At 61.9% G+C, this 57,671-nt stretch carries 50 protein-coding genes and 5 pseudogenes (1 of these 55 running past the window's edge); 23 read left to right on the plus strand and 32 right to left on the minus strand.

Features of this window, described 5'->3' with window-relative positions:
• The first annotated feature begins 180 nt into the window (after positions 1-180).
• From AB0N24_RS22760 to AB0N24_RS22770, 3 genes are read left to right on the plus strand one after another with little or no spacing between them, the layout of a single operon-like run.
• A complete protein-coding gene (locus tag AB0N24_RS22760; protein WP_364129439.1) occupies positions 181-489 on the plus strand; it encodes a hypothetical protein in 309 nt (102 codons plus the stop codon).
• Between the two features lie 30 nt (positions 490-519).
• Positions 520-654, plus strand: a complete 135-nt coding sequence (locus AB0N24_RS22765; RefSeq protein ID WP_364129442.1) for a hypothetical protein — start codon at positions 520-522, stop codon at positions 652-654.
• Complete coding sequence (locus AB0N24_RS22770) at positions 632-925, plus strand: hypothetical protein (RefSeq protein ID WP_364129445.1); 294 nt, start codon at positions 632-634, stop codon at positions 923-925. The genes AB0N24_RS22765 and AB0N24_RS22770 overlap by 23 nt, the downstream gene beginning before the upstream one ends.
• 363 nt (positions 926-1,288) lie before the next feature.
• Here the strand turns inward: AB0N24_RS22770 and AB0N24_RS22775 are convergent, their stop codons facing one another.
• The 3 genes and pseudogenes from AB0N24_RS22775 to AB0N24_RS22785 all read right to left on the minus strand — a co-directional run.
• Positions 1,289-1,738 (minus strand): hypothetical protein, encoded by a 450-nt coding sequence (locus tag AB0N24_RS22775; protein WP_364129448.1) that lies wholly within the window; start codon positions 1,736-1,738, stop codon positions 1,289-1,291.
• Positions 1,739-2,365: 627 nt separating this feature from the next.
• Positions 2,366-2,512: a hypothetical protein gene (locus AB0N24_RS22780; protein WP_364129578.1), complete on the minus strand. Its 147-nt coding sequence runs from the start codon at positions 2,510-2,512 to the stop codon at positions 2,366-2,368.
• Between the two features lie 22 nt (positions 2,513-2,534).
• Positions 2,535-2,654: pseudogene (locus tag AB0N24_RS22785) on the minus strand (helix-turn-helix domain-containing protein); the annotation flags it as partial.
• 153 nt (positions 2,655-2,807) lie between these two features.
• Between AB0N24_RS22785 and AB0N24_RS22790 the strand changes: the two are divergent.
• The 3 genes from AB0N24_RS22790 to AB0N24_RS22800 all read left to right on the plus strand — a co-directional run bounded on the left by AB0N24_RS22790 (position 2,808) and on the right by AB0N24_RS22800 (position 7,144).
• On the plus strand, positions 2,808-4,964 hold the full coding sequence (locus tag AB0N24_RS22790) for a malate synthase G (protein ID WP_364129451.1): 2,157 nt from the start codon (positions 2,808-2,810) through the stop codon (positions 4,962-4,964).
• Positions 4,961-5,362, plus strand: coding sequence for a heme-binding protein (locus AB0N24_RS22795; RefSeq protein WP_364129454.1), 402 nt, complete (start codon positions 4,961-4,963; stop codon positions 5,360-5,362). Before AB0N24_RS22790 ends, AB0N24_RS22795 begins: the two co-directional genes overlap by 4 nt.
• Before the next feature lie 504 nt (positions 5,363-5,866).
• Positions 5,867-7,144 (plus strand): transposase family protein, encoded by a 1,278-nt coding sequence (locus tag AB0N24_RS22800; protein ID WP_364129456.1) that lies wholly within the window; start codon positions 5,867-5,869, stop codon positions 7,142-7,144.
• Positions 7,145-7,234: 90 nt separating this feature from the next.
• Here the strand turns inward: AB0N24_RS22800 and AB0N24_RS22805 are convergent.
• A pseudogene (locus tag AB0N24_RS22805) lies at positions 7,235-7,486 on the minus strand (transposase); the annotation flags it as partial.
• Positions 7,487-7,585: 99 nt separating this feature from the next.
• Positions 7,586-9,043: a transposase gene (locus AB0N24_RS22810; protein ID WP_364129458.1), complete on the minus strand. Its 1,458-nt coding sequence runs from the start codon at positions 9,041-9,043 to the stop codon at positions 7,586-7,588.
• Between the two features lie 186 nt (positions 9,044-9,229).
• Here AB0N24_RS22810 and AB0N24_RS22815 point away from each other — a divergent pair.
• Positions 9,230-9,481, plus strand: a pseudogene (locus tag AB0N24_RS22815) (transposase); the annotation flags it as partial.
• A gap of 388 nt (positions 9,482-9,869) precedes the next feature.
• Here AB0N24_RS22815 and AB0N24_RS22820 read toward each other — a convergent pair.
• Positions 9,870-10,772 carry a DMT family transporter gene (locus AB0N24_RS22820; RefSeq protein WP_364129460.1) on the minus strand — a complete coding sequence of 301 codons (903 nt, stop codon included), beginning with the start codon at positions 10,770-10,772 and terminating at the stop codon, positions 9,870-9,872.
• Between the two features lie 144 nt (positions 10,773-10,916).
• Between AB0N24_RS22820 and AB0N24_RS22825 the strand changes: the two genes are divergently transcribed.
• Complete coding sequence (locus tag AB0N24_RS22825; RefSeq protein WP_364129463.1) at positions 10,917-11,393, plus strand: Lrp/AsnC family transcriptional regulator; 477 nt, start codon at positions 10,917-10,919, stop codon at positions 11,391-11,393.
• Between the two features lie 687 nt (positions 11,394-12,080).
• Here the strand turns inward: AB0N24_RS22825 and AB0N24_RS22830 are convergent.
• Positions 12,081-12,338 (minus strand): hypothetical protein, encoded by a 258-nt coding sequence (locus AB0N24_RS22830; RefSeq protein WP_364129465.1) that lies wholly within the window; start codon positions 12,336-12,338, stop codon positions 12,081-12,083.
• A gap of 400 nt (positions 12,339-12,738) precedes the next feature.
• Here AB0N24_RS22830 and AB0N24_RS22835 point away from each other — a divergent pair, with 400 nt between their 5' ends.
• Complete coding sequence (locus tag AB0N24_RS22835) at positions 12,739-12,954, plus strand: TrfB-related DNA-binding protein (protein ID WP_364129468.1); 216 nt, start codon at positions 12,739-12,741, stop codon at positions 12,952-12,954.
• A 298-nt stretch (positions 12,955-13,252) separates the two neighbouring features.
• On the opposite strand, the gene AB0N24_RS22840 is transcribed toward AB0N24_RS22835, so the two are convergent.
• Positions 13,253-14,668 carry an APC family permease gene (locus AB0N24_RS22840; RefSeq protein ID WP_364129470.1) on the minus strand — a complete coding sequence of 472 codons (1,416 nt, stop codon included), beginning with the start codon at positions 14,666-14,668 and terminating at the stop codon, positions 13,253-13,255.
• Between the two features lie 10 nt (positions 14,669-14,678).
• Positions 14,679-15,596, minus strand: coding sequence for a carbon-nitrogen hydrolase family protein (locus AB0N24_RS22845; RefSeq protein WP_364129571.1), 918 nt, complete (start codon positions 15,594-15,596; stop codon positions 14,679-14,681).
• 85 nt (positions 15,597-15,681) lie between these two features.
• On the opposite strand from AB0N24_RS22845, the gene AB0N24_RS22850 reads away from it, so the two are divergent.
• Both AB0N24_RS22850 and AB0N24_RS22855 read left to right on the plus strand, forming a co-directional pair.
• Positions 15,682-16,299 carry a TetR/AcrR family transcriptional regulator gene (locus AB0N24_RS22850; protein WP_364129472.1) on the plus strand — a complete coding sequence of 206 codons (618 nt, stop codon included), beginning with the start codon at positions 15,682-15,684 and terminating at the stop codon, positions 16,297-16,299.
• A gap of 228 nt (positions 16,300-16,527) precedes the next feature.
• Complete coding sequence (locus tag AB0N24_RS22855) at positions 16,528-16,902, plus strand: hypothetical protein (RefSeq protein WP_364129475.1); 375 nt, start codon at positions 16,528-16,530, stop codon at positions 16,900-16,902.
• Between the two features lie 229 nt (positions 16,903-17,131).
• Here AB0N24_RS22855 and AB0N24_RS22860 read toward each other — a convergent pair whose 3' ends face one another.
• From AB0N24_RS22860 to AB0N24_RS22870, 3 genes are all read right to left on the minus strand, one after another.
• Positions 17,132-17,422: a hypothetical protein gene (locus tag AB0N24_RS22860; RefSeq protein WP_364129581.1), complete on the minus strand. Its 291-nt coding sequence runs from the start codon at positions 17,420-17,422 to the stop codon at positions 17,132-17,134.
• 268 nt (positions 17,423-17,690) lie between these two features.
• On the minus strand, positions 17,691-19,511 hold the full coding sequence (locus AB0N24_RS22865; RefSeq protein ID WP_364129478.1) for an FAD-dependent oxidoreductase: 1,821 nt from the start codon (positions 19,509-19,511) through the stop codon (positions 17,691-17,693).
• Between the two features lie 134 nt (positions 19,512-19,645).
• Complete coding sequence (locus AB0N24_RS22870) at positions 19,646-20,986, minus strand: MFS transporter (protein ID WP_364129481.1); 1,341 nt, start codon at positions 20,984-20,986, stop codon at positions 19,646-19,648.
• A gap of 149 nt (positions 20,987-21,135) precedes the next feature.
• Here AB0N24_RS22870 and AB0N24_RS22875 point away from each other — a divergent pair, with 149 nt between their 5' ends.
• Complete coding sequence (locus AB0N24_RS22875) at positions 21,136-21,999, plus strand: sugar phosphate isomerase/epimerase (RefSeq protein WP_364129484.1); 864 nt, start codon at positions 21,136-21,138, stop codon at positions 21,997-21,999.
• A complete protein-coding gene (locus AB0N24_RS22880) occupies positions 21,996-22,811 on the plus strand; it encodes an SDR family NAD(P)-dependent oxidoreductase (protein WP_364129488.1) in 816 nt (271 codons plus the stop codon). The genes AB0N24_RS22875 and AB0N24_RS22880 overlap by 4 nt, the downstream gene beginning before the upstream one ends.
• Here AB0N24_RS22880 and AB0N24_RS22885 read toward each other — a convergent pair.
• From AB0N24_RS22885 to AB0N24_RS22895, 3 genes and pseudogenes are all read right to left on the minus strand, one after another.
• Complete coding sequence (locus tag AB0N24_RS22885) at positions 22,808-23,824, minus strand: LacI family DNA-binding transcriptional regulator (protein ID WP_364129490.1); 1,017 nt, start codon at positions 23,822-23,824, stop codon at positions 22,808-22,810. The two genes, AB0N24_RS22880 and AB0N24_RS22885, sit on opposite strands and share 4 nt — an antisense overlap.
• Before the next feature lie 185 nt (positions 23,825-24,009).
• Positions 24,010-24,199 (minus strand): annotated as a pseudogene (locus AB0N24_RS22890) (alanine dehydrogenase); the annotation flags it as partial.
• Between the two features lie 165 nt (positions 24,200-24,364).
• Positions 24,365-25,246, minus strand: coding sequence for a LysR family transcriptional regulator (locus AB0N24_RS22895; RefSeq protein WP_364129492.1), 882 nt, complete (start codon positions 25,244-25,246; stop codon positions 24,365-24,367).
• A 296-nt stretch (positions 25,247-25,542) separates the two neighbouring features.
• On the opposite strand from AB0N24_RS22895, the gene AB0N24_RS22900 reads away from it, so the two are divergent.
• The 8 genes and pseudogenes from AB0N24_RS22900 to AB0N24_RS22935 all read left to right on the plus strand — a co-directional run bounded on the left by AB0N24_RS22900 (position 25,543) and on the right by AB0N24_RS22935 (position 35,374).
• Positions 25,543-26,940 carry an ABC transporter substrate-binding protein gene (locus AB0N24_RS22900; RefSeq protein WP_364129495.1) on the plus strand — a complete coding sequence of 466 codons (1,398 nt, stop codon included), beginning with the start codon at positions 25,543-25,545 and terminating at the stop codon, positions 26,938-26,940.
• Positions 26,941-27,011: 71 nt separating this feature from the next.
• Positions 27,012-28,028: an ABC transporter permease gene (locus AB0N24_RS22905; protein ID WP_364129498.1), complete on the plus strand. Its 1,017-nt coding sequence runs from the start codon at positions 27,012-27,014 to the stop codon at positions 28,026-28,028.
• Positions 28,025-29,062: an ABC transporter permease gene (locus AB0N24_RS22910; protein WP_364129501.1), complete on the plus strand. Its 1,038-nt coding sequence runs from the start codon at positions 28,025-28,027 to the stop codon at positions 29,060-29,062. Before AB0N24_RS22905 ends, AB0N24_RS22910 begins: the two co-directional genes overlap by 4 nt.
• Complete coding sequence (locus AB0N24_RS22915) at positions 29,059-29,994, plus strand: ABC transporter ATP-binding protein (protein ID WP_364129503.1); 936 nt, start codon at positions 29,059-29,061, stop codon at positions 29,992-29,994. Before AB0N24_RS22910 ends, AB0N24_RS22915 begins: the two co-directional genes overlap by 4 nt.
• Entirely contained in the window at positions 29,991-30,782 is a 792-nt protein-coding gene (locus AB0N24_RS22920) for an ATP-binding cassette domain-containing protein (RefSeq protein WP_364129506.1), read from the plus strand. Before AB0N24_RS22915 ends, AB0N24_RS22920 begins: the two co-directional genes overlap by 4 nt.
• A gap of 38 nt (positions 30,783-30,820) precedes the next feature.
• Positions 30,821-31,996: a serine hydrolase gene (locus tag AB0N24_RS22925; protein WP_364129509.1), complete on the plus strand. Its 1,176-nt coding sequence runs from the start codon at positions 30,821-30,823 to the stop codon at positions 31,994-31,996.
• A 993-nt stretch (positions 31,997-32,989) separates the two neighbouring features.
• Positions 32,990-33,514: pseudogene (locus AB0N24_RS22930) on the plus strand (transposase); the annotation flags it as partial.
• Between the two features lie 828 nt (positions 33,515-34,342).
• A complete protein-coding gene (locus AB0N24_RS22935; protein WP_364129511.1) occupies positions 34,343-35,374 on the plus strand; it encodes a DUF4192 domain-containing protein in 1,032 nt (343 codons plus the stop codon).
• A 7-nt stretch (positions 35,375-35,381) separates the two neighbouring features.
• Here the strand turns inward: AB0N24_RS22935 and AB0N24_RS22940 are convergent, their stop codons facing one another.
• From AB0N24_RS22940 to AB0N24_RS22960, 5 genes are all read right to left on the minus strand, one after another.
• On the minus strand, positions 35,382-36,566 hold the full coding sequence (locus AB0N24_RS22940; protein WP_364129514.1) for an alpha/beta fold hydrolase: 1,185 nt from the start codon (positions 36,564-36,566) through the stop codon (positions 35,382-35,384).
• Positions 36,559-37,008, minus strand: a complete 450-nt coding sequence (locus AB0N24_RS22945) for a hypothetical protein (RefSeq protein WP_364129516.1) — start codon at positions 37,006-37,008, stop codon at positions 36,559-36,561. The genes AB0N24_RS22940 and AB0N24_RS22945 overlap by 8 nt, the downstream gene beginning before the upstream one ends.
• Positions 37,005-38,033, minus strand: coding sequence for a hypothetical protein (locus AB0N24_RS22950; protein WP_364129519.1), 1,029 nt, complete (start codon positions 38,031-38,033; stop codon positions 37,005-37,007). The genes AB0N24_RS22945 and AB0N24_RS22950 overlap by 4 nt, the downstream gene beginning before the upstream one ends.
• Positions 38,030-38,641 carry a hypothetical protein gene (locus AB0N24_RS22955; RefSeq protein WP_364129521.1) on the minus strand — a complete coding sequence of 204 codons (612 nt, stop codon included), beginning with the start codon at positions 38,639-38,641 and terminating at the stop codon, positions 38,030-38,032. The genes AB0N24_RS22950 and AB0N24_RS22955 overlap by 4 nt, the downstream gene beginning before the upstream one ends.
• Positions 38,642-39,030: 389 nt before the next feature.
• Positions 39,031-39,342, minus strand: a complete 312-nt coding sequence (locus tag AB0N24_RS22960) for a hypothetical protein (protein WP_364129524.1) — start codon at positions 39,340-39,342, stop codon at positions 39,031-39,033.
• Here AB0N24_RS22960 and mobF point away from each other — a divergent pair.
• A complete protein-coding gene (gene mobF / locus AB0N24_RS22965; protein ID WP_364129527.1) occupies positions 39,342-42,914 on the plus strand; it encodes a MobF family relaxase in 3,573 nt (1,190 codons plus the stop codon). The genes AB0N24_RS22960 and mobF overlap by 1 nt on opposite strands.
• Before the next feature lie 692 nt (positions 42,915-43,606).
• Here mobF and AB0N24_RS22970 read toward each other — a convergent pair.
• On the minus strand, positions 43,607-45,409 hold the full coding sequence (locus tag AB0N24_RS22970) for a hypothetical protein (protein ID WP_364129584.1): 1,803 nt from the start codon (positions 45,407-45,409) through the stop codon (positions 43,607-43,609).
• Here AB0N24_RS22970 and AB0N24_RS22975 point away from each other — a divergent pair.
• On the plus strand, positions 45,323-45,775 hold the full coding sequence (locus AB0N24_RS22975; protein WP_364129574.1) for an MBL fold metallo-hydrolase: 453 nt from the start codon (positions 45,323-45,325) through the stop codon (positions 45,773-45,775). The genes AB0N24_RS22970 and AB0N24_RS22975 overlap by 87 nt on opposite strands.
• A 187-nt stretch (positions 45,776-45,962) precedes the next feature.
• Here the strand turns inward: AB0N24_RS22975 and AB0N24_RS22980 are convergent, their stop codons facing one another.
• The 11 genes from AB0N24_RS22980 to AB0N24_RS23030 form a co-directional block, all read right to left on the minus strand.
• Complete coding sequence (locus AB0N24_RS22980; RefSeq protein ID WP_364129530.1) at positions 45,963-46,565, minus strand: hypothetical protein; 603 nt, start codon at positions 46,563-46,565, stop codon at positions 45,963-45,965.
• 332 nt (positions 46,566-46,897) lie between these two features.
• Positions 46,898-48,670: a hypothetical protein gene (locus tag AB0N24_RS22985; RefSeq protein ID WP_364129532.1), complete on the minus strand. Its 1,773-nt coding sequence runs from the start codon at positions 48,668-48,670 to the stop codon at positions 46,898-46,900.
• A complete protein-coding gene (locus AB0N24_RS22990; protein ID WP_364129576.1) occupies positions 48,667-49,893 on the minus strand; it encodes a metallophosphoesterase in 1,227 nt (408 codons plus the stop codon). Before AB0N24_RS22990 ends, AB0N24_RS22985 begins: the two co-directional genes overlap by 4 nt.
• Positions 49,894-49,895: 2 nt before the next feature.
• The gene (locus tag AB0N24_RS22995) at positions 49,896-50,744 is read right to left on the minus strand and encodes a Dam family site-specific DNA-(adenine-N6)-methyltransferase (RefSeq protein WP_364129535.1); all 849 of its coding nucleotides are present in this window, start codon (positions 50,742-50,744) and stop codon (positions 49,896-49,898) included.
• 314 nt (positions 50,745-51,058) lie between these two features.
• Positions 51,059-51,481 (minus strand): hypothetical protein, encoded by a 423-nt coding sequence (locus AB0N24_RS23000; RefSeq protein WP_364129537.1) that lies wholly within the window; start codon positions 51,479-51,481, stop codon positions 51,059-51,061.
• Positions 51,478-52,359, minus strand: a complete 882-nt coding sequence (locus AB0N24_RS23005) for an FHA domain-containing protein (protein ID WP_364129540.1) — start codon at positions 52,357-52,359, stop codon at positions 51,478-51,480. Before AB0N24_RS23005 ends, AB0N24_RS23000 begins: the two co-directional genes overlap by 4 nt.
• A 1,047-nt stretch (positions 52,360-53,406) precedes the next feature.
• A complete protein-coding gene (locus tag AB0N24_RS23010) occupies positions 53,407-53,919 on the minus strand; it encodes a single-stranded DNA-binding protein (protein WP_364129543.1) in 513 nt (170 codons plus the stop codon).
• A 63-nt stretch (positions 53,920-53,982) separates the two neighbouring features.
• Complete coding sequence (locus tag AB0N24_RS23015; RefSeq protein WP_364129545.1) at positions 53,983-55,146, minus strand: ImmA/IrrE family metallo-endopeptidase; 1,164 nt, start codon at positions 55,144-55,146, stop codon at positions 53,983-53,985.
• Between the two features lie 88 nt (positions 55,147-55,234).
• Positions 55,235-55,606 (minus strand): hypothetical protein, encoded by a 372-nt coding sequence (locus tag AB0N24_RS23020; RefSeq protein ID WP_364129548.1) that lies wholly within the window; start codon positions 55,604-55,606, stop codon positions 55,235-55,237.
• Between the two features lie 124 nt (positions 55,607-55,730).
• Entirely contained in the window at positions 55,731-57,542 is a 1,812-nt protein-coding gene (locus AB0N24_RS23025) for a TraM recognition domain-containing protein (protein ID WP_364129550.1), read from the minus strand.
• A 9-nt stretch (positions 57,543-57,551) separates the two neighbouring features.
• Positions 57,552-57,671, minus strand: the end of a protein-coding gene (locus tag AB0N24_RS23030; protein ID WP_364129552.1) for an ATP-binding protein. It continues 1,341 nt past the right edge of the window; only the last 120 of its 1,461 coding nucleotides appear in the window; the start codon falls outside the window, past its right edge — the gene reads right to left on this strand; it ends in the stop codon at positions 57,552-57,554.

Here is a 57,671-nt window from a genome sequence, read left to right on the forward strand (position 1 = left end):
AGGCACTGAGGGCGGTTCGCGGGCACTTTTCGTGAGTCTCGTCGATGCCTTGACCGGGCCCTAACCGCTTCGTAAGGTTCATACACCGGATCGGCTCGGCGCGCTCCAGCACGGCTCCGGCCGCGCTTTACGCACCCGGCCCACACTTCGAACGAGAACCAAACAGATCAGGAGATGATTATGATCATGCACATCGTGCACTTCACGTCCGCACTACCGGACGAGCGCATCCAGGAGTTGTACATCGCGCGGATGGCCCAGTACCAGGCAGTGCCCGGCCTGCTGCAGAAGCACTACGTGCGTTACGAGAACGGGCAGCATGGCGCGGTATACACTTGGGACTCGCCGGAGGCGTTGCAGGCGTTCCGGGACGGCGAGCTGTTCCGCTCGATCGCCGACACCTATCAGGTGGTCGAGTGGACCCTCGAGGTAGCCGATGTCGTACTGTCCCTGCGGGAGCCCGAGGCAGCGGTAGGAACCCTTCGATGATCCGGCCTTCGCGGTCTGCGCGCTCGTGCCATGACGGCACAGCCGGTCCACGCCGCAGCGCTCGGTGAGACGTCCGCCCGCGAGCTGGCCACGAAGGACCGGGACGCACTGATCACGATGCTCGACCTGCACGTCGAGTTCCGTGTGTTGGTCGTGGGAGGCTGACGATCCGGCCGGGGTCATCGATGACGTCTTGCTCGGCTGCTGGTTCGAGCCGTCGGACGTGCTCGAAGCCGTCGGCTGCAGGACTCTGGGCGACCCGCACCGCCTCAGCTACCGGCTGCGCATCAACGACGGGGAGCGCTTCGTCTGCGGGCAGGCAGCGTACTACGACGTCACCGAGCACGGGATCGGCTGGCTGCTGATCCTGTGCTCGGGTTTTCGCCCTGCCCAGCATGGAGCCGCCTGCTGCTTCGACCGCGGCCAGGCGGCGTAGCCCGTAGGAGTGCCGCTCCGGCCGCAGGTTGCGCACCTCATCGCCCGGATACAGGTTCTGCGCCCCGCGGGCGCGATAGGCCGGCCGGGTCACCTGCACGTCGCCGAAGATCGTGGCCAGGGGCCCACCCGGGTGTGGGCCCCCTGATTCGGGGTCGCACCACCGCCACCCGCTGCTCGCGCATCGCGCGCAGGGTCCAGGTGCTGTTGCATCAGCTGACGCAACGGTTCGCGCCCGTCCCGCTCCAAGCGTGCCTCCAGCTCGATGTGCTCGAGTCCACCGCGGCCTCATCATCCAGCACGGCGGTCAAGGACTCTAGCCTTTGCCGGGCCCCGGCGAACGCGACCACCACGGCCTCGGCGTTCACCGCCGGACCCGTTCCCGCCGGGCGGACAACGCGGCCAGCCCCTCGCGCGCCGCGGCTTCCAGCTCATCGGCGGCCCGGGAGTAGCGCTCGACCACCGCCGAGACCACCGTCTCCTTCAACCGCTGGGCTGAGCGCGCGAATCGCGGGACCTGCTCGGTCGACTCGGCGAACGTGCCTCTGGCGCAGCGGATCTCGATGCAGAACCAGCGCCGCTTGGCCCACATCACCTCGACGGCGCCGGCGACCGGGATGTCCCGGTTCCGCTGCAGTCGACGGGAGCCAGCCCCCTTAGCCATCACGCCGCGCTCGGGGCACCCGGGCGGATCGGTCGGGGCCACTGTGACCCTCCGACCTTCGGGCAGGTCGACGGCATCGATGACGCGATAGGAGGGCAGGTTGAAGATCGTGCCCGCAGCATCAGGGCGCGAGCCCGTAGGCTCGTTCACAGCTCGAGGTCCTCGTTCTCGTGGATGTCTCGCATACCCCTCACAGCAGGGCCACGAGCCCCCACCGTTGCCCCGACGCGTCGCTCTCCTTCACCACGAACCAAGGGGAGCCGATTTGAGTAGGGCCGTGAAGGGGGTGGGGCCCCGGGCCGCCTCACGGGGCGTCACGACCGAATTCCTCGGAGATGGTCTTGGCGGCGCGCGTGAGGAGCGGGACGGCTCTCGTGACGAGCGTGTCGGTGACTCGTGAGATCGGGACGGACATGGATACAGCCAGGCGGGATCCTCCCCGGCCGGCTGGAGGGTACGGCGACGCAACGCACCCGCAGCTCGTCCATCGCGAAACCGCGGTCGATGTTGGCGGCCATCTCGGACTCAAGCGCCTCCCGCTCGCTGTGGGTGAAGGGGTGGCGGGGGGCACCCCGGTGAGTGAGCAGTGCCCGCACACCCGCACGCCCGCACGCCCGCACGCCCGCACGCCCGCACGCCCGCACGCCCGCACGCCCGCACATGGTGATGGTCGAGCTGGGCGAGCATGGCCTTCCCGACGCCCGTGCTCTGCGCCGGGACCCTGCTGCCGACCTCGGTGAACATGCGCATTGACTGGGCCGATGGCACGTGAGCCATTTACACGACGTCCTCGCCGCTGAGCCCAGCGAGATTGACGGACTCGCCCAGCTGGCCCACCAACTCGGTCTGCAGCGGCAGACACCATGTCGCCACGCCGGAGACTGCCTCCTCGCCCAGCCTGATCACTCCTGAAACCCAGGGCATAGGCGCGGCCGGGCTCCTGCCGGGCGTAGCCGCGGGTGACCAGGGTCTGCAACAACCGGTGGATCGTCGACGGCGACAGCCCGCTGTCCTCTGCGAGCTCGGTGACTCCGCAGCCCCGGTCGCGGCGCCTCAAGGAGGGCAAATACCGGACTCTACGCCACCCGATCCCGGCTTGTCCATCACCGCCGAGTTCCCTCTGGTCACATTGTGTGATTTTCTATGGTCACTCTGTCGACTTTTTGTTATGATTCCAATGGAAGAAAACATTATTCCACGATACGGAAAAGGATAAAGGATGAGCGAGCGGGTACAAATAGGGGCGCTTCAAGTGGCCGACGAGCTCCATGCGTTCGTGCGAGACGAGGCGCTTGGTGGGTCCGGTATCGACGAAGCGGCCTTCTGGGGCGGTCTCGAGGAGATCGTGCGTGATCTGGGTCCGGTCAACCGGCGCCTGCTCGAGCGACGTGCCGAGCTGCAGACTGCGCTCGACCAATGGCACGCCGCGCATCCCGGTCCCGTGGACCAAGGTGCCTACGAGGAGCACCTGCACCGGATCGGCTACCTCGTGGACGAGCCTGGGCCGTTTGAGATCACCACGGAGAACGTCGATAGGGAGGTCGCTGCAGTCGCCGGCCCACAGCTGGTCGTCCCCCTGCTGAACGCACGCTTCGCCGCCAACGCTGCCAACGCTCGGTGGGGCTCGCTTTACGACGCCCTGTACGGCACCGACGTGATCGCCGAAGACGGCGGACGCGAGAAGGGCAGCTCGTACAACCCGACGCGCGGTGCCGAGGTAGTCGCCCGCGGGCGTCAGTTCCTCGACGAGCACTTTCCCCTGGCGCAGGGGTCGCACAGCAGTGCCACCGGCTACCGCGTCGAGGGCGGCCGCTTGGTGGTCTCGTCGGAAGCCGGCGAGACGGGCCTGGCCGACCGGGGACAGTACAAGGGTCACCGTGGTGAGGCTTCCACTCCGCAGGGCGTGCTGCTCGAGCACCACGGTCTGCACGTGGAGATCCTCATCGATCGTGACGGCTCGATCGGGAGCACGGATGAAGCCGGTGTCCAGGACCTGGTCGTCGAGGCTGCCCTCACCACGATCATGGACCTCGAGGACTCAGTGGCAGCGGTGGATGCGGCCGACAAGGTCGCGGGCTACCGCAACTGGCTGCAGCTCATGCAAGGCACGCTGACGGCGTCGATGAGCAAGGGCGGGGAGAGCTTCACCCGTCACATGGCTCCCGACCGTGTCTACGACAGCCCCGAAGGGGAGGTCGTGCTGCCCGGCCGGTCCCTGCTGTGGATCCGGCACGTGGGTCACCTGATGACCACCGATGCGGTCCTCCACGACGGCGACGAGATCCCCGAGGGGATTCTCGACGCCGCGATCACAACGCTTTGTGCCATGTCGGACATCCAGGGGCGGGGGGACCTGCGCAACTCCCGGACGGGATCGATGTACGCGGTCAAGCCGAAAATGCACGGTCCGGAAGAGGTCGCGCTGACGGACGACCTGTTCCAGCGCGTCGAAGCACTCCTCGGGCTGCCGAAGGGGACGATCAAGCTCGGGATCATGGATGAAGAGCGCCGCACCTCGGCCAACCTCGCGGCGTGCATCCACGCCGCACGGGGCCGCGTCGCCTTCGTCAACACGGGGTTCCTGGATCGCACCGGCGACGAGCTGCACACCTCAATGCTCGGCGGCCCCATGGTCCGCAAGGCCGAGATGCGCGACACAGCATGGATTCGGGCCTACGAGGAGCAGAACGTCGATGTCGCCCTCGCGTGCGGTTTCCGCGGCAAGGCGCAGATCGGCAAGGGCATGTGGGCCCAGCCCGACAACATGGCCGCCATGCTCGAGGCCAAGGTCGGTCACCCGAGAGCGGGCGCGAACTGCGCCTGGGTCCCGTCCCCCACCGCCGCGACACTGCACGCACTGCACTACCACGAGGTCGATGTGGCGGCGGTGCAGCAGAAACTGGCGGGCCGGCGGCGCACGACCCTCTCGCAGCTGTTGACCATCCCTTTCGACGCGTCGGCCGAATGGACGGAGTCGGAGCGCACCGCCGAGGTCGAGAACAACCTCCAAGGTGTCCTCGGCTACGTCAAGCGCTGGATCGATGACGGGATCGGCTGCTCCAAGGTCCCGGACATCCACGGAGTCCAGCTGATGGAGGACCGGGCCACCTGTCGCATCTCGAGCCAGCACGTGGCGAACTGGTTGCGTCATGGGGTCGTGACCCCGGCCGTGGTCGAGGACGCCTTCCGTCGCATGGCCGATGTCGTGGATGCCCAGCAGGCCGCCGACGGCTACTCGCCGATGGGCCCGAAATACGACGACCGTGCCTTCCTGGCGGCACACGATCTCGTCTTCGACGGTCTCGATCAGCCCGGCGGATACACCGAGCCGATCCTGCACCACCACCGCCGCCTGAAGAAGGAGGAGAAGGCATGAACCTCGATCTCGCTCGTCGCGCCATCGGCGGGGCCTTGGGCCACGCCGCCTCGCAGGGGTACAAGCCGCCGACCGTCGTCGTCCTCGATGCCGGCGGCCACGTCGTCGCCGCCGAACGTCAGGACGGCTCCTCGAACAAGCGCTTCGAGGTCGCCTACGGCAAGGCCTCCGGTGCGCTGGCCCTGGGCATGGGCTCACGGGCCCTGATGGCCCGCGCCGAGCAGCAACCCTACTTCATCGCTGCGGTGAGCCGATCGGTCGGAGCCCTGCCCATGACCAACACGACAGGAGAGCCCTTGACCGGCACACCTCGATCGGTTGCCGCTCAGCAGGTTCCACCTCACCACCCTAATCATCGCCCCTCATCGGGTGAAAGTTCGCGCGGTTATCCAGCATGATCTGGGGGGCCGATGGCTGCGATCGCATGCAGGCCCAGGCCCTAGGCCCCCCACCACCGGCCGACTCGCGCTGAAGCGGGAACGGCTGTCGAATTGAAGAATCCACTTTTCCGGAGGCTGTCACATGCACAATGACCTGATAGTCAGCAAAGCTGACAACCGCCACGGTGTCGTTCGGTGAACGTGATCGCGGCCTGCGAGGCGAAGTTGCGCAAACGCGCCCTCGTATCCACCCATGGTGTGCCTGGCCACGGCACCTTCGAGGTGCAATGCGGCGAAGGAACGCCACTGGGAGGTGACGACTCCGCACCCCCGCCCCTCGCCGTCGGCGTGCCGTTTTGCGCACCCACACACGTCACCGAGTACACCCAGGCACCCAAGCTGAGGGTAGACGACGCTCGCATCGAGCTGCAGCTGGGGTTCGCGCCCAGCGTGACCCCAGGCGGTATGCCCTCGGTGCCTCACGAAAGAATTGCCCGCGAAATCGGTGGATGCTGCGGGGGCATGGGAAGTGGGTCGTCGATGGTCACTCGTGCCGAGGTGACGCACAAGTACGCCAAGGCGTACGCGGCAGCGAGCAAGAAGGACCGGGGCCGGATGCTCGATGAGGTGGTCTCGGTCACCGGCTGGTCCAGGGACAACGCCCGCCGGCGGCTGGTCGCGGCGGCCAAAACGCCGCCGGGACCGGGTCGGGCGGTCGCCACGCCGGTCCGCAAGCCGCGGGCACCGAAGTTCTCCTATGACGCGCGCAAGGTGCTGCAGAAGGTGTGGGCCGCCTCTGGCGGGCAGTGCGGCAAGTACTTGGTGGTCTCGATGCGCGCCCATCTGGACGCCCTGGAACGCCACGGTGAGCTCATCGACGGTATCGATCACTACAGTCGCGCGGTGCGCACCGAGTTGCTGGCGATGAGCGCGGCCTCGATCGACCGCTACCTGGCCCCGGCCAAGGCCAAGGACGCCATCGGTGGGGTCTCGACCACGAAGCCTTCGCCGCTGCTGCGCTCAAGCGTCGCCATCCGCCGCGCCCGGGACGAGGTCGAGGACGAGCCGGGGTTCTTCGAGGTCGACATCATCGCGCACTGCGGGCCCACCCTCAAGGACGAGTTCGCGCGCACGGTGAACCTGACCGATGTGCACACCGGCTGGGTCTTCACCCACACCATCCGCAACAACGCGCACCCAACCCACATCCTGACCGCGCTACAGGCCGCGGTGGATGAAGTCCCTTGTGCGGTAACAGGACTCGATTTCGACAACAGCGGCGAGTTCCTCAACCATGCCATGACCGACTGGGCCGCCGAACGCCGGATCTACATCACCCGGTCCCGGCCGTACAAGAAGAACGACCAGTCCAACGTCGAGGCCAAGAACAACCACCTGGTGCGCAAGTACGCCTTCTACTACCGCTACGACACCCCCGAGGAGCGCGCCCTCCTGGCTCGGTTGTGGCCACTGGTCAATGACCGGCTGAACTACCTGACCCCGACGAAGAAGCCGATCGGGTACGGCAGCGACCGCAACGGACGCCGCACCCGCCTGTACGACCCGCCGCGCACGCCCTTCGACCGGCTCCTGGCGGCGAGAGTCCTGGCCCCCGCACAAGAAGCCGAGCTGACCGCCTACCGCGACACACTCAACCCCGCCGAACTGGCCCGCCGGATCGGCGACCTGCAAGACCGACTGGCCCAACTCGCCAAGGACAAGACCGAACAGCTCTACCTGGCCGGTTTCCCCTCCACCCTGCCCGACGTCCACCGCGGAATCCTCGTCCAAGCCAGCTGACCACCACCCACTTTCGCGGGCAATTCCTACCTGAGGCACGGGCTCCACGGGACTGTCCGATAAACGGTGTGTGGGTCCGGCCGGTTTTCATTAGTGAGTGGTCCTTTCGAACCGACCAGTGAAGGTAATCGCGAACGCGTTCAGCGCAGGCTTCCACCTCATCACCCAGCGTGCCCGACCGCCGCCGGTCGGATCAAGAGACCTGGTGACCAGATACAGACATTTCAGCGCAGCGGCCTCGTTTGGAAAGTGCCCGCGGGCCCTCACGGCCCGTCGGTAGCGGGCATTGATCGACTCGATCACGTTCGTTGTGCAGATCACCCGCCGGATCTCCACGTCGTAGAGGCTGTCGCAGAATAGCGTGTCCCAGCCCGGGCGGTGACGAGGGGCCTGTTAGTCGGGGTCGGCGGGTCCGCTTGACGGGTCCGTGCGGCCGAGGCCTCAGCCGGTTGCCGTATGGATCTTCCGGATGTTGTAGGCGGCGGCCGCGAGGTTCAGCTCGCCGCGGGCAGCGTCGAGGCCTCTCCGGGAGAATCTGCCCAGGATCGTCTTGAGGGTTCCGATGCTGGGTTCGACGGTTGCGCCGCGGCGCTTGTAAGCGGCTGATCCTTCGGGTGTTCGGAGGCGGTGGGCCATCGCTTCCCGCGCGTTCGCCCCGGCCGGCGGCGGGCCAGATGCCGGTGATCGAACTGCCTTGACGTGCTGTTCGCGCCCTTTGTCCAGGGCGATGATCCGGTCGGCGCCGGGTGCCTCCGGGTTCTTGTTGCTGCAGTAGCCGGCATCGGCCAGCACGACCCCGATCTGGTGCTCGGGCGAACCGGTCCTAGCATGCAGGCCCGCGGCCGCGTCGGTGGCCGCGCTCATCATGGGAACGAACGAGGGCATGTCGTTGGGCTGCTGGTTCACATCGACGGCGGCGATGACGTGGTCACCGGTGACGGCGACCTGCGCGTTGTACCCCTGGACGAAACCCCGGCGCGTGGGCATCACCCGCGACTCCGGGTCTGTGGTGTTCGCGACGGCCTTGGGGAGGCTCCTCGTCGGGGCTTGCCCGTCGCGCGCCGCGGCGGCTTCCGCCGCAGCGACGACACGGCGTGCCCGGATGATCCGCGAGTGCTCCTCGGTCGGGACAGGCGGGGCGCCCATCGGCTTCTTCCCCGCGGCGATCAACGCGGCCCTGCGATCGAGCTTGGCCTGGTGGTCGCGCAGCTCCCGTTCCAGATGCGCCCTCGCCTCGGCCAGCCGTAGCGGGCCGTCAGGGATCCGGCCTCGCACCAGCCGCCCAGCCTGGGACGCCTGCAGCCGGGCCTGAGCCCCGGTCTGGCGGGCCTCGCGATCGGTGTCCAGTCGACGCTGCTGCTGGGCAAGCTCCGCTGCTGCGCGACGGATCCGCTCCGCTCTGGCCGACCTCCCGGCCAGCGGTCCACGGACACGGTCGCCGCCGTCGTCGGCCCCGCGGGCGGCCAGCGCATCCTCGGCCGCGTCCACGCGTTGCGCCTCTTCGACGACATCGGCGGCGATCTCTTTGGCGTGCTGGTCGAACCAGTCCCGGCCTCGGTTCGCGTCGATGGACGCGTTCGCCGGGATCTTCGTCCCGTCGATCGCGATCGTCCCAAACCGGGCGAGCCCCGCCCGTGCGGCGATCAGCAGCACCTGCGCGAACAACCCTGCGAACGCTTCCTCTGACACGGCACGGAACCTCGCGATGGTCGCGTGGTCGGGCACATCGCCTGCGCACGCCACCTTGAACGCAATGTCCGTGTGGCATAGCCGCTCGACTTGACGCGAGGACCGCACGCCGCGGCAGTACGCATAGACCAGCAGCCCCAGCAGCATCCGCGGATCGTATCCCGCTGCGCCGACCCCGCCCCGCCGCCGCGACGCTTCGAAAGCTGACACATCGAGCGTCTCGACGATCTCGATGACAAGCCAGACGAGGTGATCTTCCGGCAGCCAGTCCCGCATATCCGGCGGAAGCAGAAACACCTGATCACGCCGCACAGGACGATAACTCTGAGCCATACCCGATTCTCCCAGGCCCCTCGTCACCGCCCGGGCTGGGACACGCTATTCTGCGACAGCCTCTACGACGTGGAGATCCGGCGGGTGATCTGCACAACGAACGTGATCGAGTCGATCAATGCCCGCTACCGACGGGCCGTGAGGGCCCGCGGGCACTTTCCAAACGAGGCCGCTGCGCTGAAATGCCTGTATCTGGTCACCAGGTCTCTTGATCCGACCGGCGGCGGTCGGGCACGCTGGGTGATGAGGTGGATGCCTGCGCTGAACGCGTTCGCGATTACCTTCACTGGTCGGTTCGAAAGAACCATTCACTAATGAAAACCGGCCGGACCCACACACCGTTTATCGGACAGTCCCACGTGTCAGGCTGGAACGGTACCAGGGGCTCATAGCAAGTCCATTTAATCGCGTGGGGCGAGAGCCAGGAATCCAGTAATCATGTCCAGTCCGGTTTTGACTGCAGTACGCGAAGATAGTGCTGTGAGTAGTAGTAGTAGTAGTAGTAGTAGTAGTAGTAGTAGTTCTTCCGGACCAGAGACCGCGGTGAGTTGGCTTAGCCTGCCGGGCCCTTCTCATATACATGTTTAAAGGCATACCCCCGGAGGTGCGGTAAGCATGTGAAGACTATGCCTGCGCATCACATCGACACCGTTATTACCGTCGTCCATCACTCAGTCGCGGAGCCCAACATCATAAGCGGGTTCTAGAGTTTGATCGAGCTTTGCTCTGCAGGGTCCATTTTTGAGGGCCGCCGCCCACGCCTAGGTTTTAGGCGCACGATAAACGCGGCACCAATGAGGATCAGTGAGCAGCTGAGTACCTGCCAGAGAGTCAGGTTTTCGCGCAAGACGAGAACCCCTGCCACGACCGCAATAATCGGTGCGGTATATGTTGTGAGGGCTGCAGTGGTCGGCCCCGCGCGCTTGATGAGTGCGAAGAATGCACTAAAGCCGCCTGCTGTGCACGCGACTCCCAGCGTGATGAGGGAAAGTACCGTACTTTCTGAGGGTGCCCGGAACGGTTCGGCCGCCGCTGCAATGGCGATGAGTATGGGGGCAGCAGCCAGGATCATGGCAGCGGCGACTGTCAGGGCATCATAATTGCTAAACCAGTGACCGATCAGGATGGCACCCAGCCCGTAGGCGAGGGCTGCACCGGCGATGAGTAACACCGCTGGTCCTGCATCATCGAGCCCGAGGAGGGTGGTTACGCCGATAAGCCCAAGGACCAAGCCAACCCATCCCGATGGGTTCAGCCAAGGCTTGCGAACGAGCAAAGGGGCAAGTACTGCAACGAAAATGGGTTCAGTTGCGATGATCACGCCAGTTGTTCCAGACGGAACCGACAACTGTCCCAGTGTGATCAGGCTCAACGGCACGACGACCTCAACTACGGCCAGAACCAGCAGGGCGCGCCAGCGTTTTGTCAGCACCCGCCAGCGCTGTCGATGCAGTAGGAATGGCGTCATGACGAGAGCCGCTATGGCTACACGTCCGGCGGCGATCCACAGAGGTCCGATGTCCCTCAGCGCGATTTCAATGAAGAGATAAGGCACTCCCCAAAGAAGCGAAACCAGGGCAAATAGCCCCCACGCGCTTGCTTTCACGCTACACCTGCCGAGTTGCCAAGAAAGATTGTTCCAACATGGCACCCAGTCTATGGAGAAGGCCGGTATCGACGGAAGGCAACTTGTAAAGTTTTCGAGTCGATAAGCATCCATTTGGAAAGCCAAGCGACTAAAATTTGAGACATGGTGACTCTGGATGATGTGGACTGGGAATTGTTGCGGCTGCTGCAGGAAGACGCGCGCCTCGGATACAGAGAGCTCGCGCGGCAAGTAGGGTTGACCGCCCCTGCAGTCGCGAGCAGAGTGCGACGTCTGGAGCGGCACGGCGTGATAACTGGCTACAGTGCCCGTGTCGACACCACTGCTGCTGGATATGCGGTTGAGGCTTTCATCCACGTTGCCAGTACCGGCAAGCTGCAGTCTTATGGCATCGCAACCCAAGCTATCGCCGATCCGTATGTCCTCGAGGATCATCGGGTGGCGGGCCAGGACGATCACATCTTGCGTGTGGTCGCTGAAACCATCCGGGACTTGGAACCTTTTATCGACTCACTTCACGATAAGGGCAGCTCTGCGACATCGTTTATCTTCTCGTCGCCCAAGCGCTGGGCTCCGGTCGTGCAGCCGGGGGCCAGGGAGCAAGGACAACAGCCACAGTAATGACGTTTTTACGGTTGGCGTGCCGCGCGGAGGTGACTTTGAGCTGTCCATAACTGGGGTCAATTCGGGTTATCCACGGCTGGTTTTTTGGGAGCCGTTGGGGTAGCTCCCTCGGCGGTGGTAGCGGTGGATAACCCGTGGGAATTGTCCCCGGTTGTGGACAGGTGCTGTTGAGTGAGCCATTGTCGGTACGTTTGGGCGACGTGGTCGTTTCTGGCAATCCCTCGTTCTATGGAGAGGTTGTAAGGACACTGGTTGAGTTGTTCGCCTGCTTGCTGCAATGTGACGCCGAGCTGCCGTCTGAGGGGCCGGAGGCCGGTGATGTCAGGTGCTGCAATGGGATTAAATATTTGGCGGTAGATTTCCCGGGCGACGTAGCGTTTGAGGCAGCGCATGGTTTCTCTCTTGCAACCGCTGCGCGACGGGCTCTGCGTACGCGACGAGCATCCGCACGGCCATAGATACCCGTCATTACAGGTAACGCACCACAACCTCACTTAGGCGCATACACCCGGCGGTCCATGTAAGGGGCATGTTTTGCGCTCTTAAACGAGGAGAAAAAGATCCCTGCTAAATCAGCACAAACAGGCCCATCCCACTGCGATCACCACATGTTCACTAACCGTCGAGTTCCAACCCCGCGAAGGAAAAAGAGAGGAGATGCCTGACGCCTTGGCATCTCTTCTCTCACACAAAGGGATCCGGGCGGAGATGGTCAGACTTCAGCGACGACGCCGGGGTCGGCTCCACCATGAAAAGGACTCGAGGCACAATGGTGGCGCCCTGACTGAATCGAGCGGAATAAGGCGACCGAGGCTGCTCGGCGTCGGTAGTGGAAACGGAGAGGTCCTTGTCGCCGCGGAAGATGGTCGGTTCCACCTCGGCCCAGGCTGTTTTGCCCGAAGGCACCTTGCCCGTCCAAGTCTCAGCGATTTTTGGCATCATCTTGGGTTGCTCGGCCCGCTGCCCGAAAACGACACTGCTTCCCCAGGGGAAAAAGTGCGGCCGAATTCAGCGGAGGTCCCAAGGCTGGTCGAAGGCGACGTTCACGATGTCGTACAGCGTGCCGAACTTTCCTGACCTGAAACCCGACCAATAGTCACGGTCTATTACTGAGTTCGGCATCACGAAAGCCCGCCGGCCGCCGCTTCGCAGGGATTTTTGGACAGCCCTAGCCACGAACGAAGCCGCCAAGTCCTGTACGTTGCCGTCTTGGGCGACGGAGTAAGCTGCGGATGCATGATTCTGCTGTGAGGGCCGGGACGGAGACTGAGACGGGCGTAGAACACCCCCCAGAGGACAACCGGTGGTTGACGCCGCAACCTGGGGTTGTCATAACGAGTGCATGAAAGCTGTAGCAATCGAAGACCGAGCCATGTTTGACGATCTCACCGCGGTGCGTACACGAGCAATTGAGCATGCCCGTCATGCCGTGGAGCTTTCCCGACAGCGGCGTGTGATCATTGATGCGCTTCTCCCCAAGGGCTATGCGCAGGCTGATATTGCCCGTGAACTCGGCGCCACCCGACAGGCAATCCAGAAAATGACGGCAGCCGGCTAAACCTCCACAGGAGCCGCATCGGGCGCTGTGGAATCGCCGGACATACGGAGGCGCCAATTAGCGCTGCGAAAACGCCGTCATTTATCGCTGTGATTTACAGCTAATGGTTAGTATGCCGATTCAACCAGCAGTTTCGAGACATAGTTGGATCCTGCCGGATAGAGGCATGAGACCTCTCGTATCCCAAGAGTCGAGTGGTTGCAGTTGGGTCTTCGCCGCGAGTCCGGTTCCAGTACGCACAAAGGACGGGCCAGGACATCAGTGTCCTGGCCCGCCCTTTGTGGGTTCGTTCTGGAGATTAGATTTCAGTGGGTTGTGCCTGGCTGGCCGCAGGGACGGTTGACAGCGTTCCGGGGGCGGGATGCTGGGCCTGAATGCGTTCGCTTTGCTGGTCCTGGAGGCGCATTTCCGGCGGTTCCCTACGGAAACCTTTAGTGAGGAAGACGAGGTAGACCATGCCCAGGCCGATCCAGATGCAGCCGATGATGATCGCCATGGGACTTAGCTGGGTGAGGAGATAGATGTCAACCGCGGCACCCAGGACCGGCAGGATGATGTATCCGATGACGGGTAGTTTGGTGCCTTGTCGGCGGCTGCGGATGAAGTAGGCAATCACGCAGAGGTTCACGGTTGCGAAGGCCAGGAATGCCCCGAAGTTGATGCAGGACGTCGCGAGTTCCAGGGAGATGTTCATCGCCAGGGCGGCTATGGCACCGACGAGGACCAGGTTGAAGATGGGCGTTTTGGTTCGCGGGTTGAGGCGGCCGAAGAGCCGTCGGGGAAGGACTCCGTCGCGGCCCATGACGTAGAGGAGCCGGCTGGTGCTGGCCTGGATGGCCAGCCCGGAGGCGAAACCGCCAACGATGAAAAGCATGTTGGCGATGTTGGCGTAGAACTGGCCGCCGACGAGGACCTGCATGGCGTACGCTGCCGTCGCCGCTTCCTCGAAGTCCCCGCCTGGGTGGACGAGCTGCATGATGTAGGAGACCACGACGAAGATTATTCCGCCGACGAGGACGGTCAAGAGGATGGCCCGGGGGATGTTGCGGCTGGCGTCTTTGGTCTCTTCGCTGAGGGTGCTGACGGCGTCGAAGCCGAGGAAGGCGTAGGCCGCGATAGCCGCCGCCGCAGCGATGCCGCTGACTGTCGTGGCACTGTTCCAGAAGGGTTCAGTGAACGACGCCGGCGGGTTGCCGCCGAGGTAGGCCAGGCAGTAGGCGATGAAGATCCCGATAAGGGTTACGACCAGAAGGGTCAGGATCTTGTTCACGCGGTCGGTGAGCACGATTCCAGTGACGTTGATGATCGTGGTCAATCCCGCGTTCAGAGCCAGCCATGCCCAGACGGGAATGGCGGGAAACTGGGCGGCCAGGTAGAACGACTGGAAAAGCCAGGCCACGGTGGGAAGGAAGAGATAGTCGAGAAGGATTGCCCACCCGACGAGGAAGCCGACGCGTGAATCGAGCAGTCGTCGTGCGTAGACGTAGGCCGAACCAGAGGTGGGAAAGATTTTTGCCATCTTCGCGTAGCTGAGCGCAGTTAGCAGCATTGCGGCAGTGGCGAGGGCAAATGCCGTCGGGGCGGATCCGTCGCTCGTGGAGGAGATGACACCGAAGATCGACATCACGATTCCCGGAGCCATGTACGCCAGTCCGAACACGACAACTGACAGCAGGGATAGTTTGGGGATGAGTTTGATGTTCTCAGCTGACATGGGATTTTCCTTAGGCTGGGACAGAGCTGAGGTTGGTGGGCATTGTCAGGGAGTTGGTCTGACGCCAGAGTCGGGGTTCTAGCTGGCCCGAGTACAGCGGCAGTGGAATAGCGTCGTCGCTTTCACTGAACTGTTCCCAGGGCCGGGTGACGCCCGCGGTGCCATATTGGCGTACGTTCCCTACTTGGTCCAGGTCGATGACATCGACCAAGGTTGCGTCTTCGGGTCCGGTTGCTTCGATGCGTATGCGGCCTTCAGGATCAACCAGGAGACTCCGGCCCACGCCGTTGGGGCTCGCCGCGTTTACGCTGGCGACGAAGTTCTGGTTGACGATTGCGTTGGCTTGACCGATGACAACTTCCTGGACACGGTCGTTGGTCGGGGTTCGGACCACATTGAGAACGAGCTCTGCGCCCATCCACGCCAGATGCCGGCTGTGTTCGGGGAACCATGCGTCGTAGCAGATGGACAAACCTACGCGGCCATATCCGGTCATGTCAAAGACCACGAATTCCGTTCCGGAACTGACCGTTTCATAGGGCTTCCACGGAAAGACTTTCCGGTACGAGGCCACGCGCTGCCCTTCGGGAGAGTAGACAACGGCAGTGTTGTAGATGCGCCCGTCCCCGCCGCGCTCCAACACGCTGCCAGGCAGAAGCCAGATCCCAAGATCTCCGGCAAGCTCGGCAAGAGTGCGATCGCGCGGCCCATCAAGGGGTTCGGCCGAGGCTTCCATAGAGGCCTGACTGTCCGCGGGGTCCGGCGAGTCCGCCGTGTTCAAGTGAAGTTCCGGATACACGAAAAGGTCGGCGACGGCATGTGCTTTGACCCTTCGTTCTAGACCAGCAGCGAAATCAGTCATTGATTCGGCAGGTGTCTGCACAAGAGCCAGGGGAAGAAGACGGGTCATGAGAGGGATTCCTTGCATTGGAGAGTTTCTTAAATAAAGATTAATTAATGAATTTGGGTGTGTCAAGGGTCACTTTGAAGGGTGGTGTGGAAGCATTGTGATCATGGCAAGACCGCGTAACCAGACAGCCCGCCGGGACCAATTGGTGGCAGCAGCAGGTCGGGTCCTGTTGGACCGAGGCTCTTCAGCAGCCCGCCTCTCCGACATAGCCAGCGAAGCTGGCGTCACACCTGCTGCCGTGCTGTATTACTACCGGGACGTCGATGAGCTCTTCAGTGAGGTATTCCATCAAGGTGTGTCGGAGTACTGTGATCGACGAGAGGCCCGGATCCAGGCGGAAAGCCACCCGGAAGCGCAGTTGAGGGCCTGTATCCACTCAGGTGTTCCCTGGCCCGGGGAAAGCGAAGCCGCGTCCCGCATCCTCGTAGAGCTCATTCCCGTGTATCTGCGGAACGAAGCCGCGGCTAGGCAGCAGATGGCATTTGTGGAGCGGCAAACGAACCTCTACAAAGAGATCCTGGAACGAGGCGCGCAGGAGGAAGCCTTCAACCTCACAGCACCAGCCGAGTTCTTGGCCAGGAGTTTCGTAGCGCTCGAAGACGGCCTCGTAATGGACGTGCTCCTCGGCGACCTGAGGCCGGAAGACGAGTACGAATTCCTCATCACCTACGCGACGAACATGGTGAAAACCAAGACAGGCAACAGCCTGCAGTTCAGCTGACGCCTTCTGGTCAACCGGCGCCGGTACAACCAGTTTTCGGACTCGAGAAAATTTTGAGACATTGTAGATTGCTGGCGAATGCAGACCTCCGAGCGCCAGCTACGACCTATGTGTCACGAATCTCAAGCGATACAAGACAGCTCGCGGCTCAGTCGGCGAGATAAAGCGATCACAGAACGCCGCCATTTATCGGCAAACTCCACAGTTCTAACCCTAGAAAGACGGTCCGTGGATCCTCGCCGCACGCTGCGTCTCACCTCGAGGAGTCTGCTGGCTCCTGCGCTGCTGGGCCTGTTGGCCTGCGTGTTCGTCCCTGCCGCCGCGGCGTTCGTGATTGCCCTGTATGACTGGAAACCGCTCTCGGGCCAGGCGAAGTTTGTCGGCCTGGCCAACGTGCTGGCGGTGCTGACCGATCCAGAGCTGGGAACGGCCTTAGGCAACACCGCACACTATACGCCCGTTGTCGTGCCGGGCTCCATGGCGGTTGGCCTGCCCGTTGCCCTGGCTCTGCGGGCCCTTCACCGCGGGGCGGGACTGTACATGGCGCCGTACTCCCCCACCCGTGTCGGGGGCTGCCCATGGAAACAAAAGGATAGCCCGTGAACTTTGCACGCTACAAAGAGATGCTCACCATCCGCCCCGTCCGGCAGCTCCTGATGGTGGGCATGATCGCCCTCATACCGCACTCGGCGGCAGGTGTGGCTGTGGCGGGTCCGGACGGTACCGCAGTAATTGGCGGCGGCGTTGATAAAACTGGCTACGGCGTCGGTCATTCTTTCGTCGAGTCGCGCATCTTCATTCTCTCTTATGTGTACCGAATCCGGGCTGGATTTCATTGCCTGGGTTCCTTCCAGGGTCCCTCGCTCGCCTGGTCTGCCGGATCGGCAGCTTGTTCGATCGGAACCAGGTGGATGCCCTCGGTATGCCCGAAAACTTGCCGGGTCTGCAAGCTGTCATCACGTAGGATCCACACTGCGCTGGAATTACTGGTCTTCGTTTCGATGACGGCTGCGAAGGTCGCACCGTCGTTGGGCCGGACCCATACGTGTTGTCCTGCTAGGAGGCCCGTCCAGTCTTGAGGCACGAAGCCCTCGCTTGGGCGCCGGGATTTCTTCTTCTCCACGGGTTTCACTTTCTAGATTTCTCGCTGCGGCTTCCTGCCCTGGGTGCTGCTTGTGGTCAGGCGACCTGGCCGTGGAAGCGGCGCGGCCAGCACAGGGACTCAAAGGGTGGGTTTCATAGGGGCGAATGAGATACGGCCTATAGAGATGCTCCCTCGGGCCTTTGACCACAAGGCTCGTCCAGGGGCCCCTTCCTTCAAGATCGTTGGGGTCGCGAATCCTGACGGTCCGAATCCTTCCAGCGACTGGTGCCGGGTTCCGGTAAGTACGTCATCGGCGAGAACTTCGTGTGTCCGTGGCGTCATCGTTCCCGGTCATTGTTTCGGGGGCAGGGGTGGCGTCGTCTTCGTAGTGTGTGGCTCCTGCGAGGTCGCGTCCGGCGATGTATCCGAAGGTCAGGGCGGGGCCGAGGTTGATGCCCCCGGCGGGGTAGTGTCCGCCCATGACCGATACCTGGTCGTTCCCGGCGACGTAGAGGCCGGCGATGGGCTGCCCGTTGTTGTCCAGGACCCGTGCCCGTGGGTCAGCGGCGAGGCCTGCGAAGGTGCCGAAGGATCCGGGGACGATCCTGACGGCGTAGAACGGTCCCTTTTCCAGCGGTCGTAGCGAGGGGTTGGGCGTGTTCTTGGGGTCTCCGCCGTAGCGGTTGAATTCGCTGGCGCCGCGGTTGAAGTCCGGATCCACGCCCTTGCGGGCGTTCTCGTTGAAGTCGGCCACGGTTTTGGCCAGGGCTTCCGGGTCGATGCCGCAGGCTGCGGCGAGTTCCTCGATGGTGTTTCCTTTTTTGAGGTACCCGGAGCGCAGGTAAGGATAGAGCGGGACGGGCAGGGGCTTGGTCATCCCCAGCGGGAATTTGCGCACGAACTCGGCGTCGGCGATCTGCCAGGCCTCGACCGGCTCACCGTCGGGGGTCGCTTTGAGCAGACCTTCGACGTAGTCGTAATAGCCGTTGGCTTCGTTGACGAAGCGCTTTCCGTCCCGGCGGACTCCGATGCTGCCGGGTTTGGCGCGGTCCATGATGTGCGGGAACGTTCCGGTGCGTCCCTTGCGGTATGGGACCAGGGAGACCGGACACCAGGCGGCCGGGGACCCCACGTCGGTGTCGAAGCGGGCTCCCACGGCCTGGGCCATGGTGATGCCATCTCCGGTGGTTTCTTTTGGGGCCAGGGTCCAGTGTTCCCGGCCCGTGGGGGTCTTGGGGAAGAGCGCCTTACGGCGGGCAATGTCGTTGGGGAAGCCGCCTGTGGCCAGGACGACGCCGCGGGAGGCGTTAATCGTGTAGCTGCCGGCGGCTGAATCCACGACGGCGCCGGTCACCTTGCCGGCCTCATTGGTGAGAAGGCGCGTGGCGGGCGTGGAGACGCGGATGTCCACGCCCAGGTCATCGGCGGATTTCAACAGCCGTCCGGTGAGTGCCGTGCCGTTGACGAGCTGCATGTTCCGCCGGTGCGTGATCAGGTCCAGCAGGTGGAACCCCACCCTCCAGGTCGCGTGGAACAAACCCTGGATGTTGCCTTGGGAGGCGGAGAGGAATTTGGTGAGGTCCGGGCCGGCCATGATGCCCATGCCCAGGAACGAGGTTTCGTAGAGCTGGTGGCGCATTTTGGCGCGCAGCTCGGGCTTGATCCGGCGTGCGTTGAACGGTTTGGGTCCCACGGAGCGGTGCCCGGTGCCGGCGCCCGGGGTGTTGCCGTAGATGTCCTTGATCTTGGCTCCGGGCACGAACTGCAGGCTTGTCTTGTCCTGGAAGAACCCGACCATGTGCGGGACGGCTTCAAGGAATGCCTCGACCTTGTCCTCGCGGTACTTCGTGCCGAGTCGGTGGCGGAGGTAAGTCCGGAAGAGTTCGCGGTCCTCGTTGACGCCGGCGGCTTTGGCCAAGGGGTTTCCCGGGGTCCAGGCCCAGCCCCCGGACCAGGACGTGGCGCCCCCGCAGACCTCGCCCTTTTCAACGACCACGACTTTCAGCCCGTGGTAGGCGGCGGTGACCGCGGCGGACAGGCCGCCGGCACCTGAGCCGACGACCAGGACATCACAGTCCAGGGTCTTGGCTGGGGCTGTGGTCAGTTCATCAGATTTGCTGGTCTTCACTCGGGTCAGGCCTTCATTGTTGGTTTCGTGTGATCGGTAGCAGGTGGCGAATGCGCGGGCAACCGGGTGTTTTGACCGCTGGTTGGCCGCGCATTCGCCTTACCGCTGGCTTGGGTGCGTCCTGCGTTTTGGGTTCAGTGGTGTTCCTTGTTGGCCCACTTGTAGGACCAGAGGCTCGAGACCAGCGCTACCAGGCAAAGCCCGGCAAGGAGCGCCGCGGCAGGGACCCAGCTGCCGCTGCTGGCCATGAGGGCTGTGGCGATCAGCGGGATGAAGCCGCCCACTGCCCCGGCCAGTGCGTAGGCAAAGCCTGCGCCGCTGTAGCGGATCCGGACTTCGAACATGTCGGTGAACCAGGTCTGCTGGACGCAGGTGGAGATGTTGTGCCCGAGATTGATCAGGGCGAAGAAGCCAAGGATCATCGGGATCAGTTCGCCGCTTTCCAGCGCAGCGAAGAAGGGCGCTGCTGCAAGGGCCGCGGCGAGGGGGCCGATGATGTAGAACCACTTCCGGCCGAACTTGTCCGCGAGGCGTCCCCAGAGTGCCAGGAAGGGGATGGCCAGGACCATGGCGACCATCGAGGCGGTCAGGACCGTGGAGGTAGGGGTGTCGGTGAAGTTCTTGACATAGGCCAGCGAGAAGGTGAAGCCCATGTAGAAGGTGCTCTGGTCCACCATCCGCATGCCGATCACGGCCAGGATCTTCTTGGGACTGGTCCGCAGCGCTTCAGCCAACGGTGCACGGGCATCCTTGTGTTCTTCCTTGACGGCGGTGAACTCTGCCGATTCAGGCACACCGGCCCGGATCCAGAGGCCGACCAGGGCGAAGAGGATGCTGATCACGAACGGCAGCCGCCAGCCCCAGGCAAGGAACTGTTCCGCGGTGGTCAATGCGGTGACCAGGGAGAACGCAGCGGTGCCCAGCAGCAGCCCGACGAAAGATCCGATCTGCACGCCGGTGGCGAGGAAGTTGCGCTTTCCTGCCGGTGCATTCTCGACAGCCATCAGGGCCGCGCCGCCCCATTCGCCGCCGACGGCGATGCCTTGGATGGCCCGCAAGGTCACGAGCAGGATGGGTGCGGCGACGCCGATCGCGGCGTAGCTGGGGAGCAGCCCGATGGCCGTGCTGGCCAGTCCCATCATGATGACGGTGATGAAAAGCATGGTGCGGCGGCCGTACTTATCGCCAAAGTGGCCGAAGATCGCCCCGCCGAGCGGGCGGAACAGGAAGCCGACGGCGAACGAACCCATCGAGGCCAGCAGCCCGGCGACCTGATTGTCCGATGGGAAGAACAACGGCCCGAAAACAACGGCGGCAGCAGTGCCGTAGAGGAAGAAGTCGTACCAGTCAACGACGGCGCCAACAGTGCTGGCCAGCGCTGCCCGCCGCCCTGCCTTGGCACTGATGACGACGGGAGGATGGTTCAGGGCGCCCATGGCGGTACCCCCGGTGCTCGAAGTGTGGGAACTGGGCATTGCGGTTCACCGCAACCTTTCTGTTTGCTCGGCTGCACCTTTGCGGGCGAGCGGATTGAGTGCTTTAATGACTACGTAGTCATTTAGTGATCTAAATCATAGGCACATCTCTTGATAGCAGTCAACCACCAGTGAGCAGGATGGAAGTTATGAACAGAACGATCGGATTGGCGCACTTGTCGGCGCTGCATTTGAGCCCGCCGGAGCTGGTGGACGCAGCGGCAGCTGCGGGCTATACCTCTGTCGGGATCCGGGTTCACCCGGCCACCCGCGGTGAAGCACCGTACCCCATGACTGCCGGTTCGTTCATGTCAGCGCAGACACTTGAACGCCTGGCCGCCACGGGACTCGCCGTACGCGACGTTGAGGTCTTTACCCTGGACGGACACCGCGGACGCAATGAATGGGAACCGGTACTGGAGGCCGGCGCAGCCCTCGGCGCGAGCGTTCTTAATGTGATCGGTGGTGATCCGGACCGCGCCCGCCTGACGGACAGCCTTGCGGCGCTGGTTGACGATGCCAGGAAGTACGGAATCCGCCCGTCCATTGAACCGATCTCGTACCAGCCCCTTGACTCCATCCCGGCCGCCGGCCTGCTTGTCGGGCAGACCGGCTGCGGAATCATGCTGGACGCGCTCCATTTCGTGCGCGCAGGCGGCCTCATCGCCGAGCTGATAGCCCTGCCGGCAGGGGCGGTGACCGTCATCCAGCTCTGTGACGGCCCGGCCGAGACCCCGGCACTGCCTGTCCCGCACCGCATGCCGCTGGGACAGGACGTGAACGGATCCGCCCGGCAGATCGAGTCGCGGGCGAAAAGGCTGGCCCCCGGGGAGGGTGTCTTCCCGCTGCGGGAAATCCTGGCGGCCCTTCCCGGCACACCGGTCAGCGTCGAGGTCCCTGACGTCTGGGCCGTCGAGGCCGCCGGCACAGATGCCCACCTCAAGCACCTCCACACCGCAGCCGGGACTCTGATCGGCTCACCTTTGAAGACTGAAATGGAGACAACCTCATGAGCGAACTCACCGAAATCACAACACCGGCGGCTGCCGCAGGCAGCCCCCAGGGGCCCCGGACCGCCAGTGCCGAGATCTATTGGCCCGGGCGTTTCGCCGATCAGGTCATCCTGGTCACCGGCGCGGCCGGCGGGCTCGGATCCGACACCGCGGACCGGCTCGCACGCGAAGGCGCCACTGTCGTCTGCACCGACGTCGCCGACGGCGGGCTGGGCGACGGAAGCAGCCCGACAAACTGCATGGCACTGAACGTCACAGAAAGGGCCGATTGGGACCGCACCGTCCAGACAGTTCTGCAGCGGTATGGCCGGATCGACGGGGCGCTGTTCGCCCACGGAATCCAGGGCCCCGAGGTCCCGGTGACCGAAATGCCCGCCGACGGATGGGCCAGAACCCTGAGCGTGAACCTGGACGGCTGCCTGCACGGCCTGGCCAGTATCCTCCCGGTCCTCACACAACAGGGATACGGCCGGGTGGCTATCTTGTCCTCAATTTCCGCCCGTGAGGGAAACCCGCACCAGGCCGCCTACTCGGCATCCAAGGCCGGGCTCGTGGCCCTGGTCAAAACGGCCGCGAAAGAGGTTGCGCCTTATGGTGTCACGGTCAACTCCATCGCACCGTCGATGATGAAGACCCGGCTCCTTCACGACCTCAGCCCGGAACGGAACGCCCAGCTGCTCGCCAAGGTACCCATGGGCAGGATCGGACTCCCCGAGGAATTCTCCGCCCTGGCCACATGGCTGCTCTCAACGGAAGCAAGCTACGTGACCGGTCAGACACTCGACCTGAGCGGCGGCCGCAATACCGCTTAAGTCAGTACTGCCGCTGTCGGGGCCGCCGTCGTCCCCCGTATTTCCAGCCTGACCGGAAATACGGGCTTCCGCGTCTGGCTGGGAGGCTCGCCCTCGATTCTCCCGGCCAGACGGTCCACCGCCTCGTACGACATCTCCGCAATGGGCTGGTGCACGGTGGTCAGGTTCACAAAAGCCCAGCGGGATGGCCCGGAATCATCAAATCCGACGATCGACAGCTCCTCCGGGACACTGATCCCCAGTTGCGCTGCGGCATCGAGGGCAGCAAACGCAAAAGCGTCCGTCGCGCAGAACAGAGCCGTCGGACGGTCCTCCGTCTCCAGCAGCTTACGGGCGGCCCGGACGCCGTCCTCGTGTGTCAAACGGAGGTGCTGAATCCAGTCCTCGCGTACTGCGATGCCGCGGCTCTCCATGGCAGCGCGGACACCGTCCTCGCGGTCACGGCCATTGGACCGGTCCCGCAGGGTCGACAGTACCCCGATTTTCGTGTGTCCCAGATCCCGCAAATGGGAAATCACCAGCTCACCGGCGCCCCTGTCATCCGCCAGGACCGCTTCAACATCGACGTTGACATCATCACGGCTCAGCAGCACCACCGGAGTGCCACGGTCAAGAACCCGCCGGACCGCGGCAGATCCTTCCCGCGCCGACACGAAGATCATCCCGTCAACCGTCGCACGGTCGAGCACATCAACAGCCTCAGGATCCGGCGAAATATCCGGGTCCCGGATCAACACCATCCGGTAACCACGCTCCAGCAGCCGATTCTGCAACGACTCCACAATGACCGGGTAAATCGGGCTCGTCAGATCCGCAACCACAACCCCCACCGCATGCGTCCGCCGCGTGACCATCATGCGGGCCGCCGCATCCGGCACGTACCCCAGTTCTCTGGCCCCGGACAAAACCCGCTCCTTGGTAGAAGGCGCCACAGCCGGATCCCCCCGCAAAGCACGTGAAACCGTCGACTGCGACAATCCCAGGTGCCGGGCCACATCAACACTGGTTACCATCCAACCATCGTATTTCACCAAAACCCCAGCTCAGCAGCACCGCACTGCAGCTCCAGTACCGACCATGAGGCAGGCGCCGCTGGTCGAGAGGACCGCCGGCACCGTTCAGCGCCTTCCACCTCGTCATCGGAATCAGCTAGAACCGCAACCCGGGCTGTGAAAAAGCCGCCATTGCGAACTAACAGTCACACCCTGATGTTTACTCCCAGGTTCAATACCGGGTCGGCGGCCAGCGCGTTTTCTATGCTAGGGCAGGGTCGCATTGGTCAGGGCTGCGGGGGAAGTGCGCGGTACGCCACCGGGCATGTTGGCTACGCAGTAGTGGCGGATGCCTTCAACTTCGAAGATCAGGGATTCGTAGGCTGTGGGACGTGAATACATCTGGCTGGACCCGCCGAGCGACACTGTCATCGTGAAGTTCTCTTCCCAGCCCGATCCGCTGGACGGCCTGCTTTCCATTGCCGAGACATCACTGTTCCTCGACGTCTCTCGAGCGAGGGCGGAATGAGGCCAGTCTAAAAACGGAGGCGAATCTATACCCTATGACCGCGGGTAGAGGACGGACATGAAATGGGTCATTTCCGCGAGGCAGTCAGCGATGGCAGGGGCGGCAAAATGCAGGGGGCTCCACGCACCGTAGATAGTGAAGAGGAGATCCTTCCCGTCGTTGGCGATGGGCTTGGCCAGAAGCCCGAAGCGCGGGTCGTCGGAGAGCACACCAACACCCCTTCCAGCGGCAGCAAGCGCCTGAATCACCTCCGCAGACCTCCTCTCATATGCCGTGGTATAGGTCAGCTGGCTGCCTGCGACGGCGTCATCAAAGAGTCGGCGGACCCAGAAGTCCCTGGTCATGGTGATGAGCGGCCACTTTACGAGGTCTGTCAAGGGGACCCGGTCCAGTTCTGCCATTGGGTGGCCGGGCGCGCATTGCGCCCAAAGGTAGAACTGGCCCACCACCACAGACGCCAGTTCCGGTGGCGGCGGTCGCGTACCCAGCGCGAAGTCCGCGTCTCCTGACGCCAACTCTCCGTATACTGTGGCCGGCGTCGCTTCGATGACGTCGGTCAGTGGATTGGTGGGTCCCTGCGAGGCGATGTATGGGGCAATAATGTCCGAGATGGTGGCCGGAGCGGCAGCAACCCGTAGAGAGCTGGCTGCCCCGGAAGCCATGGTGCGTGCCGCGCTTTTGGCTTGCTCGGCCCTTGTCACCAGATCGCGGGCAATCCGTGCGAACGCCCGGCCGGCGGCGGTCAGCACGAGCCTCTTGCCGACACGGTCAAAGAGGATCAGGCCCAATTCATCTTCGAGGAGCCGCAACTGCCGCGACAGAGAGGGTTGGGCAACCAGCAGCTTTTCAGAGGCCTTGCTAATCGATCCTTCATCGAGGATGGCGATGAAGTAGGTGAGGCGTCGCAGTTCCATATAGCCTCCAGGCATATTTAACGGTCGAAATAGGTATTTTACAGCTATATGCACTCGCTCTTACGCTGAAGAGATCGAATTTCCCACCCCACCCGATCTGAGGAGATCCAATGGCGCTTACTCCTACACGGCGGACAGTCCTATCAGCAGCACTGGCCACCACCTGCGTCGTCGCCATGACGGCCTGCACTACCGCACCAAAAGCGGACAACGCCCCGAAGGTTTTTTCCGTCGCAGCCTCCGCCGCTATCACCACTTGGGACCCGGTCCGTTCTTTCTCAACCGAAGCTCTCTATATGGGCAACATCTACGAGCCACTGATCTGGAAGAACCCCGCCGGTTCCCCCGACGAATTTTCCCCCGCTATCGCCGAATCTTGGTCAGCCAGCGCAGACGGGAAGACCTGGACTTTCAATATCCGCCAAGGAGCAACGTTCCACGACGGCGAGCCTGTCAACGCCGCTGCGGTCAAAGCGAGCATCGAAGCGGCCATGGAGCGGGCAGCAGCATCGTTTATATGGGCTCCGGTGCAATCCTTGGAGACGCCCGACGAGCATACTGTTGTCATCCATCTCAAGAATGCCGCACCGTTGGATCTCGTCGCCGCATCCACCTACGGTGCATGGATAGTGTCACCCAAGGCGCTCGAAGCGTCGAAAGCTGACGAAAAGTACTTCGAGGCCGGCAAGGATGCCGGCACCGGTCCCTACACCATCGACTCCTACGCGCCGGGTTCGAAGGTGGTGCTCAAGAAGTTTGACAAGCACTGGAACAAGGAAGCGCCCGTCCACTATGACATTGTCGATGTCGCCATCACCCCGGACTCTGTGACGGCGCAACAAATGCTCGTGGCAAAAGAAGTCGACTACGCGACCAACGTCCCGCTGGAGAACGTCAATACCATCAAAGAGCAGGGTTTTACCGTCAACGAGTCCAAGTCGCCTTTCAACTTCCTGGCCATGTTCAACACAACCCGGGCTCCATTGAATGATCCCAAAGTGCGCCAGGCACTCAGCTACGCAATCCCGTACGAGGAGATCATCGACGTGGGCGGCCAAGGCTACGGCAGTCAGGCGCACGGTCCAGTGCCAGACGGAATCTACCCGTTCGATGAGTCCGTTCCGCAGTACACCCAAGACCTCGCCAAGGCCAAGCAGCTCCTCGCCGAGGCAGGACACGGCGACGGTCTTCACCTTAAGCTCACCTATTCTTCCGAGAACCCCGCAGAGGTGCGCTTTGTGCCGTTGATCAAGGACGCCTTCGCGCGGATCGGCGTTGATCTGGAGGTCAAATCGGAATTGTTCAACCAACAGTGGAAGAACGCAAAATCCGATCCCGCCAGCGCACAGGATATTTTCGTCCTGTACTACTGGCCCACTTACAGCGACGCCGGCAGCGATAACATGGTCTCCCTCTTCCGCTCCAGTGAGAAACCGTCCTTCAACCTCAGTTACTGGAAAAACGCGGAGTACGACCTGCTCGTAGATGAGGCCGTCACGCTCGCAGGTGCAGATCGGCAGGGCGCCCAGCGCTTGTATAGCCAGGCTTTGAATATGCTCCACGATCAGGCTCCTGCCGCTTTCCTCTACGACGCCAAGGCCATCTCCGTGGTCCCTGAAGGCCTGCAGGCTGCGCCCTTTAACGAGAACTATCCGTTCACGGTGTTCTTCGCGGGGATGAAGCCCCGTTCATAGCCGACGGCGGGTGCGGCGCTGCCGCTGCACCCGCGCGCTTTACTCCCGACAACCATGAAATGTGGTGAAACATGCTGCGATTCGCAGCCAAACGTGTGCTCGGCTCAATTCTGGTCCTACTCGTTTTGACCGCACTCGTCTTCATCCTCTCCCGCCTGGTGCCCAACGATCCGGCGGTGATCTACGCCGGTCCTAAGGCACCCCCGGAGGAGTTGGAACGAATCCGGGCAGAACTTGGCTTCAACCGCCCCCTCTGGGAACAGTATTTCGTCTATCTGAAGGACCTCTTCATGGGCAACTGGGGCACCTCCCTGGCCACGAAGCGTCCAGTCTTGGACGAACTCCTCAGCCGGCTGCCGTCCACACTGGAGTTGCTTATGGCCGCTATGGTCGTCGCGTTCGTGGGCGGCATCACCCTCGGCGTCTGGGCCACTAAGAAGCCCGGCCGGATCGTCGACGGACTCGTCCGGTTCCTCGCCATTGGAGGAATCTCCATGCCTGCCTTCTGGCTTGGCCTGCTCCTACAGCTCGTCTTCGTCGGTGGCCTGGGTATCTTGCCAGCCACTGGGCAGTTCAGCCGGGATCTGGAATACACCTCCCCTACAACGGCGGTGACGGGCTTCCCGCTGCTGGACAGCCTTCTCACCGGAAACTTCGTGGCCCTAAACGACGGGCTCCTCCACCTCATCCTGCCGACACTTACGCTTGCCGCCTACCCTCTAGGGCTCATCGCCCGCATGACGCGCTCGTCAATGTTGGAGGTCCTGAACCAGGACTACATCTTCACAGCAAAGGCCTACGACTTGCGGCAGCGCAGCATTCACTGGCGGCTCGCCCTGCGCAACGCCTTGCCACCGGTCCTGACAGTGGGCGGCATGGCGGCTGCCTACACCCTCACGGCGACGTTCTTCGTCGAGCTTGTCTTCAACTGGCCGGGCATCGGCCAGTTCGCCAGCTCCTCGATGCTCGCCGTGGACTACCCGGCCATCATGGCCATAACCCTGCTAGGGGCCGTCGGCTACCTGATCGCGAATCTGGCCGTGGACATCCTCCAGGCCAACATCGACCCAAGGGTGGCTCTCTCATGAACAATCCCCTTCAGCACCACAGCGACGCGAAGGTGCGTCGGCCCCAAGAGGAAGTGGCAGCCGCTGGTGGGCTGCCCACCGCGGCCCTCCTGGGAATCGAAGGAACGACGGCGGTGGGCAGCGCACCGGAAACCGCGCCACTGGTCGCAGCTGACGGGCTGCCCGCCTCACGCACTGGTGTACCTGCAGGACTCCGGCACATTCTCACCGTCCTCAGCCGCGATCGAATGGCGGCGATCGGTGCCCTCATCGTGCTCGGATTCGCCTTGATGGCGCTTTTCGCGCCATGGCTGGCGCCCTTCCCCGAGCAGGGGATGGGGGCCACCGACTCGGCGAACCGCAACATAGGCCCCAGCGTGCAGCACTGGCTGGGAACTGACCAGTTGGGACGAGACGTCCTCAGCCGGGTCATCTTAGGCACCCAACCCGCGTTCGCCGTCTCCCTTTTCGTCGTCGCAGTAGCTGCACTTATCGGAATCCCCCTCGGAGCCATCGCGGGCTATCGGGGCGGGAGGGTGGACGCGTTTCTGATGCGGGTGACGGAGATATTTCAAGCATTCCCGCCGTTGCTCCTGGCCATGGTCACCGTTGCCATCCTCGGCCCCAGCCTTGTCAATGCCGGCATCGCCCTGGCAATCAGCTGGTGGCCTTGGTACGCACGGCTTGTTCGGGCGGAGGCGCTCTCCCTGAGGGAACGCCCTTATGTGGAGGCCGCCAAAGCCATTGGAGTCCATCCCCTTCGAATCCTGCTCCAGCATGTGCTCAGGAACTGCACCGGCCCCATTCTCGTACAGGCCACGGTTGATATCGGCAGCGTCATTTTGGCGGCCGGCTCCCTGGCCTTCCTCGGTCTGGGTACCCAGCCGCCCCTGCCGGACTGGGGGCTCATGGTCACCGAAGGCCGGGGCGTGATCTTTACTTCCTGGTGGATTTCCGTCTTCCCCGGTCTGGCGATCTTCCTCGCCGTGCTCGGCTTCAACCTGCTCGGCGATTCCCTTCGCGACCTCCTCGACCCCCGACAGGTGAAGAGATGACAGAACTGCTCAAAGTAAGAGACCTCACTGTCGAGGTCACAGACCGCGGCACGGTGACCAATCGGCCTGTCCGCGGTATCGACCTGGACTTGACTGAAGGCGAGATCCTCGGACTCGTCGGCGAGACTGGTTGCGGCAAGTCCCTGACCGGGCTGGCGATCCTAGGGCACCTCCCCCAGGGCGTGGTGCGCTCCGGTGACGTATCGATAGCCTCTTCTCCGGACGGGGGTGATGCCGTCGCGATCGTCTTCCAGAACCCCGGAACCGCTTTCAACCCAGTCTTCACGATCGGAAGCCAGCTCACAGAAGTGCTGACCCGACACCGGCCGCAGTCGAAGGCGCAGGCCCGAGCCGAGGTCCTACACCACCTCGATCAGGTGGGCTTGCCGGATCCGCTCCGCGTGTATGGGGCCTACCCGCACGAGTTGTCCGGCGGCATGCTCCAGAGGTCCATGATTGCCATGGCCCTCCTGCGCCGGCCACGGCTTCTCATTCTGGACGAGCCGACAACCGCGTTGGATGTGACCGTGGCGAAGCAGATCCTTGATCTCGTGGGTCGCCTCCGCACGGAGTTTGGCTTCGCTGTCCTCCTCATCAGCCACAACCTCGGGGTCATTCGGGATACGTGCGACCGCGTAGCCGTCCTTTATGCCGGCCGGGTAATCGAGACCGGCCTGGTCGTGGATGTCTTGACCACGCCCCGGCACCCATACACCCGGGGCCTCATAGGCGCACTGCCCGCAGGCAAGCCACGAGGAGAACGCCTTGCCGCAGTTGGTGGCACAGTCCCCGGCAACCTTCTCAAGGTGCAGGGATGTGCCTTCGCCAACCGCTGCCCGTTCGTCTTGGAGAAGTGCCTCGCCACCGACCCAACACTCGAATCCACCTCTGCGGGCCACTCCGCCGCCTGCCTTCGAAAGGACGAGCTATGAGCGAGCTGCTCCGTGTAGAGAACGTCACGAAAGTCTTCTCGGGTCACGGGCGAACACAGATCAGGGCTGTCGACGGGGTGTCCTTCTCCGTCTCCGCCGGCTCAGTATTTGGGTTGGTCGGGGAATCCGGCTCAGGCAAAAGCACTCTGGTCCGCTGCGCCATGCAACTAATCCACCCGACCAGTGGCGGGGTGGTCTTCGACGGACGCGACCTATGCATGGCGTCCGAGCGCGAGCTGCGGTCGATCCGCGCCCGGATAGGGTTCGTTTTGCAAAATCCCGTGGCCGCATTAAACCCGCGCCTAACCATCGGCGCGTCTATTGCCGAGCCGCTCAATTCCCATACGAAGCTCAGCCGGCAGGCGGTCAAAAGCCGTGTCCACGAACTGCTTCACGACGTAGGGCTTGGAGAAGCCCACTACGACCGCTACCCGCACCAGATTTCCGGCGGGCAGTGCCAGCGCGTCGGTGTCGCGCGCGCCCTGGCCATGAGTCCCAAACTCGTGGTGCTCGACGAACCGACCAGCGCCCTCGATGTCTCAGTACAGGCACAGATCCTGAATCTGTTGCAGGACCTTAGGCAGCGCCAGAACCTGACCTACCTGATCATCTCCCACGATCTCGACGTGATCAGGTACCTCAGCGACGATGTCGCAGTGATGAAACAGGGGGAAGTCATCGAGGCTGGCCCAGCCGATCAAGTCTTCGACAACCCGACACACCCATACACGCAGGGCCTTATCGCCGCAACGCCTGGGCACTCCTCTGCTTCGCGCCTTAACCCGTAACCCGGCCGCAGCAACCACCGACAGAAAGCAGTACACCCGTGCCCACACAGATTTCCACGAAAGTTAGCCGGTACCCCCTGGAGAACTTCGACCAGCCCGTGACTCTGGACAACTGGCAGCAGACCCCGTACAGCCGCTGGGGCTTTTCCCATGTGAACGAACTCGTGACCACCGCCGCTATCCTTCGCAGCAGGCACCCCCGGCCGTGGCTACACAGGGACCTTGCGCTCACCTCGTACCAGGCGTGGCAGGAAGTCGAGGACTTTCTCGAAGAAACCCACACCGACGGCTTCGCCGTCCTCCACCGAGGCGAGATCGTGTATGAGCGCTACACCGCGATGGGCCTTCATGACAGGCACGTGCTGATGTCGGTTTCGAAGTCCATCTGTGCCCTTGTCATCGGCATTCTGGTCGGCAAGGGCTTGATCGACCCCGAGCAGCCCGTCCGGGAGTATGTGCCCGCACTGGCCGGCGCGGGCTACGGCGACGCAACCGTCCGGCACGTCCTCGACATGACCGCAAGTGTCAGGTACAGCGAGAATTACGCCGACCCCGACTCGGAGGTCCGCCAGCAGGACCGGATCGCCGGCTGGGCTTCACCGCGGCACGACGATCCCGCTGATAACTACGAGTTCCTGGCCTCCCTGGACGCCGCAGGGCAGCACGGACAGGCATTCCTATACTGCTCTGCCGGGACAGACGTGCTGGCCTGGGTCGCCGAGAACGTAACAGGCCTCCGATACGCGGACATCATCGCAACGGAGCTCTGGTCCCGCCTCGGCACAGAGGACGACGCCTTTATTACGACTGATCGGTCAGGCTTCGCCTTCGCCAACGGAGGCATCGGCTGCACAACCAGGGACCTGCTTCGAGTCGGTGCCCTCCTGCTTGATGGCGGACGTGCAGGCGGCCGACAGGTAGTGCCCCAGGACTGGATTGAGGACATCCTTCGCGGTGGAGACCCTATCCTGGCCCGCGGCAGCGCCTACCAGCAGGCGCATCCGCAGGGCAGCTACCGGAGCCAGTTCTGGGTGCCGGGCGACGACCGTGGAACCGTCTACGCCGTAGGAATCCACGGGCAGTTTGTGTGGGTCGACCCCCCGAGCAGAACTGTGATCGTTAAGTTCTCCTCATGCCCGGACGCCACCTCTGTGGCCCATAATCTCCGACACGCGGCTGGCTTCCGACGGGTAATCGAGCTCCTCGATAATTGAGCACCAGAGGCCCTCTCAAGAGCCGCGCGGCGACTGCTTTATGCGTTGGACGAGATCCGTTCGGGGAAACGTCCCAGCCGTCAACATGGCTGAGTACGCATTTGCAATGAGGACGTCCCTTGATGATGAGAAATCTCCCCGCCGACGCGCCGAAGGACACACCGGCCCGCAATAAGGACGCCCCTTGGAATAGCCCCGGTTGCCCTTTCGGAGACAGAATACTGTTTTTACTGTTATAGCCCCGAGACGGATTAGCTTCTGTCGACCCGAATACAGATCGGGCCGCTTATCGTGTCTCCGCCGACCCCGAGGGTCGGCACTTCTGCGAGCAAAGCGGACCTCTTCCTAGAAAGAATAACTATGCGGCTCACCCTGGACGTCAATTGCTCGGCTGCTTCTGAATTGGCGGCGATCCTAGATAACGCGCTGACTCTCACCGAAAACATAGCAGCGCTGCAAGGGAGACATGGGGTCCTCCTCACACGTCAGGAGTACCAACGATTTACCGTGGAAGTCAGCGCCGAAGTCCCGTTTGGAATCACCGTTGAGAGAGACCAGTGGTCTGTCTCTTCTGCTTCAAGGTTGCCCAATGTGTGAGCCACTTGATGCGGAGCGCCCGATTAGTCCTGAGGAATGGATCCACCTCAGGCCCGGGGATCAAGTGCTTGTGCAGCGAGAAGGTGAATTTCCGAACGTGGGCACAATCGACGCCATCACTGATGATGGAAGGATATTTTGGGTGCAGCTTCATCACGGCCGCGGACGAGTCTTAGTACACGAAAGTGACACTACGAAGGTGCAGTGGCTTCACAGGCATCAAAGCAACGACCATGAGGAACTGATTTGTCCGGGATGTGCATCTGTCGGAACCTGAGTGCTTGATCCAAGCTAAGGGGAAACAGTCATTTGCTTTGGATTGACTCAATCGCTCCACCCCCAGGATGCCGGAAAGTGTTCCGGATCAAGTGCACGTTATGCCGACGTCGGCGTAATATCCACCTGATCCGCGCCTCGATGCGGTTCATAAGCTATCAGGACCGGAAGAAGGTCGCAGCGGCTCTCAGGCCGATTTACACCGCCCCGACCGCCGACGCCGCGCAGGACGAACTCGATGCCTTCGAAGCCTCCGAACTCGGACGGAAATACCCCGCAACGGTGCGGACCTGGCGCAATGGCTGGGAGAAGTTCACCCCGTTCCTGGCGTTCCCGCCGCCGGTGCGACGGATCATCTACACGACCAACGCCATCGAGTCGCTCAACTACCAGCTGCGGAAGATCATCAAGAACCGCGGACACTTCCCCAACGACCAGGCCGCCGTGAAACTGCTGTGGCTGGCCATCTGCAACATCGAAGACAAACGCGCCAAGGAACGGTCCAAACTGGATTCAAGGACCCGCAGCAACCGTAAGAGTGTTGAGAAACTCGTTGAAGGAACCTTCACGCAAGGCTGGAGTGAAGCCCTTGGCGTCCTCGTTCTGAACTATCCCGACCGGCTCGGACCTTACCTGAACCGATGAGCCAGCACCTCACTTACACAAAGAACTTGACAGGCTCTCAGCCTTCATACAGGGCCTCTTCCTGGTTCGCTTTTGGTGCGCTTAGACACCGTCATCAAACCCCAGGGAGAGGCCCCCACCGATTAAGACGCGGTCGGTTCAGTAAGGAAGTGGGCAGATCTCATGGCCACCGGCGGGCAGTTTTACTGGCCGTCAGCGGGCAATTTCGTGGCCGCTAACACTCATCTTTTACGACCCCATCCACAACGATGACATCCAAAACCCGGGTCAAAGCAGGATTCTTCAGGCAAACGCCGAACGTCCCTCGGCATCGGAACGCCACAAGAAGCCCGACGGCACAAGACACGCAAGCCGCACGGCTTCCATCGAAGCACTAGCCCGCGACCTGGCGATGCTCTTCCTGCGAGAACGACCATAGTCACACCCCACAGCCGTCATCGAACATACCGAACTCGCCCCTCGCAAAGCACTCCGGCCCACGCCTAACACAATAGATTCCAGACGAACCCCCGCAGGATTCGACGGCGTCATGCCGCCCCGCTCCCCCACGTCCATGAACCACCAGAAGCAACTTCGCTGTTTGTCATTCTGATCGTCCATCATCGCTGGGCGGGTCCTCCGCGCAACCAGGGCGCTATACGCCGGGCTCGATCCAAAGTTTCGTTCGGCGCTCCCCTGTCGCTTATATCCTCTCGAAACTTTCAACCCCTCCCGGTTCCCCAAGTTGCACTCCGGACCCTCAAACCCAGCGGTGACTCCGTGTATCAGAACGACGCCGAAATCTGACAGACACATCCGGTGCCGGCCAGTCGCTGAAGGAGAAGGAACATGGAACCGCTCACCATCAAAACCCCTGCCGACGTGCTCAGTTTCGTTGGGCACACCCTCGGGTTCTGGCCGCACGAAAGCCTCGTCTGCATCACCCTGGACGCCAACCGCGTGGGGGCTACACTCAGAGTTGACCTCCCCAACCGCGAGGGCGGACTCAGGTACGCACGCACAGTGGCCGACTACCTCGCCCACGACGCCAGCGCCGCAAGCGTGCTCTTCGCCGTGTACACCTCCGAACCCCAGAAACCCGGACAGCCCAAACCACACGCAGCAACCATCGCAGCACTAACATGTGCACTGGCCGAACGCGGAATGACCATCCGAGACGGACTCCTCGTCGGAGACAACACCGTTTCCCCATACGACGGTGACCCCCACGACGGACCGACACAGCCGCTGAAGGCGACCCAGTCCAGCCAGATCAACGCCGAATTCGTCTACCGCGGCAGCACCATCGCACCGACCAATCACATCACCCTGCCGGCACCGACGAAAGAAGGCCGCACAGCGGACGCCGTCGACGACCGCGTGAAAACAATTCACAGGATGAACGCGGGCGAGGCGCTCGAGCAAGCCAGGACGCTCTGGGACGGCATGCTGGACGCGATCTCCTACCCCAACGACGATCAGACCATCAGCCTGATTGCCAACTTCCAGGCCCCCGCCATCCGCGACCAGCTCATGGCCGACATCCCCGGAATCGACGAACCGATGGACCGGGTTCTCCTGGCCCAAACACACGGCGGGCCACAGTGGTCCCGGGTCGAATGGGCACAGCAGCTGCTGCTCCACGCGTACACCCACAGCAGCACCAAACACTCGGCCCCCATCCTCACCGCCATCGCCTTCGTCAACTGGTGGGAAGGCCGCGGCAGCAAAGCCCACCAGTTCCTGCAACTCGCCCTCGAAGCAGACCCCGCCTACCGTTTGGCCAGGCTCAGCGACCTCATGATCGGCTCCGGAATGGTCGCCGGCTGGAACATGGACAAAGACCGGGCCTTCCGGCCCTGGGGCCTCGAAGCGTCCTGACCCGCTGTCAAAGGGATACGGACGACGACGGCGGGACGTTCCGGAGCCAGTTCTCCACCGCCGCGTCCCAGCCGTCCGGGTCGGAATTCCACTCCTGCGTATGCTCCGCGGAAGGGAAAGTGAGCAGCGTAGCCAACTCGGGGCGCCGGCTCACGAACTCGCGCGAAATGGCAAAGGGTGTCGAGCGGTCCCCTTCATTGTGGATGACAAGGATGGGAGCACGCAGTTCATCCGCCCGGGCCAAAAAGTCCAGGGCAGGAAAGTTCAACGGAGCGTCCAAGCCCGTGATCCAGCGCATTCCGGATGAACCCAGCATCCGCAGTCCAAGCCGGGCAACCCAACCGGGAAGCATGCTGGACCGGGCGTTGGCCACCAGGGTGCTGCTCCAGTCGATAACGGGGGCATTGAGCACGAGCCGGGAAATGAGGTGCTGAAACTCCGAAGATGCCGCTAGCTGAAGGGCGATTGAGGCACCGAGGGACCAGCCGAAAAGAACTATCTGGCGTGCGCCCTGGCCCACGGCATACGACACCGCAGCTTCAGCGTCGTGCCATTCGGACTGCCCGAGGTGATACCGCCTGTCCGACGATGCAGGCGCATCCCGGTCGTTCCGGAGTGAAACAACCAGGGATGTGTATCCCAGTCGGTCCGCAACCGGCACGCCGCGGAGTGCGCCGGCTTTCGAACCGCCCAAGCCATGGATATGGATGGCCCAAGTGGAAGTGTCTCCGGGCGGCTGCGTCGGAGTGAACTTCCAGGCGGGCGCCATGCCGTTCTCCACTGGAATCTCGACGTCCGAGTACGGCAGCCCTAACGGTTCCGGCGTCGGATAGACGTATCCACTCCAAATGCCGGCTTTGGCAGTCCTGAGATCGCCAGAGTCAACCCGTTCAACGCGGCGGGATACCGTTCCCGCCGCATCGTCAGAGGACACGATCTCTCCAATGCAGGCATGGCCTGTGCCGTTGGCAAACCAGATGCTGTAACGGCCTAGGGCCGTGGTGCGTGCCGATGCAGCCAACTCGACCATCAGCGTTTCGTCGGCGCCGCGGAACACACGACGGATATGCAGATCTTCCCTCCGCAGAGTCTTGGGCACGACAACTTCCCGTGCGAAGTAGGCCGCTGCAAGGACGGCGGCGACGCCGGCAATGCCACAACCGATGGCCACAGCTGCAGCGACCCTACGCATCGGCGTCGTCCTCGGGAGCTTTCAAGCGTTCGTCGATGGCTTTGCGTAGCCGCAGTAATGTCTCCGGAGAAATCCCCTGCAGTTGTCTTGCAGCGAAATTTCTCACTCGGTTTTCCCGCAACGTGCGCAATAGTTCGAGTTGTGCGTCCACCAAGTCGGGAACCTCGCCGTCGTCGTCCAAAAGGTATCTGGCGTCAACGCCGAAGAATTCGGCGAGGTTCTTCAAAAGCTGCGGATCCGTCGCCATGGAACTGTCGCCAGCACGCATGTAGGCCCAGCGAGAGCGAGACAATGGCGTTCCGCGGTCTGACATGTGCTTGCTTATCTGCGGATACGTCAGGGGCGATGATCCTTGAGCCTCGAAAAGGTCCAGGAGCAGATTCAACTTCCGCGCGAGTTTCGCCTGCGGCGGTTCGGGGATACTACGGTCGCTGTCGGTCAAGGAGTCGAGTCCCCTTTCCGTGACAACCTTGGTCGTCGCTGTCCGGATCCTGCAAACCGGGCTCCGAGATGCTGCTCCGCTTCTCTGAGTACATCCAGATCATCTTGACTCAGTAATTGGGCAAGGTGCGGGTCCACGAACAGTGCGTCCTGGATCTCCACCAACATCCGATGCAGCCGGCGCTTGGGGGCGTCGTGGCGGTCGATCGCAGTTTGAGCCAAGTCCAGTCGGATCTCCGATCGCTCTGCCGTGATTCGTTCCCAGGGCCCCGACAGTCGTCCGACGAGGACAGCTGCGGCCCGGGCATCAGACCTACGCTCCAGCCGACGTGCAACGGGCGGCAAGGCCAGGCCCAGGCAGAGGAAAACCATGGCGCCCACTTCGGCTGCGTCATAGACGTAGGAGAGACGCGTCATGGCCTCAAGCTCCCCCATGAGATGTAGAACGTCCATTCCCAGCACTGCCAGGACCAACACCACAGCCAAAGCGCAGCCCACGCCGATGAACACAAAAGCGACGCGGAAGTACGGTCTTGCCATCTCGCCGCGGAATCTGAAACAAGTAAAGCCGGTGATGGCCACCACCGCGCCGATGTAGAGGAACTGAACACTCGAGTACACGGCCGCCGGCCACTGGCTTCCAAAATCCCTCATGAAGGAAGTCGAAGTCCTCGGAGCATCAACCAGGCTGAAGCTGACAATCAAGGCCACGACGACAATCCCGAGCACGGAAACCCCTGCTCTGTTGTGGATGTCCACCGTCTCGCTGACATCGGCGGCGCGCAGGATCGCACGGGACAGGAAGTAGATACCGACAACCATGAAGATATTGGCTATGAGGTCCAGGAGATTGCGGTTCCCGAGTAGCTGGTCCCCCGCGATGTAGATTCGGTCAACGTTGAGCGTGAGCGCCGTGGCGATGGTTACGGCCGCCACCAGGATGCTCTGGTCTTTGCGGCGCTTCAGATCGGGCAGGAGGCACAACGCCAGACACCAGATCACGGCAGCTGAAATGTCCTGAATCATCCGAAAATCCGTTCAAACGACCGCGGCTCGAGGCTGCTGTCCCGGATTGCAGCGGCAAAGAGATCCGCCAAGGTTTCGGCAGCCGCCTCGATATGGTCCAGAAAGTCACTTCGCCCCAGGATCCGCGACACCTTCTCGCCGGAGAGGTTCGGAAACAACGTCTCCGCATAGTTTGAGGACACCACCAGCTCATCATGGCGGAGCACCATATGGCCCAGTTCGTGAAGGATGAACTGCTGGCGATGCAGTGCCGACGGCGTCGGCGCGTGCAGGATTATCTCCGTGCTGTCCGTGGACAGCCACAAACCGCAGACCGATCCTCCGTTCAGGGACTCGGAAACATCGACCTCAATCCGCCGATGCCGGAGGTTCTCAACAATCGATATCAGCCGTTCCAACGAAAGACGGCTCGGAAGATTGAGTGCGAGGAAGCCTTCTGCAGCGGATCGCGCCGGAGAATATCTGGCGGAAGCTGTGCCGTCCATCGGAACCCCCATCCTGCGGCCGCCGAGCTCTGCCGCTTTGGCCGCCATCTGAACTATCGGTCCGCTCTTCCCTGACCCTTCGAGAATCGCCTCAATTCCATTGAACGCCTTGGCTCTGGACATGTCCAGAGCCGGGCCAACCCCTGGCATTGCGAGCGCGCCGTCCTCCGCCGGTCCAAAGCTCGGAGCGGCACCACCCACCCACAGCCTCACACCTCTGGCATCCAAGGCATTCACCGTGAGCGCGAACTCACGGCAAGTCATGTCGTAACCAGAGCCTTCAAAGATGAACCAACGTGAGCGGAAAGATTTGCGGGGAATGTGGCGAGAGCTTCGCGCCGGCGCGCTCGTCGCAGCGATTCTGTTCCACGCGCTGCGCCAACAGACAACGCGATCGCCGACGACGGTGCGGAGTTACCGTAGCGAGCCCTGCTCCCGCTGCCCCCGTTCGACGCCGTGGTTTCGATACGGAGTTTGGCCCAAGGGAAACCCACCGCGATGCGTTGGTAAGGCTAGCTGCTGATCTGGCCAGCAGCCGACAAGGCCAAGGTTCCCTCCGCCAAAAAATCCGAACTCAAGCCGTAGACATCGACCGCCTCGAAGCCGAGAACGCCGACCAGCGTGACGTCATCAGGACCCTCCGTGCCGACGTCGCACGCCTTCAATCCATCCAGCAGACCGATTCCCACGACCTGGTCCACCTCGCCGGCAGACTCCTTGCTGTCTCCCATGCCACCGGCGGCGAGCTCCACAGCAGCACCAAGGCACTCTTCCGCCGCCGAGGCTGGACGGCCACCAAACGGAACCCAGAAACCCAAAGCCAATGACCATGTCCATCGCCCGGCTCTCCGCTCAGTCGGGCCTGAAGTATCTCTTCAAGACCACCATGATGGACGATCTGACAATCACCCCCGCCGACGCGACCACGTACTACATGAAAGCCGGAACACCGCAGGGCCGCTGGCTCGGGTCCGGCGTGCGAGGCATCAACCGGACCGCCGGAGACGTCGTCACGGAATCGGACGCCAAGGCAATCTTCGATCACGCCACCCACCCGGACTCCGGCGCAACTCTGGGCCGCCCCCACGGCCAACCCACCATAGTGCAAACCAGCCAGGGCCGCACCGAGACGCGGCACGCCGTCGTCGGATTCGACCTGACCTTCAGCGTCCCCAAATCGGTGTCCGTCCTCTGGGCTCTGAGCCCAAGGGGCGTTCAAGACCAGATCCTCCAGACCCATCACCAAGCAGTCAACGCCACCCTGCAATGGCTCGAAACTTACGTCATCCACACAAGAGCCGGCCGCAACGGTGTCGCCCACCTCGGCACGCGCGGAGCTATCGCTGCTGCATTCGACCACTGGGAGTCGCGAGCCGGGGATCCGCAGCTCCATACGCACATGGTTATCGCCAACCGCGTCCAGCGCATCACGGACGGCGCATGGGTCACGCTCGACTCGCGGACTCTGTACAGGGCTGCGGTAGCTGCAAGCGAGCACTACAACGGTCTCCTCTTCGACGCCCTCCTCCGGAACCTCGGCACGGACACGGATGTCCGAGTGCCGGCCGGGAACACCCACAACCCCAGCCAGCAGCTGACCGGCGTTGACGATGCCCTGATCCGCGAATTCTCCAACCGCTCGCGTCTCATCGATCTCGAAACCGACCGGCTCGTCGCCGAATGGACCACAAGTCACGGCACTCCCCCAACCGCGGCAACCACCATCAAGCTCCGACAGCAGGCAACACTGTGCACCCGGACCGCCAAACCGGAAACAGCCATCCCGCTCCACAAGCTCTCCGCCCAGTGGCGCACACGTGCGGCCGCCAAAGGCTTCGAATCCCGAGAAGTGCTCGCCAACACGATTCGACGCTCCCGGACAGCGCCCTTCCGCACGTGCGACTTCACCCCGGACTGGGTGGAGGCGGTGGGCTCCCTGACCCGCGAGCGCGTCGCCACCAAGCGCGCCACCTGGAATCGGTGGAACCTCCTGGCAGAAGCCCAACGTGTCTGCGCCGAAATCCGCTGCCACACACCGGCGGACCGTCACACCATGATCGACATCGTCGCCACCGCTGCTGAAGCACAGTCAGTCCCACTCAATGAGTACCGGTACACGCTCCCGGCAAACGCCCAAGCCGATCTGAGGTTCGCAGACCACAGCATCTTCGACTTCCACGGCTCCCGCCTCTACACGGACGCGTCTACTCTCGCCAACGAGGATGTCGTCCTGGAAGCAAGGAACGACGACGGCGGCCCGGCGGTGGGCGCGGCCGTCGCCATGGAATCGCTGGCCAGCTACAAACACGGTGGTCGGCTCGATCTGCACTCCGACCAACGGGCAGTGGCAGCCAACGTCTTGCTCAGTGGCAACCGGCTGGACGCCGTCGTCGGTCCTGCCGGAACCGGCAAGACGACCACCCTCGGCGCGGTCAAGGCAGCCTGGGAAGCGGAGTTCGGGGCCGGTACCGTGGTCGGTTTGGCGCCAGCGGCCGCGAGCGCCGAGGTCCTTGGGCGGGAGCTTGCACTGACCACGGAGAATGTCGCCAAGTGGCTGTATGAATCTGTCGGTCAGGGCGCCGGCAGCCGGGCTGCACAGTTCTTCGAGACCGAGCAGCGGCTCGCCAATCAGGTGACCGCCGGAGGCTCTCAGGCGACTCGTCTCGCCCAGAAAGCCGCGTGGATTGCTGCCGAACAGGACAGGTGGCGGTTTCATCCCAACCAGCTGGTCGTTGTCGACGAGGCCTCCATGGTGTCCACCGTGCAGCTCTCTGCGCTGGTACAGCAGGCCCGGGATGCCGGGGCCAAGGTGCTCCTGGTGGGAGACCCTGGGCAATTGGACGCGATCGACGCCGGCGGTGTTCTCGGCTGGCTGGACAGGGAAGCTAAAACGGTGCGGCTGAGCACGATCTGGCGGTTCAAGGAGGCGTGGGAGCAAGACGCCTCGCTGAAGCTTCGGGCCGGGGACTTCGGAGCCATTGCTGACTACGACAGCCACGGGCGCATTCAACATGGGGTGCACCTCGACATGGTCGACCAGGCGTACCTCAGATGGCAGGCCGATATACACGCCGGCAAGTCGTCCATTCTCATCACAGCGGACAATGACACGGTTGGCATGCTCAACCAGCGCGCCCAGGCCGATCGCGTGGTCCAGGGCGTCGTGGATGCGGAAGATTCGGTACCGCTCAGCGACGGACTTCATGCCGGCACTGGCGACACGGTCATTGCCCGCCAGAATGACCGGACCATAACCGATAGCAGCGGTGACTTCATCCGGAACGGAACCATGCTCGACGTCGTCCGTACAGGCAGGCGCGACGGCTCACTGACCGCGGTTCGCCGGGACACCGGCGCAACGATTAGCTTGAGCCGTGACTACGTTGAGGCGTCAGTTGAGCTCGGATACGCGACGACGGCACACCGCTCGCAGGGCATCACCGTGGACACCGGCCACACCGTAGTGACACACGGCCGGCTCACCCGTGAGCTGTTGTACGTCAGCATGACGCGGGGACGCGCTGGAAACCACGCGTATGTCAGCGAGAACGATCCCCTGGATGACGAGCTCTTGGATCCCGCTTTGCAAGCCTCTTGGCGCCAGATCCTGGGCGAGGTCCTTGCCGCCGAAGGTGCCGAACGGACGGCTCACGAAGTCCGTGATGCCGAGCAGTCGAAAGCAGACAGCCTGGAACGACTCGGTACTGAGTACGACTACCTCGCACAACTGGCAGCGGCTGAGGATCTGAGGGAGTTCGTTGAGGCGCACTCACCGAGCAGGGTCTCCGAGATTCAGCAATCGCCCTCGTGGGGTGCGGCTGTAGCTGCGTGGCGCAGATCGGTTGGAGTCAGCCGTCCGAGCACGCAACGGGTTGTCGCCTCCGCGCTGGAACCAAGCGCATCCGCTAGGGACACAGCGGCAGTCGTCCACTCCCGGCTCCGGCAGTTCCTGGCTACGATGCCCACGGGCGGAATTGATCCCCTGGCCGAGCGTCTCTGCACTGCTCGTCCCGACCTTGCCAGCATGATCACCCAGGTGCGGGAGCGGATACAGCGCAGGACGGACCACGTCACGAAAGCAGCGATGATGGGCGACGCCGAATGGAAACGGCACCTCCTTGAGGCCTTGGGTCCGTTCGTCACTCAAGAGGAGGCAACTAGTGTGCTTCGCCGAATTGCAATCTATCGGGACCGGTGGGGCGTAGCCGGCTCGCCCCTTCCTCTTGGGCCAGTTCCTGCGGACTATGAGTGGGAGCAAAGGGATCAGCGTGTAAATATCGATCGACTCGTTGAGCAAGCAGGCGTCTCCTCCCCCGGCCATGCGGACTCTCCGACGTGGACTGATGACCCGAAGACGTGGGAAGACCGCCTTATCAAAGTCGGCTGGCAACTCTAAACTGGTCGGGAAGGTAATCCATGGTTGTGAACCCAGTCCAGAGGCCGAAGCTTGCAACGCCTGCTTTGATTCTGAGCAGCGTGGCAATTGCTGCGTGCGTCGTCTATCTCGTCGGGACCGCGGCCGCCAACGGGCCGGATAACCTGTTCCTACTACTCACCGCGGCCATGGCACTCCTCGCGGCGGCAGTCGCCGGGGCGGTCTGGTGGGTGCGAGCACGCCGGCGGCGTTCATGGATGGCTCGTGCTAACGAACAGTGGGATCACTTCAGCGACATGAAGCGAAGCAGTGGCACGACGGCAGAGGTCACTGTTGTGAGCGTTGACGCTCTTGAACCCACAGGTTCTTGGATCACCATCAAGTGGAACCGCTTCGACCACGTTCAGCGCGCATGGATCGAAGCTCTACCGGAGCCAATTTGGCCCGGATCTGTACTGCTTATCTCGCCAGATCCGGCACAGGTCAGGCCTGGCGCACCATGGCCGGCTACTTACTACATACGGGCTTCAGATGCCCTGGCCTGGGCACCGGAAGATGGGGCCTGGTCGAAGTCAAGGCGTGTTCCTCGCGGCCGAGTTGAAAGCCCTCGTCGGCCAAGAACTTCGCGCCCGATGAGCTCAAACTCAAAGCAGTGAGGAACGCCAGCTGTTGTGATGTCTGGTGCGGCGAACCTTGGACGAAGAACTTGCGGTTTAAGGTGATTCTAGGACACTGGCAGTCCCAGCGTCGTGGCGCTCGGGCCTGCAGCGATCAGCCCGATACTCCTCGATTCGCTCCACATCGGACGTATTCTGCTGTTCCAGGTTAGGCACAGGTATGTCGGGCAACCCCCACCCTGCCAGTTGCGGTGTTCCGGCCTCACCGGACATTGGAATGACCCGGATCAGTTGTTCTCCCTGTGGATCGAAGTTCACTACCGTTCCGACGGCCGCACCCTCGGCAAGGGTCTGCACGACGGTCTCCCAATCACGAACTACGGTATCCGGATGATGCACGATCACTGGTCCCAGATTGAATTTGCTTCCCTGAATCTCGATCGGCATGGCTGGATTTCGCATCAGGACCGCGGTGCGCGCCCGCAAGTGACCGGCGAGTTTTTCCGGGGGATCATCGGAAGTCTCCGCAGTGAGAGAGACGCCCGGGGGTAGCCATGTAGACCATCCCTCGACCAGGAGTCTGGCCACTCGGATCATTACTCGATCCCGATTGGTCAATGTCGCAGGCACCACGAAAGTTGCATTGAGTTTCTCCTCAAGCACTAAGAGATCGTCGATCAGCAGCTCAGTCACAGGATCGATCAATCCGGGAGCCTTCTTGTCAGTTGCTGCCCGGAGGAGCCGCTTTCCTTCCCAAAGGATCTGGATCGTTGCTCCTTCCTTGAAGTCCTCGAGGACCCGCGAAGCCTTCTTCACATCCGACACGGCGGCATCGGGGGTAACCAAGCTCACACTGAGATTGCCGGCACTCGGCCCTTCGAAGGGAATCTCGGCGTCAAGCTCAAAGACTCCATAGAAAAGTGCGGTGAAAGCAATGCCCTTCTGGCCTCTGCTCTTCCGAGTCAGGAGGCCTTGGTGGTTTGCCCTAACAAACCCGGCATCATCCAGAAATTCCAGCGTTACGCGAGTGTTGTGATCGGTAGGCATTGGATCTTCAGGAGGAATTTCAATCAACTGGACATCGCCGGCGTCCTCCCGGAACCAGTCAGGTCCGATGGCGGAAAAGTCGCTTACAGCGGCACCCGGAATGGACACTCGCCGACGGGCTCCGTAGTCCAGCACTCCTTGGATGCTTTGACTTAATGACGGATCTTCCGTCGTGACATTGAACCGGAATCCCAACGGCTCCAGCTCGGCGGCGCGGGGATGTTTTGCTCGGATAATCTTGGTGAAACCATGCTCGGAAACGCTGAAGTCCTCGCCCCAGTAGGGACTGCGAGTGTCAGCCAGCTTGTGAAGTGCCCGGACGCGATCTTCTAGGTCATTCGGACCACCTAAGGCAGCCGTCTCCTGTCCAAAGGACTTGAGGGTTTCCACCAGGCTGTCTCTGGTTGCCCAGTCCAGCAGATCCGGGAATCTTGCGAGTTCACTGTCCAGCCGCGCCCTGCCCCAGACGGTCGGGGTTACCTTCTTGCCTTTTCCCAGCCCTGTTACATACTTTCCTTCGGGAATCGTGGGGTTCCCGGGGAACACGAGGGTCCATTTGGGGGGACGGTGGTTTGTCCAGGACGTGTCAAAAGAATCCTTGATTTGGCGGCGTCTGCTATCCCGGAATCCGCCAGAAAATCCCTCCGGAAAATGCTTGAGCTGAAAGATGCGGTCCACTTTGCCGTCGACGTAGACAGCGACATCGATCCCTCCGTCGCCGCCGCGGCCGTCAATTACCTCAACAGTGGAAGCCAGCGAAGGATGATGGTACATACGGGTGAGGAGCGCTTCGACAATCCGATTGAAGCGGTCTTCACCGATGTGTCGCCATTCGATGCTGTCTCGGTTCATGTTTCCTCGCTGCTCCCACTCCTGACAAGCTCAACCGATCCCGGCAGAGATACCAATCCTAGAGAACACCTGGTCTTGCCGGCTCCGTCCTACGACAGCCACCGGACGCGGCGGAATGGGGACATAGTGCTGAACGCTCTCCACAAGGGCAGGCTCGACTGCAGGTCGTTCGCATATGTCCCAAATTCAGGGTTGGCCTCCGAAATTGAAACCTACCGATTGGGCATCCAGGCTAACGACATCGATCTCTTGGTCGTGTCACACGCACACTTGGACCACATGAGCGGCCTTCCTCAGTTGTTTGGCCCGGAAATAACCAGGCCTCGTACCCGGGACGGTTCAACTCAGAAGACCGCCGGACAGTAGACGACACTGGGTCACGGGAAGCCCCCGGGATGGCAGAACTGGTGCAGGGCGGGTGGCGACTCGATCAGCAGCACCGCAGGGAACCTTGGCCGGCGTCCCAGTCCCCCGCGGACTTTGATTATCGCAGGTGAATAGAGCAGCTAGGACGCTTGAAAGTGAATAAGGCAGATCCCTACGTGGCCGCTGATTAGCGCACTTCAAACATCGACTTTCGACTCTTAGCCCCGAAACGGACATTTGCGGCGACAACGTCGCCGGCTTCCGTCACATCGCTAGGTGTCGCTGGATTTGCGTTGCCAACCCGCCAAATTGCTGGGCGGCCGTTGACCCGCGGGGCACCAACCAGCATGCAGGCCAGTGAAAAAATCTTTGGGCCAGACGGGGCGATCAAGAGCCGGTACTTCAGACCTACGGCAAAGTTGAGTGATTCCAAAGCCCCAAACGTCTGCGCCAGTGACCGCACGTCGTAGTGCAATAGCGTGGGCGCGTCCGGACTGGCCAACAGGTTTGAGTGAAGAGCCGACGCCGCCTCTGAAAAACGGTGGTCGATGCTCTCGCTCACGAACGCCCAAGTGCGCGAAGGTTCGACAAGTTCAACGAGGCCAAGTGCCCTGTGTGGCTCCAAGCCCAGGCCCACTATCAAGCCCACAGGTACGGAAGGCGCACGTAATTCACCCACAAAATAATCACTCACTGGCCCGGCACTGAGCGTCCCAACCCGTGCCGCAGCTTCCGAGCTGCTGTCGAACTGCGCCGGGCAATATACAAATTGCACTTGAACGTCGTCCATGGGAAGTTCCCAGAGCCACTCGACGACAGCAGCGAGCACGGGACGAGGCATGCTACTGATGTCAATGCATATTCTGGGACTAGGACAGCTCACGATGAGCTGAGTTGCACGTTGCGTCAATTCGGACGCGCCTACAAGATCCCAGCCTTCCTCCGCGTAGATTGCGCGATTACTAGTGGTCGTCGGATCCGCCGGGCCGCCATACTGTAACGCGATCTTGGCGCGAGCGCTTACTCCAAGGCGACACAGGTAGCTGGACCGACGTTCGTAGCCACAAGAGGCGACGATCAGGTCGAATTCAGCAGAACGATCGAAGCTCACATCAACAGGCCTCATCCGAACTCCAACTCCAACATGTCCGAATCAGCCCCACCAAAGAGCGTCGGCTCCATTGATCTAAATATGGTGGTGATCTTCACGTCTTTTCCCAGACGGAGCGGGAACTCCTTTCCATCACGGATCGCAAGGAGGTAAGCCAAACGGAATCTCTGGCCGCGGAAGTCGGACAAAACTGCAGGGCTGCGCCTGTCGCGGACGTGGACAAAGGCGCCACCGTACAAGCCAAGAACGAGAGCATCGATAACCGCCGTGGGCGTCTTACCATCGACCGTGAAACAGTTTTGGGGATCCGGCGTGAAGGCTGAAGTATTTTGCCGATTCAAATACGTTGCGATTCCATCCACAAGTTCCGTGACGGGAAAGGCACGGGACGCCGCCTGAGGCTGCGGCAAAACCCTAAGCAGCGATTCAAATCTATTGGCTAGATCAACAAGCGCGTCATACTGGAACCCAGGGCTTATCGTTTGATTCCTTGGATCATAGAAATTCAGCATCTGGGAAAAGGCTGTTTTAATCCATCGCGGGTTTCCCTCCAAAAGCGTCGTGACAGCACGAGCGCCGGTAAACGGTTCAATTGATTTTTTGCGAGAACGCCGCACAGGTCGCCCATCCCGAAACGAGAGAATTGCGTCACGAAAGACAACCAGCGGAAATATCTTACGTACGGTCGCTGAACGCCGATTGTAAGACAACATTTCCAAAGAGCCAAGATCAATAAACTTGCCCTTAAGCCATCGCGCAAGGTCCCCGTCCTGGGACTGCGCCCGTCGCAGAACCCGGACCATTTCCTGCTCCGACGAGCGGGCTCCTGCGTCCTCAACGCCACTGGATGTACCCAAAGCTCGAGCCATCGGTGCATAAGCGAAGTTTCTCGAGCGCAGGCTCTCCTTCCAGAGGCCGTTTGTGAAGGTCTGTATTTCCCGCCGAGACTGACCCGACAAGTAGATTGTCTGGAAGTCATGACCAGGAATGGGCGCACCGCCTGCTCCATACGAATGCATGTATCGGTCAAATGGGCTCATTGAGACTTTGAGGATAAGTTCCTTAGCCCCGCCTCGGACAAACGCAGTCACCTCAGAATGAATCTCCTCGGGCGCCAACTCCATTTCATCTAGGAGTAGTGCCCACCGGTGATGAGGGGTTTTTGCAATCCGATTAAATGCGCGAACACCGAAGTTCAACAGCGAGATACTACCGCCGCCTCCGAGAACACCCGTATGGCTGCCTTCCTTCTGGGAAAGTCCCATTAAGTAAATGTCCAGCGCTTCCTGAAGGCCTAGAAACCCCGGGTTGGCATCTTCCAGTCCCCAGGCTTTGGCGCATTGTGCAGCTAGGGAGACCTCCTGCTCATGGGCCAGAGTGACGGGAAGGTGAACTTCATTTCCTGAAGAATCAGCAGTGGAGATCCTGTACATCATCGTTTCGACGAAGGCATAAAGCATCTGGGCCGTAAACGCCGCTCGAGCGGTCGCGGGGCTAGTTTGGCTTGCCCATAGTTGATCCGCCGGCAGAAAAATCGAAGAATAGTTGATCCGCCCTCGAAGGTTCGCCGCGTCGGCACCGTGCCAAGCCATGAGACTTTCGCCGCCCAACATTCGGAGAAGAGTAGTTTTGCCACTTCCACGCGGACCGATCACGTAACAGTGATCAGCACTTGCAATTGCAGAAAAACTTGATGGGACAACAAAAGATCCTGCGATTTCACGTGGAGAGAGTTTCTTGGCATTGAATGTGTCGAATGCCCAAGTACCTTCATTTGAGCTCATGAAGTGGACCTAATTACTTGTCGCAACCGGTTCTGCCTATCCCGCATGAAACCAAATCCTTTCATCTCGAGGTCCCCTTCGAGGAATTCCAGATCCTTCGGCAGCATATAGGGTAACTGCGGCACAACGCCCTTGAGCGCTGCGTACTCAATGAACTGGAGTTTGTTATCGTCCATGTGCGCCAGAATTTGCTGACTCACCAAACGGAAGTCATCGGAGCACCCAAACCCGCTAGTGGATGGGAGACCTGCACCTCGGCGTTCAGAGGCATGCCATCCGTCTCCGTATCCCCACGTGTAACTTTCCACCGAACCGCGGACGCTCCCTGGAAAGGACGTATCTTCGTCCGTGGCATCGACGATGTGGAATTGGTTCCTAGCGATGGTGTCAACTGGTGACCAGAGTTTTGCGCCGAGACTTGCCGCGCACAAAACGAGGGGCCCGTTGCTGGTGGTGGTGATGGCATTGACTAGTTGAGGTATGTGCCGATGTCCATGAATCAGAATCCAGCGACCCGCTCGTGGATGTCGGCTGAGCAGGTCCAAGAGGTCGGCACCTCTATTCATCGCACCGTATTCATCCTGGAGGTATGACTTGTGCTGATGCTCTTGCGGATGGTGGTGTACCACCACGAAATTTAATTTGGGATCGGCGGCGCGAATATACTCATCGAGCTCATTTTCCATTGCTTCAGGAAAACTTCCCCGGTCGATCGCCCGCATGTAGTCGTGCCAATCCGCGTCTCCCACGACGGCCCATGTGGGAAACGGCGGGAATGCGCAGGTGGAATCGATCATGAGAATGCGATGATCGTCGCTCTCACATACAGCCCAGCCTTTGTCCCAAAAAGTCGCATCAATTGTTGCGTCACCGGTCGGGAAAGTCGGCAATAACTTCTTGAGCATCGCCCGGGGATCTGCCGACGAGGAGTGCGTCACCACGTCGTGATTGCCGGGGACCGCGATCATTTCCGCTCCCAGATTTTCGGCGATCTCATGAACCTTTCGCCATCCATATGCCAGTCCCCCGGCATCAGCTTGATTTGCAATGTCACCGGGGACAACCAAATAGTCAGCTTCTAAGCCTTCATCGCCGATAAGGTGGACCAAGTCGCTGAGAGGCTGCAGTCCGCGGGCGAGTGCAGACGGTCCCGCTAGAACGTGGGTTGCTCTGGCGTCGCTAGTTCCGGCGTGGATGTCTGAAACGATGGCGATCCGCAACATGCTCAAAGCTGGCCTCCGACCAACAAAGAGCCACTCAGTATCAGCAGCTCATTACTCTTGCCTCGTTTGTCGGCTTTGGCAGCCATGCTGGAATACCTCGATGCAGTGCGAAACTCGTATCCCTCGTAGAGTTCGCGAACACTCGGGTGATCGGCGTTGGATTGAATAACGAAAACACCTCGCGAGTCTAGTTCCCGGAAAACGGATGCCAACCGCCTTTGGTCATCCCAACTAAAGATCTTGGCATTGTAGTCAACAAAACCGTTAGAACGGTGGCCCGAGACGTAGGGCGGATCCAAATAGACCAAATCACCGGCGCCGCAGGTCGATAGCGCGACTTCAAAATCACAAACTTTCAGTTGAACCCCTGCCGTCAGCCGGTTTGCGACTGCCAACAACTGGCTCGCATCGGCCACGTTCGGACTCTTCGGGCGTCCATACGGGACATTGAACTTTCCGGATTGGTTCTCCCGATAGAGTCCGTTGAAGCAGAGTTTGTTCAGATAGATGAACCGGGCCGCCGCTCGAATCGGGTCGTCGCTAAAGTCGGCAGCACGCACTGAATAATATGTATCGGCATCGGTTTTCCACCCGCTGGCAAGCGTCGCGACCGTCTCCGGCTCGTCGCGCACGGTCTCATAACAACTGATGAGAGGCGCAATAGCATCGGACAGATTTGCGCTATGCCCGTCGGCCACTTGGAAAAATACCGCTCCTGATCCGAGGAATGGCTCGTAATAAGTGCCAAAGTCCGAAGGAATCATTTCTCGAAGTGAAGGCAAGAGCCACCTTTTTGAACCTGCCCACCGCAAGAAAGGAGTTGCGATGTCGGAATTTGGTTCCTCGACCACACACCACCCCTGTCCCGCGACTACCGACGCATAAATCGCGCAGGGCAGTATTTCATTTCGACTGCCAATAAGTCTACAGTGTCGTCGAGTCTCTACATGCAGTCTTCCCGGCTCGGTCTCAATCCTTGTGTCACAAATTATTGAGGGCTATGTCACGGGATTCGTATGCGGCTGGTGCGTCACCCAAGTCCTGGAGCTGTCGGACTCCAACTGGCTGGCAGCGGGCGACAGGGCGTCGGAGTTGACTGCGGATCGCGTTCGACACGGCGGCGGCCCAGCTGCGGAACCCACTGCCGCCATTACGACCGCCTCAGTCAGAGGAGTGCCAGGATGCTGACACCTACCGGGCCAAGCCAAGCGGCAATATTTCCTATGGCCGAAGCTACCGCGCTGCCGGCTGTCGCGAGTTCCCCAGCTTCTTTGATCGTCGCTGTGAAGCCTCTCAGATGTTCGGCGGCTTTTTTCTTATCCGGGGATGCTGCCGACAGGGCAGCTTGTACGGACTTGAGTTGTTCCTGAGCGTATGTGCGTTCCGAGGCAGTCAGCCGCAATTCTTCGATCGCGGACCGCAACTGATCAAGGTTTGCCTGCAAAGCCGGAGGCACGCTGTTGTTGCCTGAGGCGTAAATATTTCCCGTTCCCATCACGGCGTAATTCGTTCCGGTTACGACATTCTGCATGCCATTCCCGTACAGAACGTTGCCTGTGATTCCCTTTTTCTTGTGATCCTTGCTCATCGGTTTCTTCCTCCATACCGTAGCGCGCGTCGCCGGCGTTCCATGGCCTTCTCTCGGGACTCTGCTACGTTTCCCACGACTACCCCCGTCGCGTAAATCACCGCCCCGACAAAGAAAGTGACAGCCCCCAAAACCCACAGAGGAACCTGTCCGAACAGAAGCGGAATGGCCGCCTCTCCTGCGTAGCTGCAGCCAGGACCCCGGCAGTTGCTGGATGCAATAAATGCCACAACAAATGAGTAGCCGCCGATGCCCATGCCCACAAGGACGAGAATCAAGCCGGTAACTGTCAGTGCCCCGGCAAGTCCGCCCCGGCGAATGGCGATCGATTCAGGGTATTCGAAGTCAAAGTGGCTGCTGTTGTCATTGAAGTGCTGCCTGCGGGCGACGTAGCTGTCCCGGTTTGCGTAGTGGCGGCTGTGGTCCGCATGAATCGAGCCTTGACCCTTGATCGCGTAATTGTCTCCGTCCACGACGTTCTGCATCCCGTCGTCGCCTGCCAGCACGTTTCCTTTGATATTGCGGAACGACTGTGACGTTTTGTTCTCAGGCGGATTGGCCCGAGGCAGAACGGCTGTGGATGGGGTGGCACTGTCCACATGGACCAGGCGCACTTTTGCCTTCCCCATGGCTAGGATGTCCCCGGACTTCAACACGCAGGCGCCGCTGATTTTCCTGCCCCCAACGGTCGTGCCATTCGTTGACCCTTGATCGGTGAGCAGCGCGAATTCTCCCCGTGTGTCCAGGACGGCATGGTTACGGCTTACTCCTGGAGACGTCAACCGAAGGCTGGACTCGGGTGCCCGGCCGATAGACATGACCCGTTCCGTCACAGGAACAATGACCTCATTGTCGTCCCCGTCAGAGACGATCAGCACCCAATTTCTGTGACCCGTCACAGCAGCCTCCAGGTTCGGTCGAACCGCTACCGCCCCATTGCGTCACTCTACTCTTGGCCGTCAGCTTCGAATAGTCCCTGTCCCAAAGGGGTCTAGGGGATGGGCAAGCACACCCAAATCCGGGAATTCATGCTCCCATAAATCACAAAGCCAAGTAGTCACCTCAGTAGGTGAATATGGGATCTGAATCATAGGCAGTTCCACCTGAGAAATCATTGCGGCCAATGCGTCAGTGGAGCAGCTTCAACTCACCCGCTCCGAACGGAAGCCATGTCGCCGCCGCGTTGCTCCATTGGTGTTTGCCGTTCAATCACAGATAACCCGCTACCAACTGCCGACAGAACCCGCAGATGTGTCCGTCCCAGTTGCAATATGGGTAGTCATTGCGGGCTGTGGGCCAAGAACCGCGGCGTAGCCCCCAACAGTGTGAATGACCCATGAACAGCGTTCATTGAACGATTCGTACCGAAGCCAACAGGCAGCGTGCTCGCTGCTGTAGTGCTTCCGACAAAGGTCGCTGTAGTGCAAACCAACGGATTTGGAGGGTGCCAGTTTTTGGTTGGGCACCCTGTCGTATGGTGACTAGACGACCACCGAAAAGCCTGACCATCCCGGCCAGCACGGCCCAGCGAATACATTGGCTTCCCTTGCCCGAGAGAACCAGAAGGGCCGGCGGACATTCGTCGGCTTTCGCCACGACACGTCATTGGCCGCCGTGACTGTAGTCAGCGAACCGCAAGGATCTCCCGGATGTCCGGCTCGGTCCACGAGCCCGGCCCAGACGAGGACATCGCCCCGACTTCCTGGCGGCTCAGCAGGACGTGGTCGGCCATTAGCTAAGTGCCCCGCTTCCGCGGAGGACAGCGGCAACCCTGCCGCACTGCTCCGGCGAGAGCTCGGACAGATCGTCCGCTACGCGCTCGGCGACCCAAAGCAATCTGATTTTCGCCACGAGGAAAGCGGGTTGGTGTTCACCAACCCGCTTAGGCGACCTCAAGCCCGTAATGCGAACGACCTCTAGAGCTTTCAGAAACTCATTTCATTCCCCGCCACGCCCCCGAAAGGGGGCACCACCACCGGGGTCTTGGAGGTTACGTTGTAGGCGGGCGCAGCAGCCTCTGCCGCGACCGGCGCGTCAAGGTGCGCACGCACGTCAGCATCCGGTCCCGCAACTGGCGCGTGCGACATGCGCTGGTACACCGCGGTCCCGAAGCGGAGATCCGGTCCGATGGTGTCAGCGACAATGCGTCGGGCTTCGCGGCGTTCGCCGTCCTTCTCGTACGAGCGGAATTCCAGCTCGCCCGCCACGGTGACCGGGTCGCCCTTCCGAAGTGAAGTCGCCGAGTTCTCGGCCAACGCACGGAATGCAGAGACATTGTGGAAGACGGGTTCTCCGTCCTGCCAGGTGCCGTCCGCGCCCTGGATTCGCTGATTAACGGCGACCCGGAGCTTAGCGTGAGCCACTCCGCTTTCGCCTACGCTGAGTTCGGGATCGGCAACCAGGTTGCCTGCGATGGTGATCGGGATTTTCGTGCCCATGGTTCTTGTCCTTTCCAAAGCCGGCGGGACTCTCCCGCCGGACAACTTGTTGGCCACTCGGGCTCACGGCCCGGCCATTGCTGGTCCGTCAACCGACCGCAAAGGTTGTCCCACGGCCGCGTAGGACGCTGCCGGGCTCAATCCTGGGTCCGCGTCAATAGCGGTGATCTTGCCGCCGAATCCCGGCGGGTTGGTGATTTCGAGAATTCCTTTGCTGGCAGCAGTGACCCGCCCTAGCACTGACTTCGCAATATCCGCACGGGACACTGGGTGCCTAAGGCCGGCGTCGTGGGCCTTCGCGTCCTGCTCCGTCTCGATGACGGCGTCAGCCCAACCGGCGAGATAGGTCGCGGATTGAGGTCCGCGGTCGATCCCGTGGGCCTTCAGCACCGTGTAAGCCACGGATTCGGCTTCCACCTCAGCCAGTCCGCGATGATCTGCACTGCTGCCATACAGCCGGCCGACCGCATCGTCGGGACCATGAAGCAGCACATGTCCGAGTTCGTGTGCAAGGACAGCTGCACGCTCTTCTGGGCTTAGCCAGGCGCCGACCTGTACCCGGCGGTGGGTGAAATCCGTGAAACCGCTCGTCAGCCCATACTGGGCGTCTGTCACCTCGACGTTGAAGCCATGGCTGCCCGCCACCGTTGCGAGAGATCCCCACAGCTCAGCTTCGTCCAGCACAGAGTCGGCACCGCCCCGGGGAACCAGCAGCGGTGTGCCCTGCGTTTGTGAGACGTCGAAGACTGCCTGGCCGCGCCAGCCCGTGATGACCGTCTTCTTTCCATCGTCGACGGCGCCATGGGGCACACGCTCACCCGCAGGGATCCGTTGCCGGGTACCGTCAGGAAGAGTGACCTGCTGGAGTCGGGCTGTGCGGGGAGCTATCACCCAGAGTGCATGCTCACCTCTCAGCACCGTACGGTCGTGGCGGGCCCATTCCTTGTACCCGGCCACCAGGGTGGGGTCGTCGGTACCGCGCTGGGCCATCTGCATCTTGAGTAGGGCAACGTTGCCGCCCGAGTAACGCCACAACGTTGCCGAGGCATCCAACAGCATCTGCCACTGCGACGGAGATTCAACTGCCCTTTCCAGGATCCGGTGGAGGCCATCCGTCAAGGCAGCGATACGCTCCTCGGGCGTCATGCGGGACCTGCCCGATTCATTCAGGCCAAGCGCAGCATCTGCTGCCACCGCACTTGATACGTCTTCAGATTCAGGGGCCACGACAGCCGCCCTTCATGCTTCTTGGAATCCGGCCGGGACCACCCCGCGGATACTTGTTCATGACCTGAGGCGGGATAACAGCATGACTTCAGAATTCGTCCCCAAGCTGGTGGGAAGCCGCCTGCCACTCAACGAAGCCCGCCAGGTCGAGCCGGAGGGTTCTCACTGCGGACTCCTTGTGCGCCTGTAGGCCGACACACCCGGCAGTCCGGGTATGGATCCGCAGACGCTCGACGGCGTGCGGCAGCCGTTCGTGAAACGCCAGCGGCCCGAACCCGGAATCGTCGCTGGCGTAGGAGGCCAGTTCCGCCCGCTGCAGAGCGTAGAGCTCGGCCACGATCTCGGAATGACGCCACCAGCAGTCCGGAACCACCGACGTCGTCAGCTGATACGTGGCAACAAGCCAGCGAACCCAGGCCGCCAAAGAACGCCACACGCTTCCGGCTTGCTCAGCTGTCATTTCCCGCCAACGGTATGTCACGCCGGATGGCCGCCCCGGCGGCCGAAATGCAGAGCGGAAGAGCTCCGCCGTCAGCTCATCGTCGTCTGCCCCGGCTGACGGGATCTCAAAGCGTTCAACGTCGTCATGGCTGGCCATCGGCCGGCTCCTCAGTTGCTGCCTGTCGCAGACGGTGCCCATCAGCCAAGGTCCGTTCAAGCTCCAGCTTTGACCGACCGAGCTCGGCCGCGTCTTTGCGTTTGTGCCATTCGCGCAAGTCCAAGAGGATAGGCCGGGTTCGGCGTCCCAGCATCAGGGCCGTGCCTGCGGGCAAGCGCCTGATCTCATGGAGCGGCAGGACCGGACTCTCCCTGATCTGTTCGCCGTCCTGCCGGCCCTGTGCAGACCAGGACCGGGTGTTCAGGGTCAGGCTCCGCTCCCCCAGTAGCCCAGCCAGCGAGCGTAGGTCACGTTCGTCAGAGCCGCCGCCGAAGATCACCTTGATGATGGCCGAGTCCCAGATGGTAGCGGCCTCATCGATGGACCAACCTGTGCGGGCTTGGGACAGGGATTGGAGAACAACCAGAGTGGAGATTCCGATGCCCCCGCCGTCAGAGAGGGCGATGGGCAGGCCCGGCCATGGGGCCAGATTGGCAATCTCGTCCAGGACGAGGGACAGCGGCGGATCCAGCCTTCCTCCCGGAGCGACAAATGCCATTTCGCGCGCGGCGTTGTCGATGTCGTCGATCAGCGCCGACAGATATGGCCCTGCCGCAGCAGCTCCTGCACGGGTGCCGATCAGGTACAGGGTCCCGCAGTCCCGGATGAAGCTCTTTGGGTCAAATTCCTCAGACTCGTCCCGGGGATCCAAGGCGGCGAGCACCTTGGGTGACGACAGTGGTGCAACAGCAGCCGACACACCAATCCAGGAGTTGGACGTGTTCCGCGGGTCATCCTCGAGGATGCCCATCAGATCGGCCTGCCATCCCAGCGCCGCCTCCGGTTGGCTCAGGACCTCCAACGCCTCGCGTGCCAAGACCGGGCTCGAGGACCAGCGCCGAAATGCGCGAACGCCCTCGCCGGACAGGGCCGCAGCATGAAGGAGGCATTGGAGGATGATCAGCGAGCGCTTTTGCCATGCAGCGTTCTCTCCCTTCATCTCCGTGTCCGCGGTGATAACGAGAGCGCGGCGCGTGGCGATATCCGGGTCCTCGCAGCCGCGGACGGGAGACCAGCGAAGTGTCGAGGGCAGTCCGGACATGCCTTGTGGGTCGAACACCGTGACCGTCCTGCCGCGTGTAGCGCGGGCCTTCATAGTGACCACCAAGTTGTCTGCACGGGTGGACGTCGTGACAACAGCGCCCGGTGCATCGAGGATGGCATTGATGACCACGTAGAGGCCCTTACCGGATCGTGGAGCACCCTGGATGACCATCGATTCCTCCGTGGAGACGTGAATCGTGACACCGCGGGAACGGCCCAATGTCCAGGCCACGTCCTGGATCCGCGGTTTGGCGAGGCCTGGTCGCGTGAACTTGCCGCGCTTCAGGACGGCCCTCGCTCCGAAATCTTGGAGGATCTCGGTACGGCGTGCGATGCCCTCGCGGTTAAGGATGTCCTGGCGCAGCCATGAGCCCGATTGTTTCCACCTCCGCAAGGCTAAGACAGACCCGACGGCGAGCGCAGCCGCCAGAAGGAGGACCGGGCCTACGATCCACCAGATACTGCCGGTCCCGACGTCGCATCCCTGCGGTACGCGGACGATCCAGTCGATCCGGCCGGTGAGAAGTCCGACGGCGGCGGCCGGGTTGAACGGCGACGGCAGACTGCCGCCGCAGCGCCAGATCACCAAGACGTTAGCTGCCCCTTGGACCAGGAAACACAGGCAGACATAACCGGCCACGGCCATAAGCCCGGCCGTGGCCAACGGGCTATCGGTGCCTCGCCGCGAGCTCATCTGTGGCATTCAGATCATCCGGTCGTCGGTGCCGAAGACTTCAAGCTCATCGGTTGTAACCCGGTTCGCCACGATGAAGGAACGGTTCCCGACCTTCCAGAGGCCAACACCCTTGGGGAGGTTCTCTAC

The sequence above is a fragment of the Arthrobacter sp. NPDC093128 genome (assembly GCF_040683875.1).
GTDB lineage: Bacteria > Actinomycetota > Actinomycetes > Actinomycetales > Micrococcaceae > Arthrobacter.

Bases quoted from the DNA above. Each gene is read 5' to 3' on its own strand.
- AB0N24_RS22875 (WP_364129484.1), top strand. From the start codon at position 21,136: ATGAACAGAACGATCGGATTGGCGCACTTGTCGGCGCTGCATTTGAGC.
- AB0N24_RS22985 (WP_364129532.1), bottom strand. From the start codon at position 48,670: ATGAGCTCAAATGAAGGTACTTGGGCATTCGACACATTCAATGCCAAG.
- AB0N24_RS22790 (WP_364129451.1), top strand. From the start codon at position 2,808: ATGAGCGAGCGGGTACAAATAGGGGCGCTTCAAGTGGCCGACGAGCTC.
- mobF (WP_364129527.1), top strand. From the start codon at position 39,342: ATGACCATGTCCATCGCCCGGCTCTCCGCTCAGTCGGGCCTGAAGTAT.
- AB0N24_RS22970 (WP_364129584.1), bottom strand. From the start codon at position 45,409: ATGAACCGAGACAGCATCGAATGGCGACACATCGGTGAAGACCGCTTC.
- AB0N24_RS22905 (WP_364129498.1), top strand. From the start codon at position 27,012: ATGCTGCGATTCGCAGCCAAACGTGTGCTCGGCTCAATTCTGGTCCTA.
- AB0N24_RS22980 (WP_364129530.1), bottom strand. From the start codon at position 46,565: ATGGACGACGTTCAAGTGCAATTTGTATATTGCCCGGCGCAGTTCGAC.
- AB0N24_RS22850 (WP_364129472.1), top strand. From the start codon at position 15,682: ATGGCAAGACCGCGTAACCAGACAGCCCGCCGGGACCAATTGGTGGCA.
- AB0N24_RS22795 (WP_364129454.1), top strand. From the start codon at position 4,961: ATGAACCTCGATCTCGCTCGTCGCGCCATCGGCGGGGCCTTGGGCCAC.
- AB0N24_RS22840 (WP_364129470.1), bottom strand. From the start codon at position 14,668: ATGTCAGCTGAGAACATCAAACTCATCCCCAAACTATCCCTGCTGTCA.
- AB0N24_RS22825 (WP_364129463.1), top strand. From the start codon at position 10,917: ATGGTGACTCTGGATGATGTGGACTGGGAATTGTTGCGGCTGCTGCAG.
- AB0N24_RS22990 (WP_364129576.1), bottom strand. From the start codon at position 49,893: ATGTTGCGGATCGCCATCGTTTCAGACATCCACGCCGGAACTAGCGAC.
- AB0N24_RS23010 (WP_364129543.1), bottom strand. From the start codon at position 53,919: ATGGGCACGAAAATCCCGATCACCATCGCAGGCAACCTGGTTGCCGAT.
- AB0N24_RS22950 (WP_364129519.1), bottom strand. From the start codon at position 38,033: ATGATTCAGGACATTTCAGCTGCCGTGATCTGGTGTCTGGCGTTGTGC.
- AB0N24_RS22830 (WP_364129465.1), bottom strand. From the start codon at position 12,338: ATGATGCCAAAAATCGCTGAGACTTGGACGGGCAAGGTGCCTTCGGGC.
- AB0N24_RS22870 (WP_364129481.1), bottom strand. From the start codon at position 20,986: ATGCCCAGTTCCCACACTTCGAGCACCGGGGGTACCGCCATGGGCGCC.
- AB0N24_RS23000 (WP_364129537.1), bottom strand. From the start codon at position 51,481: ATGAGCAAGGATCACAAGAAAAAGGGAATCACAGGCAACGTTCTGTAC.
- AB0N24_RS22915 (WP_364129503.1), top strand. From the start codon at position 29,059: ATGACAGAACTGCTCAAAGTAAGAGACCTCACTGTCGAGGTCACAGAC.
- AB0N24_RS22885 (WP_364129490.1), bottom strand. From the start codon at position 23,824: ATGGTAACCAGTGTTGATGTGGCCCGGCACCTGGGATTGTCGCAGTCG.
- AB0N24_RS22910 (WP_364129501.1), top strand. From the start codon at position 28,025: ATGAACAATCCCCTTCAGCACCACAGCGACGCGAAGGTGCGTCGGCCC.
- AB0N24_RS22935 (WP_364129511.1), top strand. From the start codon at position 34,343: ATGGAACCGCTCACCATCAAAACCCCTGCCGACGTGCTCAGTTTCGTT.
- AB0N24_RS22835 (WP_364129468.1), top strand. From the start codon at position 12,739: ATGAAAGCTGTAGCAATCGAAGACCGAGCCATGTTTGACGATCTCACC.
- AB0N24_RS22845 (WP_364129571.1), bottom strand. From the start codon at position 15,596: ATGCAAGGAATCCCTCTCATGACCCGTCTTCTTCCCCTGGCTCTTGTG.
- AB0N24_RS23025 (WP_364129550.1), bottom strand. From the start codon at position 57,542: ATGAGCTCGCGGCGAGGCACCGATAGCCCGTTGGCCACGGCCGGGCTT.
- AB0N24_RS22780 (WP_364129578.1), bottom strand. From the start codon at position 2,512: ATGCCCTGGGTTTCAGGAGTGATCAGGCTGGGCGAGGAGGCAGTCTCC.
- AB0N24_RS22920 (WP_364129506.1), top strand. From the start codon at position 29,991: ATGAGCGAGCTGCTCCGTGTAGAGAACGTCACGAAAGTCTTCTCGGGT.
- AB0N24_RS22880 (WP_364129488.1), top strand. From the start codon at position 21,996: ATGAGCGAACTCACCGAAATCACAACACCGGCGGCTGCCGCAGGCAGC.
- AB0N24_RS22760 (WP_364129439.1), top strand. From the start codon at position 181: ATGATCATGCACATCGTGCACTTCACGTCCGCACTACCGGACGAGCGC.
- AB0N24_RS22800 (WP_364129456.1), top strand. From the start codon at position 5,867: ATGGGAAGTGGGTCGTCGATGGTCACTCGTGCCGAGGTGACGCACAAG.
- AB0N24_RS22940 (WP_364129514.1), bottom strand. From the start codon at position 36,566: ATGCGTAGGGTCGCTGCAGCTGTGGCCATCGGTTGTGGCATTGCCGGC.
- AB0N24_RS22765 (WP_364129442.1), top strand. From the start codon at position 520: ATGACGGCACAGCCGGTCCACGCCGCAGCGCTCGGTGAGACGTCCGCC.
- AB0N24_RS22895 (WP_364129492.1), bottom strand. From the start codon at position 25,246: ATGGAACTGCGACGCCTCACCTACTTCATCGCCATCCTCGATGAAGGA.
- AB0N24_RS22955 (WP_364129521.1), bottom strand. From the start codon at position 38,641: ATGTCCAGAGCCAAGGCGTTCAATGGAATTGAGGCGATTCTCGAAGGG.
- AB0N24_RS22900 (WP_364129495.1), top strand. From the start codon at position 25,543: ATGGGCAACATCTACGAGCCACTGATCTGGAAGAACCCCGCCGGTTCC.
- AB0N24_RS23020 (WP_364129548.1), bottom strand. From the start codon at position 55,606: ATGACAGCTGAGCAAGCCGGAAGCGTGTGGCGTTCTTTGGCGGCCTGG.
- AB0N24_RS22975 (WP_364129574.1), top strand. From the start codon at position 45,323: ATGGTACATACGGGTGAGGAGCGCTTCGACAATCCGATTGAAGCGGTC.